The organism is Metapseudomonas resinovorans, from assembly GCF_002003485.1.
In the GTDB taxonomy this organism is placed as follows: Bacteria; Pseudomonadota; Gammaproteobacteria; order Pseudomonadales; family Pseudomonadaceae; genus Metapseudomonas; species Metapseudomonas resinovorans_D.
The window spans coordinates 112865-169360 of sequence record NZ_BDMA01000095.1; the positions used below are offsets into that span (position 1 = coordinate 112865).

Genomic DNA, 56496 nt, shown 5'->3' on the forward strand with positions numbered 1-56496 from the left:
TGCTGGGGACAAAAGCGCGACCGAGGGAGAGATTGTCGTTACCGCAGGTGAGATAGACCAGGTCTTCGTTGGCGCGGTTGAGGACTTCCATGCCCAGCACATCCACGTAGAAGCGCTCGCATTCCTCCAGGTTGGGCACGACGATGGCGATATGGCGCAGGCCATTGAGGCGGCTTGGACGGCTGGGCATTTCTTTGACTCCATTTTTGTATACAATTTTTTGGAAATATAAGACAAAACGGAGTTAAACGTGTACTGCCTTCTCCTCAAAACCCGTCTGCGTCCCGGTAGCCTGGACGCGTTCATGGATGCCATGCGTATCAATGCCGCCGCCTCGGTGCGCGATGAGCCCGGCTGCCTGGTGTTCGATGTGCTGCAGGATCGCAGCGATCCCAACCTGGTATGGCTCTATGAGGTCTATACCGACGAAGCCGCATTCGAGGCACATATGCTGACCCCGCACTTCCTCGCCAGCCGGCCGCTGGTGGAGCCGCTGATACTCGAACAGGACTGTATCGAGGCGGATTCGCTGGCGCTCAATCCCGCCCGTTGAGCAGCGGCTGTGGGGGCATGAGTCATCTTTTTTGTAGGAGCGAGCTTGCTCGCGAACAGCCCGGGCAGGATCTTTTCGCGAGCAAGCTCGCTCCTACACGTCCGGCCATGCGCCAGCTGCGACGGTTGGTGCTGCCCCGGAAAACTCAGCCCCGCGCAATCTCCAGCACGCGAATTCGCCCCGGTTCGGGGTAGTGCCAGCGCACATCCACATCCCACAACCGCGCCCCGTAGCGGCGCTCGGGCTCGGGCTTCTGATAGGCCGGGCGCGGGTCCTGCGCGAGGCACTGTTCTACCAGTTCGGCCAGGGGCTCACCCAGGCGCTGGCCATGCTCATGGGCCTGGAGCAGGGCACTTGGTTCCCAGTCCACGGGAATCAGGCCTGGCGCCGCGTCGGCAATGGCATTCAGTGCGCCATCCTGGCGATCGGCGTAGGGCACATAGGGTTTGATGTCGATTACCGGAGTGCCGTCCAGCAGGTCGATGCCGGATAGCCAGAGTCGCCCGGCCTCGACCTTTTCCAGCTTTACCACCGACTGACCGATGCCGTTGGGACGGTGAGTGGAGCGGCTGGCGAACACGCCGATGGACTGGTTCCCGCCCAGGCGCGGCGGACGCACCTTCAGGCGCGGCTTGTCTTCCAGCGCCTGGTGGAAGAGGAACAGCAGCCAGACATGGCTGACCTGCTCCAGGCCTGCCACGGCTTCGCCTGTGTCGAAGGGCGGCACCAGTTCCAGTACGCCGCGGGCGGCTGGCGCCAGATGCGGCTGGCGCGGGATGGCGAATTTTTCCTTGAAGCAGGAGCGGACGTAGCCGACCGGCGAGATGACGTGCTGCATATCAATAGGGAACGCGGCAGCCGGCGTCGCGGAATGCCCCACCCAGGCGCAGCCAACCTTCGCCCGGGCTGGTCTGGGCGCAAGTCAGCGCGCCGTCCAGCTTGCTTTGCCAGATGAAGAATGGGACCGGCGCGGCGAAGCTCGGGATGGCCAGGGTCAGCAGCAGGGTGAGGAGGGTGAGGCGCATGGGGGTAATTCCGGTGAAGTGCGCGGCTACCCTAGCGCCGCTCCGGGCGCCGCGCAATAGACCGGCTACAGGTGGAAACCACCGTCGATGGGAATGATCGCGCCGGTCATGTAGGCCCCGGCGGTGCTGGCCAGGCTGATGGCCAGCGCGGCCATCTCTTCACCCCGTCCCCAGCGCTTCATCGGGATCAGCGCGGTATCGCGTGCCATGGCTTCCGGGTCGTTGGCGATGAAGCGAGTCATCTTGCTGGGGAAGCGGCCGGGGGCGATCACGTTGACGTTGATGTGTTCGGCCACCAGTTCACGGGCCAGCATCCGCGACAGCTGATGCAGCGCGGCCTTGCTCGGGCCGTAGGCGTAGGCTTCCTCGCCGTGGGAGGTAATGCCCGCCACCGAGCCGATATTGATCACCCGTGCCGGGCTCGCTTCACTGCCGGCCTTGCGCAGCAGGGGCAGCAACTGCTGGATGCAGCTGAATACCGAGGTGACGTTGAGCTGCATGACCTTCTCCCAGCCTTTCGCCGGATAGTTTTCCAGGGGCGCGCCCCAGGTGGTACCGGCGTTGTTCACCAGGATGTCCAGCTGTTCCGTGCGTTGCGCCAGCGCTTCGGCCAGGTTCCTGGCGCCTTCTTCACTGGATAGGTCCGCAGCCAGGCCTTCGCATTGGCCGAAGACGGAGAGTTCGGCTGCAGTTTCACGACAGGCTTCGGCGTCACGGGCGCAGATGAATACGCGGGCCCCGGCTTCGAGAAAGCCCTGTGCGATCATTCGACCGATGCCACGGGTACCACCGGTGACCAGGGCTGTGCGGCCCTGAAGACTGAAATAAGGGTGCATTGCGAACCTCGCGATTGAGCCGGGAAAGGCCCATACCCTAGCCCCGGCATAGCCGGGGCGGGGGCATTATCGAGGCGCGGAATACAGCGGCATTGTCACGCCGGAGCCGCCTGGGAAGCCGCCAGCTCGGCATCCTTGGCCAGGGCGCGCTTGTAGGCCGGGCGTTCGATGAAACGCGCGATGTAGTCCTTGATCGCCGGGACCTCCGGAATCAGTCCGAATTGGGTCGTCCAGTTCAGCGCGCTGCCCCAGAGCACGTCGGCGGCAGTGAACCGTTCGCCAAGCAGCCAGGGACCTTCCTTGAACTGGCCGAGCAGGGTCTTCATGACGCTGTCGAAATCGCCGTAGGGCGAGCGCGATTCGGGGATTGGCTCGCGCTTCTGCACGCGATCCACCACGGCTGGTTCGAAACAGGAGCCGTAGAACACCATCCAGCGCAGGTACGGTCCGCGCAGGGGATCGCCCAGCGGCGGTGCCAGTTTGGCTTCGGGGTAGAGATCGGCGAGGTAGAGGTAGACCGAAACCTGCTCGGTGACCACGGCATCGCCGTGGGTGAGCGTAGGCACCTTGCCCATGGGGTTGATGGCGAGGAACTCGGGCTTGCGCTGCTCGCCGAGCTTCATGTTCATCACGTGGAGGTTGTACTCCACACCCAGTTCTTCCAGCAGGGTCAACGCCCCTGTGGATCGGGTATAGGGGCAGTGGTAGAGGGTTACCTGGCGGTTCTCGGTAGTCATTGTTCTAGGTCCGCGTGGTCCATGGATGAAGCGAGTCTAGACCTTGCCCCTAGAGCCTGCCGTCCCGGCGCAGGCGGCGCAGTACCCAGCGGCGATAGGCCAGTGACAGGAGCGGTTTGATGAGCGGCAGGTCGATCAGCCAGGCCAGCGGGGCCAGCCTCGGAACACGGGCGAGCAAGAGGATGTAGGCATCCAGCTCGCGGTGAATGCGGCCGGCTTCATCCTGGACATGGAGTTCGGTGAGGGCGAGGTACGGATCGATGCCAAGGGCACGCAGTTCTCCGTCGCGGCCGGTGATGTCGATCCATTCCACGCCTGCGGCGGCGCGGGGGAGGGATTCGTACCAGCGCCGGTCGGCAATACAGCGCGGGCAGGCGCCGTCGTAGAAGACCTTGAGCATGGTGGGGCTCTGTTGATGGGTATCGCTGCGCTCAACCACATCCTACGACTAAGAGGGCGCATGAGTGTGCCCAAAAGAAAAAGCCCCGCATCAGCGGGGCTCTTCCATTCAGCTATCGACTCAGACCAGCTCGGCCCACATGTCGTACTCGTCGGCGTCGACAATGCGCACGCGCACCTTGTCGCCCGGCTTCACGCTGGTGGACTCGATGAACACGCTGCCATCGATCTCCGGCGCGTCCGCCCAGGAGCGGGCCACGGCGCCTTCGTCGTCGACTTCATCGATCAGCACGTCCATTTCGCGGCCGATCTTCAGCTGCAGGCGAGCGGTGGAGATGGCCTGCTGGTGCGCCATGAAACGCTCCCAGCGGTCCTGTTTCACATCGTCCGGCACCGGTTCCAGGCCCAGGTCGTTGGCCGGTGCGCCTTCCACGGGGGAGTACTGGAAGCAGCCGACGCGGTCCAGCTGGGCTTCGGTCAGCCAGTCCAGCAGGTACTGGAAGTCTTCTTCGGTTTCGCCGGGGAAGCCGACGATGAAGGTGGAACGGATGGTCAGGTCCGGGCAGATCTCGCGCCACTTCTTGATGCGCGCCAGGGTCTTGTCCTCGAACGCCGGGCGCTTCATGGACTTGAGCACTTTCGGGCTGGCGTGCTGGAAGGGAATGTCCAGGTAAGGCAGCAGCTTGCCTTCGGCCATCAGCGGGATCACGTCATCCACATTGGGGTACGGATAGACGTAGTGCAGGCGGACCCACACGCCCATGGCGGACAGGGCTTCGCAGAGCTCCAGCATGCGGGTTTTCACCGGCTGGCCGTTCCAGAAGTCCAGTTTGTATTTGAGGTCGACGCCGTAGGCGCTGGTGTCCTGGGAGATCACCAGCAGCTCCTTCACGCCGGCCTTGACCAGGCGTTCGGCCTCGGACAGCACATCGCCTACCGGGCGACTGACCAGACGGCCTCGCATGGAGGGGATGATGCAGAAGCTGCAGCTGTGGTTGCAGCCTTCGGAAATCTTCAGGTAGGCGTAGTGACGCGGGGTCAGCTTGATGCCCTGCGGCGGCACGAGGTCGACGAAGGGGTCGTGGTCGACTTTCGGCGGGACCACTTCGTGCACGGCACTGACCACTTGCTCGTACTGCTGCGGACCGGTCACGGCCAGCACGCTGGGGTGCACGTCACGGATGGAGTCTTCGGACACGCCCATGCAACCGGTGACGATCACCTTGCCGTTCTCGGCGATGGCTTCGCCGATGGCATCCAGGGATTCTGCCTTGGCGCTGTCGATGAAACCGCAGGTGTTGACCACCACTACGTCGGCATCCTGGTAGGTCGGCACGATCTCGTAGCCTTCCATGCGCAGCTGGGTGAGGATGCGTTCGGAGTCGACAGTGGCCTTCGGGCAACCCAGGCTGACGAATCCGACTTTGGGAGTAGCGGTGGACATTGCGGCTAACCTCGATGGGCGCTCGGGAGGGCGCCTCTGATCAAAAAGTGCGCAATTCTAGCGGCAGGCGTCAGCCATTTCCACCCTCATCTGTTGTCATTTCGCGGCTAGCCTGTAGGAAGCTGGTGAGGAATGAGTGGGATGCTTCTCATTGCAGGGAAGGCTTCTCGATTTGATGCGCGGCAACAGTCATCAACAGGAAGGTTTAGATGAGCGAAAGCATCTCGCAACCTGCCGAGCAGCATGCCGGACACACGGCTTCCGGCCTCGGCATGCTGGTTGCCGCAGCCGGGGTGGTCTACGGCGATATCGGCACCAGCCCGCTGTACACCCTCAAGGAAGTGTTTTCCGAACAGTACGGCGTCCAGGTCAACCATGACGGGGTCCTGGGGGTTCTTTCGCTCATCTTCTGGTCGCTGATCTGGGTGGTCTCGATCAAGTACATGCTGTTCGTGCTACGCGCCGATAACGACGGGGAAGGCGGCGCCATGGCGTTGACCGCCCTGGCCCAGCGCGCTGCCAAGTCCTACCCCAGGCTGAAGGTAACGGTGGTGCTGCTCGGCCTGTTCGGCACGGCGCTGTTCTACGGCGACAGCATGATTACCCCCGCAATCTCGGTGCTTTCGGCTATCGAAGGTCTCGATCTGGCATTCGACGGCATCAGCCACTGGGTGGTGCCGCTATCGCTGATCGTGCTGGTGGGGCTGTTTCTCATCCAGAAGCACGGCACTGCGAGGATCGGGATTTTCTTCGGGCCGGTCATGGTGCTCTGGTTCAGCGTGCTTGGCGCATTGGGGATCTACGGCATCGTTCAGCAGCCGGAGGTATTGAAGGCGCTCAACCCGTACTGGTGCGTGCACTTCTTCATGACTCACCCGCACGTAGGCGTGGCCATCCTCGGGGCGGTGGTGCTGGCGCTGACTGGTGCCGAGGCCCTTTACGCCGACATGGGACATTTCGGCCGCAAGCCCATCGCCCGAGCCTGGTTCTTCCTGGTGCTGCCGGGGCTGGTGCTGAACTACTTCGGTCAGGGCGCGGCGATCCTGGGCGATGCGTCCGCTGCGCGTAACCCCTTCTATCTGCTGGCGCCGGGCTGGACGCTGCTGCCCATGGTCCTGCTGTCCACCCTGGCGACCGTGATCGCGTCCCAAGCGGTGATTTCCGGTGCTTTCTCTCTGACCCATCAGGCCATGCAACTCGGCTACATCCCGCGCATGTTCGTGCAGCACACGTCGCAGCGGGAGCAGGGGCAGATCTATATCGGCGCGGTGAATTGGTCGTTGATGGTGGGCGTGGTGTTGCTGGTGCTGGGCTTCGAATCGTCCGGGGCGCTGGCCTCGGCCTACGGCGTGGCGGTGACGGGCACCATGTTTATCACGACGTTGCTGGTGTCGGTCGTAATGCTGCTGCTGTGGAAAACGCCCTGGTGGCTGGCGGTTCCGGTGCTGCTGGGCTTCCTCTTCGTCGACAGCCTGTTCTTCGCCGCCAACGTGCCAAAGATCGTCCAGGGTGGCGCATTCCCGGTTATCGCCGGTACCGCGTTGTTCGTCCTGATGACGACCTGGAAGCGCGGCAAGCAGATCGTGGTCGACCGCCTGGACGAATCCGCGCTGCCATTGCCGCTGTTCATCGCCAGCATCCGTTCGCAGCCGCCGCATCGGGTGCAGGGCACTGCCGTGTTCCTCACCGCGCGGACGGACGCCGTGCCCCACGCGCTGTTGCACAACCTGTTGCACAACCAGGTACTGCATGAGCAGGTGGTGTTGCTAACGGTGATCAGCGAGGACACGCCACGGGTGGCACCGGATCGGCGCTTCGAAGTGGATGCCTACGGCGATGGTTTCTTCCGGGTGATCCTGCACTTCGGTTTCATCGAGGAGCCGGACGTACCGGCGGCGCTCAAGCTCTGCCACCTCAATGAACTGAATTTCAGCCCGATGAGCACCACCTACTTCCTCAGCCGCGAGACGGTGATCCCCACCAAACGCATCGGCATGGCGCGTTGGCGGGAGGCCTTGTTCGCCTTCCTGCTGAAGAACGCCAACAGCAACCTGAAGTACTTCAACCTGCCGCTGAATCGGGTGATCGAGTTGGGAACGCAGGTAGAGATTTGAGGGGGCGCTACAGGTCTGCAACGCCCCACGAGGCGGATTTCGGCACCCTACGTCCGATTTCACGAGGGGTCAGTTACGCCCCGGCAGCATCCGCACCAGGGTGTTGTCCCGGCTCACGTAGTGGTGGAACAGCGCGGCCACCGCATGCAGGCCAATGAGCCAGTAACCCGCGGTGCCAGCCAGCTCGTGGAGTTCCTTGATCTGGCCGGCCAATTCCTTGTTCGGGCCGATCAGCGCGGGCAGTTCAAGGCCGAAGAAGGGGATGGGCTTACCGGCAGCGCTGAGAATCAGCCAGCCGGCCAGGGGCGCGCCGATCATCAGCGCGTAGAGCGCCAGGTGCATGAACTTGGCGAGGGCGTTCTGCCAGCTTGCCGGCGCGGGCTGGATGGCCGGAGTTGGCGACATCATCCGCCCGATCAGGCGCAGCCCAACCAGGAAGAACACGGCCAGGCCGAGCATGAAATGCCAGTGCTTGAGCAGTTCGCGAGTTTCGCTGCCTTTGGGGAAGTTGCCCTTCAGCTCAATGCAGGCATAAACGGCTGCAATCAGGACAAGCATCAGCCAGTGCAGGGCGATGGACAGGCTCCCGTAGCGGGCAGGTGCGTTCTTGAGACTCATCAGGGTTCCTCTTTCTCGTTATCGAAACGGCCGGAGAGGATAGCCGCTTTGTCTTAAGCGAATCTGAACGCAGATCAATCCCTTGCCAGCGATACCTGCCGTTTCTCCACTGCTGCCAGCAGTTTCTCTGCCAATGCCGGATAGTTCTCGTCGTAATGGTGGCCTCCCGGCAGCTCCAGGTTTTCCCCGACGGCCCCCGGTTGGGTGCAGCCGCTTTCGTTGGCTTCTTCCTTGCCGAACACGCACAGCACCTTGGTGGACGGCAGTCTGGCCAGTTCGGGGCCGGTGGCGGCTTCCTGGCCGGCCTTGCCAAGCCAGCCCTGCACTTCGATTTCGAAGCTGCCGCTACGCGCGAGAGCCAGCAGCAGGATCGCGTCCACCTGGTCCTGGTCGGCCTTGGGCAGTCGGTTGTAGAAGGCGGGCAGCACGTCGGCGCCAAAGGAGTAGCCGGCCAGCACGAAGCGCTTGGCGCCCCACTTTTCACGGTACTGCTTCATCAGCCGACTGAGATCGGCGGCACCCTGTTCAGGACTCTTGTGCTGCCAGAAGTAGCGCAGCGCGTCGATGCCGACCACTGGATGCTCACGCTTGGCCATCTCGTCCGCCACGGCGCGGTCCAGATCACGCCAGCCGCCGTCACCGGAATAGAACAGGGTGACGGTTTCGACGGGTTTGGCCGCCGGCACTTCCACCACTGGCAGAGGCTCGCCCTGGCCCTGCAGCAGGTTGGCGAGGCGCTGCTGGAGCAGTTGCACGAGGCTGGTGTCGTAGTCGCTGATCAGGGTTTCGGCGTTGGCCTGGTTGCGCGCGAATGCGGCGCTGGGGTCGTCCGGGTTGTCGTTCCACGCCGCTATCCAGTGGCCGTGGGGAGCCCGTTGCGGCAGGGCGGCGGGGCAGTCCGGGGTGTCCAGGCTGAAGTCGATGGACACGGCCCGGGCGTTGTCGTCGCCCTGGCTGGCCAGCCAGCGCCACGCAAAGGACGCGCCCGGGCCGATGCCGGCCACCAGCCCAGGCTCGCCGCCGAGGGTGTCACGGGCCAGCTGCAGGCGTTGCTGCTGCGCCGTGCAATCCTTTTCAGGCAGGTCCAGTTGCAGCAGGCGGGCATTGCCGCTGCGGGCCAGCGCCAGCAGGTCAGCGTCGGCCAGGCGTTGGTCGCCGCGGGCAAGCAACAGCACGCGGTGCTGCACGGCGCCAGCCGGACTGGCCAGGGTCATGGCGCTGCCATCCGGCGATTTCGGGTGATCCAGCCGCGCCTGAGGCGCCGGGCGGCTCCAGACCAACAGGGCGGCGCCGACCAGGATGAGGATCAGGATGAGCAGCAGGCGCCGCCAGTTGCGTTTGAGCATGAGCACCTCAGCGTTTTACCAGGCCTGTGAAACCGCCGGCGATCAGGGCTGCGGTATCCGCCAGCGCCACCAGTGGGTCGAGGCCGGCGGGCACGGCCATGTAGCGCGGCTCCCAGTCGGGCTGGAACTTTTCCTTGAAGCGGCGCAGGCCCTGGAAGTTATAGAACTGCTCGCCACGGCGGAAAATGAGCGCGCCGAGGCGCTGGGTCAGGGGCGCGCCGCGACGCGGCTGCAGGCCGGCCAGCGGCACCATGCCCAGGCTGAAGCGGGCATGGCCGCGCTCCTTGTAGTGCAGTAGCAGGCTGAGCATGAGGAACTCCATGGTCAGCTTCGGCGCGTGGGGGTGGACGCGCATCAAGTCGATGCTGGAAAGGACGTTGCCTTCGGTTTCCAGGAGGTTCGCGAAGGCCACCGGCTTGCCCTCGAACTGGATGGTGGCGATGCGGAAATGGTTGAGGTAGTCCGGGTCGAAGCGGCCGAGGGAGAAACCTTTCTCCCGTGCCTGCTTGCCCTGCATCCAGGCTTCGGAAATGGCCTGCAGCTGGTCCAGCGGTGCGGTGCCGGCTTCATAGATCTGCAGGTTGAGGCCGTCGCGCTGGCCACGACTCAGGGTGTAGCGCAGGTCCTTCATGGCCTTGTTCTTGGCGTCCAGATCGAAGCGGGTCAGGTCGACGCGGGCTTCCTCGCCCAGCTTCAGGGCCGATAGGCCAATGTCCATGTAATAGGGCAGGTTTTCCGCACGCACCTGGTAGAACACCGGCCGCGCATGATGGTGGTCGCACAGATCGCGGAACTGCCAGATCAGTTCGGCGCGTCGATAGGCCGGGCCAATGGGGTCGAACAGGGCCACCAGGCTGCGGCCACGCCGGGCATACATGAGGAACGCGTCGCCCTGCGGATGGAACAGCAGCGCCTTGTCGCCGGTCAGCACCAGGCCGCCGTCGGGCTGATCGGAGGCACGGATTACCGCGGAGGCGCGCTGCAGCTCGTCGTCAGTCGGCTCGTGGATGGTCGGCGGCACCGGGCGTAGCAGCCAGGCCAACGCGATACCGGCGAGCAGGATGCCGCTGGCCAGGGAGGCGCGCAGTGCGCGGGGCGCATCGCCATCCACCTCGAACTGCCACCAGAGCTCATGGCTGTAGGGCACGTCCTGGAAGGCGAAGAACATCACCCAGATCGCCGCCAGCAGCACGCAGGCACTGGCCGCCAGGTTGAGCGGCGAGAAGGGCATCTCCAGCAGGCGGCTGGGGCGGTAGAAGGCAGCACGGAAGATGGCCAGCAGCACGGCCGTCATGGTCAGCAGGCTCGACTCTTCCCAGTCGAAGCCCTTGAGCAAGGACATCCCGGCACCCGCGAGCAGCAGCACCACGGTCAGCGCCCAGGCCGCCGACAGGCGATGACGCAGGCCGTGGGCCAGCAGCAGGCAGAGCACGCCGACAAGACTGGCGACCAGGTGCGAGGCATCGATCAGGCGGTGGGGAATGAGAAAGCTCAGGTGCTCAAGGCGGACATCGGCAGCCGGAGTGACGCCGGAGAACAGCAGTACGACGCCGCTGAGGAACACCAGCAGCGACAGCACCGGCGCGGCGAGGCCGGAGGCGGCGCGCAGGGCCTGGCGACCGGCGGGGAACAGGCGCTGGGCTTCGTTGGCGAGCAGCAACAGGCAGGCCAGCACCAGTGGCAGGCCGACGTAGACCAGGCGGTAGAGGAGCAGTGCGGCCGCCAGCGGCGCGGCCCCCAGCTGGCCGGCGAAGGCCGCCAGCAACACGGCCTCGAATACGCCAACGCCACCGGGTACATGGCTGAGCACGCCTGCGGCCAGGGCCAGCATGTAGACCAGCAGGAAGGCGCCGAGGGGCGGTGCTTCCGGCAGCAGGACATAGAGCACGCAGGCCGCGGCACAGACGTCCACCACGGTGATCAGCAGTTGCAGTGCCGACAGGCGCAGGCCCGGCAGTCGCACGCTGCGGTTGCCCAGGGGCAGGTCGATGCAGCCTGGCACTGGCGGCTCGGCTGCACGCTGGCGCGAAATCCAGAGAATGAGCCCGCCACCGGCCAGCAAGACGCCTACTGCAAGGATGATCACCAGGCTTTCCGGCAAGCCGAGGGCAATGGAGGCGGCAGCCGGGGCGCTCAATGCGGCAAGGGCGGCCAGCGGCGGCAGTGCCGAGCCCAGGGCCAGGCTGGCGAACAACGTGATGCGGGCGATGTCGCCGGCACCCAGGTTATTGCGTCCGTAGAGGCGAAAGCGCACCGACCCGCCGGTGAGCATGGACAGGCCGACGGCATTGCCGACCCCCGAAGCGCAGAAGCTGCCGAGGGCCATGCGCGGCAAGGGCAGGTGCACGCCGGCGAAGCGGCAGCCAGACCACTCGTAGCCGACGTAGGCGATGAAGCTGACCGCGGTGGCGCCCAAGGCCAGCAGCAGGCTGCTGCCGGGGACGTCATGGATGGCGGCGCGCAGTGCATCGGGATCGAGTTCCCGCAGCAGGTGCCAGCAGGCCAGCAGACCGAGGACGAAGACCAGCAGGGTGAAGGCGATGACGATCCACTGCCGGTAAGCCGTAAGGCTGTCCAGCCAGCGGAGCGGGGCGGATTCTTCATTGAGTTGGCCGTTGGCCGGGTTATCCGCTGGCGGAGTGTTGGCGCGCATCAAGCACCTCGAGGCAATGTGCGCCACTGTGTGTGGGCGCCGACGGCAAGTTCCAAGTGCCTGGCAGAACTTTTTTCTTCGCCGTCACGGCCATGCGGAAGCACGGGGAACGGCCGGATAAGCGCCAAGTCTAGGCGAGTGCGGGGAAGCGGCTGTAGCGGGGAGTCGAGGGAGGCAGGTGGCGAGCGGCAATTTGTCGCGGCCGGAGGCCCCGCCGGTCAATGCCAGACCGAGCGGGTCTCCCAATCGCGGAATTGATCGGCGGGGATCGGCTGGCTGATCTTGTAGCCCTGGGCGATATCGCAGCCGTATTGGCCGAGCTGGGTGAGGGTCAACTGGTCTTCGACCCCCTCGGCGACCACCGTCAGATCCAGGTTATGGGCCAGTTCGATGATGGAGCGAACGATCTTCGCCGAGCCATCGTTGCTGGTCATGGCGCTCACGAAGGACTGGTCGATTTTCAGCGAATCCACCGGCAACCTCTGTAGATACGCAAGGGAAGAGTAACCGGTGCCGAAATCATCGATGGTCAGGTGGGCGTCCAGTTCCTTGAGTGCGCTGAGGGTCTGCATCGAGGCAACCGGGTCTTCCATCAGTGCGCTTTCGGTCAGCTCGAACTCGATCCAGTGGGGTTTGGCTCCCCAGGTGGCGAAAGAGCCCTGAATACGCTCCAGCAGGCGCGGGTCGCGCAGGTCGTGGGCAGAGAGATTGACAGAGATGGGGCGTTCATCACCCTCTTCATGCCAGGCGTAACGCTGGCCAAGGGCGGTATCCAGCACCCAGAGGGTCAGCGGGGTGATCAGCCCGGTGTTCTCCGCCAGGCGGACGAACTCGTCCGGGGGCAGCATGCCGTGCTGCGGATGGCGCCAGCGCACCAGGGCCTCGGTGCCGCAAACGCGATTGCTGGCGATATCCACTTTGGGTTGGTAGTAGAGCAGCAATTCGTTGCGGTCGATGGCGCGGCGCAGGTCGCCCATCAACGTCAGGTGCTGGGCGCATTCCTGGTCGAGTCCACCCTGGAACACTGCAAAACCGGCATTGGACCGCTTGGCCTGCTCCATGGCGCTGCCGGAGCGGCGGATCAGCGCTTCCGGTGCCGTGCCGTGGCCGGGGTAGAGTGCAATGCCGATGCTGGCGCGGGCTTCCAGGTAGAGCCCGGAAAGCTCCACCGGATCGTACAGTGCGGTGAGAATCTGCTTGGCCAGTTGTGAGGCGTGCTCGGCGCCGCTGTTGGGCATGAGCACGGCGAATTCGCACTCGCCCATCCTGGCCACGGTACGTTCCGCCCCTACCACCTGCTTCAGGCGGGAGGCGATCTCGATCTGCAGGCGGTCGCCTTCGCGGTAGCCGAGGGTTTCGTTGATCTCCTGGTTGCGGGCGATTTCCAGGTGCAGCAGGCCGAGCGGGCGGCGTTCCTGGCGGGCGGTGGCGATGGCGCTATCCAGCAGCTCGTGCAGGCGAACCCGGTTGGGCAGGCCGGTCAGCGCATCTTCATAGGCCATCCTGCGAATGGTCGCTTCGGCTTCCAGGGCGCGAGACCGGGTGCGTAATGTAGCGATGCCGAAACCCAGGTCGTTGGCCATGGCCAGCAGCAATTCCACTTCCTTTTCATCGAACGCATCGGCGCTGGTGGCCATGATCACCAGCATGCCGATGAGGTTTCCTTCCACGTGCAGGGGGAGTGCCAGGGCACCGGAGAAGCCCAGTTCGACGGCTTCTTCGTGCAAGGGAGCTGCGGAGTCGCCGAGCAGGTCGCGCATCACCAGCGGATGACCGGCGAGCAGCGCCTGCTCCAGTTCGCCGTGGAAGTTCCGGTCATGACTGCCGGCGCCCCAGCCCTGGCAGATGCCATTGGCGGCGTGGCAGGCCATCACCTTGTAAGGATGCGCCGTATCGTCCTGGCGGTAATCGACCCAGGCCTGGCAGTAACCGCATTCATCCACCAGGACCCGGCATATATCTGCCAGTAGAGGGATTTCGCTGGTCGCGTGGATCACCGCATGGTTGACCGCCACGCGAGTGGCCAGGGCTCGATTCAGGGCTTCCACCTGGAGTTCGGCCTGGCGGCGGCGGGCCTTGCTGCGCAGGGCCTGAAGGCCGAAAGCCATGTCATCGGCTGCTTCGCTGAGCAGTTCCAGTTCGCGCTCGCCAAAGGCATCGGGCTCCTTGGCACAGATGGCCAGGGCGCCGAAGATCTGGCCGTCCACCCGCAGGGGCAGGGAGAGAATCGAGGCGATGCCGTGGGTGACGGCGCTTTCCCGCCAGGGGCTGAGCCTGGGGTCGGTGAGGATATCGCGCGTGATGTTCGGTCTGCCGGTGCGAATGGCGGTGCCGGTGGTGCCGTGTCCACGTTCGCTGTCGGACCAGGTGATGTTCAGCGAATCGATATAGGCGCGGTCGAGCCCGACGTGGGCCAGGGGGGTTACCGTTTGCGCTTCATCATGTTCGGCGCGGCCGACCCAGGCCATGCGGTAGCCACCTTCTTCCACCACCACGCGGCAGATTTCCTTGAACAGGAAGCACGGGTCCTCGGCACGCAACAGGGCGCGATTGCAGCCGCTCACCGTACGCAGGGCGCGGTTGAGGTATTCGACTTCCTCGCTGGAGGCGCAGTAGTCGGCCATGGCCAACCTCCATCTGGTGGATGGGTGCGCTTGAAGTATAGAGGCCGGGTCTTGTCCGGTCGGGCGGCTGACGAACAGCCTGGACGGACGGAGGGGGAGGCGGAAACGAAAAAGGCCACTCCGAAGAGTGGCCTTTTCCTTATGTTGGTTGCGGGAGCTGGATTTGAACCAACGACCTTCGGGTTATGAGCCCGACGAGCTACCAGACTGCTCCATCCCGCGCCGGCAATTCTACAGATTGGCGGGGGGCTGTCAAACGATTTCTGCTTTTTAAATCAAATACTTAATTCGAGCCCAAACGAAAAAGGCCACTCCGAAGAGTGGCCTTTTTCTAATGTTGGTTGCGGGAGCTGGATTTGAACCAACGACCTTCGGGTTATGAGCCCGACGAGCTACCAGACTGCTCCATCCCGCGGCAGCAATTCTACAGTTCTGCGAAGGGCTGTCAAACGATTTCTCAGAAAAATTCTTTTTCCCTCAAATATTTAGCAAATCGCGATGTTCGCGAAGGCTGGCTTACTACTGCGCTAGAGCGGCCGGAGGGAGTGCCGGCTGCTGTATCATCGCCGGTTACCTGAACCCTCTGCGCGTCACCAACCCGCCATGCCGCAACGAAAGATCATCCACATTGACTGCGCGCCGCGTCTGCAATGATTTTTTGCGTTCGTTAGGGTAGTGAGGCCTGTGGGCTGTGCGGAAAATGGATTCGCCGGGGTTCGCTGGCGAGCTGCCCCAGAGCAGAGGAACTGTTAGATGCCGTTGAGCACCTGGCTCCATCTTCTGTTCCGGGGGAACCGATTCTTGATCACCGCCCCACGCCGCGTCCGGGATTTCGCAGCGCCTTGCTACGCTGGCCCCCAGCCATGGCGGCAATGCTACCTGCACCGACTTTTCGTACAGGACCTAACTCCCATTCGGGCGGCTGTCGCTCCTATTTAAGGTTCAATCCATTTCCTTTGGCCCAGACACTGAAGTTTTTTCCAACCGCGTCGCTGGCATACTCTGTGAAATGGTAATACTCATCTCTAAACGCTGGCATGCCGTCAATTATCATAGAGCAGCCATTATTCGAGCAAAATGTATCGTTCTGGTCAAAGAATAATACGTTGTCGAATGATTCTCCAATTTCGCGCATTAAGGGGGTGAATTCATTAAATAGTTTTTTGCGCTCTACTGCGGTAATGATGCAGTCTTTTTCAGGTGATTTGAGCGGCCTGGAAAAACATCCCTTGATGTCGTAATTTGTTTTGATGTGTGGGGCGAATATTACAATTTTTATGCCTAGGTCTTGCATGTAGGAAATGCGTTGTTTTAGGTTTTCTGCATATTGCTGGTCTGTGTATTCTTTTGGTTTGAAGGAGATCAGGCCGTCGATAATTACTACTTTGACTGATCTTGAGTTTTTTATTATGGAGTCTATGAATTCCGCTTGATGCTTTGGCCAATCTAGCGCGCAGGGGTCGCCAGTGTTGGCAGGTCCGCCGACATATGCGGGGTCGCAAGCTCCTATTGATAGGACAGATTCGTTGGGATATGCGTGAACGATTCCTGGGTACAGATGATTTGCGTAAGAGTTTCCCAGTAAAACTACGGTAGGATTTTGGTCTTTGTTAGTAATGCAGAACCACCACGGATATTTCTTGGATTCTTCAAATTTATATCGAGTTAGGCAAAGCTCGTTTTTTGTGTACTTCCATCCGGTTGTTGAAACGAACTGTTCGGATATGAGTTGGCTTTCCTTAATGTTTTGTCGCCAAGCCAAGCCGTTTTCTTGGTAGGTCATGAAGCCTACGCAACCGAGAGTTGCCATGATTGCAGTGAGTGCGACTGGTTTAAAACTGGATTTAACTCTTCGCAAAGGAGTTTCAATCAGTCGATAGGTCGCCCAACCCAATGCTATAGCTAGCACGACAGCCGCGAGTCTTACCTCTGGCGCAGGTGTCCCGCTCTCGATGATTCGGGCGAAAGAAATTAAAGGCCAGTGCCATAGATAAAGTGGAAAACTGATCAGTCCAAAGAAGACAAACAATTTGCTCGACAGGACGTGCTTGTTGATCCATGCCTGGGGTCCTGCAAAAATTATGAGGATTGCGCCAGCACAAGGTATTAGTGCCCACCACCCTGGAAAAGCTTCTTTAGAGATCATAATGCCGCCGACGGCAAGCAGGGTAACTCCCAAGACTGACTGCGCGTTGCGCAGCACCGCCTCGCTATCGGTGAATCCTGCCCTTCTCGCAATTGATTTGATGAGCGTACCAAGTTTTTCACTTATGGCATTGTGCTTCTTACCACGGTGCATAGTCGTGTAGGCAAGTGCTGATCCTGCTAGCAATTCCCAAGCCCGTGCTTGCGGTAGATAAAACGTTGCTGTCGGGTCTATCTGCAATCCTTGTACATTCAAAAAAAACGACGTGCTGAGACCAAGCAGCGTAATGGTTAGCAAATTTAGTCTTAGCTTCCAAGTTACCCATAGAATAACTGGCCAGGTGATATAGAACTGCTCTTCTATGCCAAGCGACCAAAGGTGAAGTAAGGGCTTAATATCTGCCGTTGTGTCGAAATATCCGCTTTCGTTCCATAAAACGAAGTTTGATAGAAAGGATGCGCCGCCGGCTATGTGTTTTCCCAGTTCTTTGTATTCACTTGCAAAAAGAGAAAACCATCCGAACGCATAACAGGTTGCTAATATCAGTAGGAGTGCCGGGAATATTCGATTGATGCGGCGTGAGTAAAAAACTGAAAATCTGAATTTTTTCCCCTCTAGATCGCCATATATAATTGTTGAAATTAAGTACCCGGAGATTACAAAGAAAACATCAACACCGATAAATCCGCCAGGTAGGAGCGAAGGAAAAGCGTGGAATATAACGACCGACCACACTGCTATCGCGCGCAAGCCATCAATATCTGGTCTGTATTTTGGGTGGTCAAGGTGCTGTGGTTTTAGTGAAAAAGCCTTTTGGGCAAAGGACGACATTGTGTTTTATGCTCCGTGAGTCTTTAGGCCCTTCGGCAATCGGCGGCGCGTATTGTACTCGCTACTAGTTAGAGGCAGACGCTTGCGTGCGGCCTGCCTTGAGCGGTTTATCATTATCAAAGAAAACCTGCCCATCACAGTAGAAACTGCTCCAGATCTTACCGCACTCCGGCAAGAAATCCGGCGTTCTTGCAGCTGCCGAAGCTCCGCGCTACCGAGCTCGTGGGCTTTTTCGGTATCTGCTCTGTTCATCTCCCTCCATCATGGAAGTCAAGCCTTTGGCGCGCATGTAGACTCGGACGATGAGTTCTGAGATCTCTGGGAAAATTGAGCAAGGCAGGCGGGGGCAGAACCATAGATAAGGAAAGTGTTGGCTCCAACCGGACAAGTGCATATGTATGGATACTCGTCTAGGAGCTCTAAAAGGCCGCCCGCATACACCTTCCAGGCAGTCGAGATCTCCACCAGGATCAGCTGGCTCGTATTGAACAGAGTCTGTTGGTGCGTGCGGTCGGCTTCAGCTACGGCCGGTTTTCTGTGTCTGTCGACCGCTTTTGCATCCAGGTTGTGGGGGCCTGTAGGTTGCCCAAACGGCAAACCCGCCGTCTATTAGGGCGCCAAAGAAGGCGCTGACCCGCTCCGTGGATAGTATTTTATCGAGTGCGTGAAGCAGCCAGTTGATCAGGTGCATACGTCCATGTTTCATGGCACCACGTCTCCTCAGTCGTTTTCTACCAGCCTGGGCGGAGTGAGCGTGCTCGCCGTGGCGGACTGCCCTTGCGGATGATCGTCCGTCGGGGAGACTGGTAAGCGCCTATTCAGTCCGAGCAACTGCGCATACAGCGTTGGAAAAGCGGGTATCAAAGCGGGTAAAGATTCGATCTTTTTCCGCAATGCTTAGGAAAGACAGCTCTTTATGTCGCAAAGAAAAATCATCCACATTGACTGCGACTGCTTTTATGCCGCGATCGAAATGCGCGATGACCCTGCATTGGCGGGTAAACCCCTGGCCGTCGGCGGCTCCCCGGACAAACGCGGGGTCGTGGCCACCTGCAACTACGACGCCCGTGCCTATGGGATACGCTCGGCCATGCCGATGCGTACGGCGGTCAAGCTGTGCCCGGACCTGAACATCGTCCGGCCACGGATGGATGTCTATAAATCGGTGTCGCGACAGATCCATCAGATTTTTCGCGACTACACCGAGATCATTGAGCCGTTGTCCCTGGACGAAGCCTACCTGGATGTCTCCGACAGCCCGCATTTCAATGGCAGCGCCACGCGCATCGCCCAGGAAATTCGCCGGCGAGTGGCAGCGGAACTGCATATCACGGTGTCTGCTGGCGTTGCGCCCAACAAGTTCATCGCCAAGATCGCCAGTGACTGGCGCAAGCCGGATGGCCTCTTCGTGGTCACGCCGGACCAGGTTGACGAGTTCGTCGCTGCGCTGCCGGTCAACAAGTTGCATGGGGTCGGCAAGGTGACGGCAGAGAAGCTCGCGCGCCTGGGGGTACGCACCTGCGCGGACCTGCGTGACTGGAACAAGCTGGCGCTGGCGCGGGAGTTCGGCAGCTTCGGTGAGCGCCTCTACAACCTGGCCCGTGGCCAGGACGACCGCATCGTGCAGGTGGACAGCCGCCGACAGTCCATCAGTGTGGAAAACACCTACGACCAGGACTTGCCGAATCTGGACGCCTGCCTGGAACAGCTACCCGCCTTGCTGGACGAACTGCGGGGTCGCATGGCCCGGCTGGATGCCAGCTACAAGCCGGATAAGCCCTTCGTGAAACTGAAATTCCACGATTTCACCCAGACCACCCTCGAACAGTCCGGTGCCCGTCGAGATCTGGACAGCTATCGGCAACTGCTCAGCACGGCATTTGCCCGTGGTGACAAGCCGGTGCGCCTGATCGGGGTGGGAGTGAGGCTGCAGGATCTGCGTGGCGCGGTCGAGCAGTTGAATCTCTTTTAAGGCACGACCTGCTTTTACTGTAGGGGCGAATTCATTCGCCAAGGGCAGCAAAGCTGCCCCATATGGCTTGGAGGGGCAGACCTTCGGCCTGCTTGGCGAATGAATTCGCCCCTACATCGATAGGATCGAATAGGAGGCGATGATCAGCCTTCCACCGGCCAAAGCCGGATCGGCTTGCCTTCGGCGGGCCACAGGCGCAGCTGGTCGATGGGGGAGATGTCCCAGCGTTGCACCTTGCCGAGGGAGTCGAGGAAGCGCTGCTCCTGCTCCATCAGCGCCGGGGCGCACATCTTGCGGGTGCTGCCGGGGGTGCCGAAGGTGAGTTTGTCGCCTTCCAGGGTGTAGGACGCGAACCAGTGGTTGCAGCCAGCGTTGCCGTAGGCACGGTTGTCGTCACCCAGGGTGATGGTCAGGTGGCTGCGGTCGATCAGCGGGCGTTCTCCGATCCACTCCACCTGATAGGTCGTGCCGGTTTCCAGTTGCGGACGATCGGTGGCGCAGCCGGTGAGGGCAACGGCCACCGCGGTCAGCAGCAGGGCTTTTCGGGTCATTGAGTGTCCTCCTGACGGCAGTTCGGGCAGTAATGCTTGCCAGCCTGGCTGCGCCAGCCCAGCTCCGCGATACGCGCTTCGGCCGCAGGTGCCTGGGCCTGTTTGCCGAGGCCGCCGTCGACAGCGAATTCGAAGTCCAGGTGCGCGCCGCAGGCGTCGCAGTCCACTTGCCAGTTGTGAATCGAGAGTTCCTTGAAGACCGGGCCCTTGGCCACCGCCAGCCATTGGCCGGGCGGATTGATCAGGTGGCGGACCTTGTCCACGGTCAGGCGCATGCTGAGGTCGCGGCTGCCCTTGAGGGTCACCAGCAGGGTGTCGCCGGTCTTGATCGAGCCGCCGGTACCCGTGACCTGGTAGAGGCCCGGGGAGAGGGCGCGGCACTCGTTCAGGGTGTGGGCGGGGTTGAGCAGGTTGTATCGGAAATCGTGTTCGGCCATAGGTCCTCCGGAAGCGCCGCGCATGCTAACACGGCCTAGGCGTCCACCTGATTGCACGGCCGTCCGGCGGCCCAGGCGAGGATGTTGTCCAGGGTGGTGCGGGCGATGGCGGAGAGGGCTTCGCGGGTCAGGAAGGCCTGGTGGGCGGTGATGATCACGTTGGGGAAGGTGAGCAGCCGTGCCAGCACGTCGTCCTGCAGGGGCAGGTCGGAACGGTCCTCGAAGAACAGGTTGGCTTCTTCTTCATAGACATCCAGGCCCAGGTAGCCGAGCTGGCCGGATTTCAGCGCGTCGATCAGCGCGGGCGTATCCACCAGGGCTCCGCGTCCCGTATTGATCAGCATGGCGCCGCGTTTCATCTGCTCCAGGCTATGGGCGTTTACCAGATGCCGGGTGGCGTCGTTGAGCGGGCAATGCAGGCTGATGATGTCGCTGTCGGCCAGCAATTCTGGCAGTTCGACATAGACCGCGCCCATCGCTTCGACGCTGGGATTGCGCTGCGGATCGAAGGCCAGCAGGCCGCAGCCGAAGCCGGCCATGATGCGCGCGAAGGTGGCGCCGATCTGGCCGGTGCCGACCACGCCGACAGTCTTGCCGACCAGGTCGAAACCGGTCAGCCCGTGAAGGGTGAAGTCGCCTTCGCGGGTGCGGTTGTAGGCACGGTGCAGGCGCCGATTGAGCGCCAGGATCAGTGCCACTGCGTGCTCGGCTACCGCATGCGGCGAATAGGCCGGTACCCGCACCACGGTTAGGCCTAGGCGCTTGGCGGCGGCCAGGTCCACATGGTTGTAACCGGCCGAGCGCAGGGCGATCAGCCGCGTGCCGCCACTGGCCAGGCGCTCCAGCACGGGCGCGGACAAGTCGTCGTTGATGAAGGCGCAGACCACGTCGAAACCATTGGCCAGCGCAGTGGTGTCGAGGGTCAGCCGCGTCTGCTGGAAGTGCAGCTCGAAGTTGGGACTGGCGCCGAGGAAGCTCTCGCGGTCATAGGCCTGGCTGCTGAACAGAATGGTGCGCATGGGATCTCCTTGGTTGCCCAGCAGCATAGCTGGCGTCTGGCCACTGCACGTTGCTGTGGGTCAGGCCTCCATTCGCGCCACCTCGGCCAGGCGCGTGATGGCCGCGTCCAGTTCCTCCAGCGCTTGCGGGGCGCTGGGGTCGTTCTGTTTGAGCAGGGTTTCGCTGCGCTGGCAGGCGGCGCGCAGTTGCGGCACGCCACAGTAGCGGGTGGCGCCGTGCAGACGGTGGACGCGTTCCAGCAGGGTGGTGCGGTCGCCGCTGCGGGCGGCAAGCTGAATGGCTTCGCGGTCGGCGTCGAGTGAGGCCAGCAACATGGACAGCATGTCCGCGGCCAGGTCCGCCTTGCCGGCGGCCAGGCGCAGTCCTTCCTCCGGGTCCAGCACTTCCAGGCCATCATGGACCCGGTCTTCGCGGCCCTGGCGCTGCGCAGGCTGGCTACCGAGGCTGAGGCCGGTCCACTTGAGCACGACCTGGGCCAACTGGCGTTCGCCAATGGGCTTGGTCAGGTAGTCGTCCATGCCGCCCTGGAGCAGGGCACGCTTTTCGTTGGCCAGGGCGTGGGCGGTGAGGGCGACGATGGGCACCGGGTCGATGCGCTGGTCGCTTTCCCAGCGGCGGATCGCTTCGGTGGCCTGGGTGCCGTCCATGCCGGGCATTTGCACATCCATCAAGATCAGGTCGAAGCGCTCACGTTGCACGGCTTCGATGGCGTCGAAGCCGCTGTCGACCGCGCGCACCGCGGCGCCCATGTCCGTCAGCAGGGTCTGCACCAGCAGCAGGTTGGCGGGATTGTCGTCGACGCAGAGCAGGCGCGGCGCCCGGCTGTTGTTCGGTTGCGGTGGCTCGACGCGCGTTTGACGGGGGCTGACCAGGCCGCTCAGGGCCTGTTGCAGCTTGAGTGTGCAGGTAGGCTTGGCCTGCAACTGGCTATGGGCTTCGGGCAGGGCGCGGTGGTAGAGCGCCTGTTCGGTGGTGGGGCAGAGCACCAGGCTCTTGCAGCCAAGTTGTTCAAGGTCCCATACCCGCTGGCTGAGTTGCTCCGGCGAAAGCGCCTGGACATCGGCGCCGATCACGGCGAGGCCGATCGGACGTTTGCTCAGGCGGCGCGCGGCGACGTCATCCACCAGGGTGCCGATGCTCGGATAGTCCAGCACTTCCAGGCCGCAATCTTCCAACTGGTGATGCAGCGACTGGCGCGTCAGTTCCTGCGGTTCCAGGACGGCCACGCGACGGCCTTCCAGTTGGGCTTGTACGCCGCTATCCATCTCGTCCAGCGACTTGGGCAGGCTGAGGGTGATCCAGAATTCCGAGCCGACACCCGGCGTACTGCTGACGCCGATTTCGCCGCCCATCTGCTCGATCAGGCGCTTGGAGATCACCAGGCCGAGACCGGTGCCGCCGGCCTGTCGGGAGAGTGAGTTGTCCGCCTGGGTGAAGGCCTGGAACAGGGCGCGCAAGTCGGCGTCGGTGAGGCCGATGCCCGTGTCTTGCACGCTGATGCGCAATTGCGCCAGTTCGTCGTCGCTGTCGTCTTCGAGCATGGCGCGCACGGCAATGCTGCCTTCGCGGGTGAACTTGATGGCATTGCTCACCAGGTTGGTCAGCACCTGCTTGAGGCGCATCGGATCGCCCATCAGGTGCAGCGGGGTATCGCGGTAGACCAGGCTGACCAGTTCCAGGTGCTTCTCGTGGGCGGCCGGGGCGAGGATGGTGAGCGTGTCCTGGATCAGGTCGCGCAGGTTGAAGGGGATGTTTTCGAGGACCAGCTTGCCGGCCTCGATCTTCGAGAAGTCGAGTACCTCGTTGATGATGCCCAGCAGGCTGTCGGCGGATTTCTCGATGGTGGCCAGGTAATCCTGCTGGCGCGACGTGAGGTCGCTTTTTTTCAGCAGGTTGGTGAAGCCAAGGATGCCATTGAGCGGGGTGCGGATCTCGTGGCTCATGTTGGCGAGGAACTCGGACTTGATGCGGCTGGCCTCCAGGGCCTCCTTGCGCGCCAGGTCCAGCTCGATGTTCTGTATCTCGATGGTCTCGAGGTTCTGGCGCACGTCCTCGGTGGCCTGGTCGATGTTGTGCTGCAGCTCTTCCTGGGCGGTCTGCAGGGCTTCGGCCATGCGGTTGATGCCCGAGGCCAGTTCGTCCAGTTCATGGCTGCCCAGTGGGGGCAGGCGGGTTTCCAGGCGACCTTCCTTGAGCAGGGCTACCCCTTGCTTGATGCGCCTCAGGGGGTCGTTGATCGCGCGGCTCATGCGCAGGGCCAGCAGGGCGGTGACGCCGAGGCCCGTGGTGATCAGCAGCAGGCTGGCCAGCAGGCTGCGATAGCCGCGCAGCAAGGTGCCCTGGTGGGACATTTCCAGTTCGACCCAACCCAGCAGGTTGTCATTGGGCAGTGGCGTCTTGTCGCCGGAAAGCACCCGATGGCGTTCGAACACCGGCTGCAGGAAACGCGTGGCCTCGGTGTTGCTGGTCAGCGAAAGGTTGTTGCCTTCGCCGTCGGGGCTCTCGTTGAGCATGCGCGGTCCGGCATGGGCGAGGCGCTTGTGGTCGGCACCGATGAAGCTCACCGCGCGCACGTCGGCCTGGTCCAGCGCGTGGTCGGCGATGCGCTCCAGCAGCACGGCGTCTCCGCGAATCAGGGCGGGAGCGGCGAGGGGAGCCAGGTGTTCGGCGATCATCTGTCCGCGTTGCAGCAACTGGGCCTGCATGTCGGCCTGCTGTACCCAGGTGAAATAGCCGCCCAATACCAGTGCCAGCAGGCTGGTGGGCAGCAGCGTCAGCATGAGCACGCGGCCCTTGATACCCAGATCCTTGTACACGCCCATCCTCTCCCTCAGCGCTTTCCGCGCAGTGTAGCGACCAATTGCATGGGAATCTTGCGGCAGTTTTGTCAGAATTCGCATTAGGCAATAGTTAGCATTTGCAGGTAACTCTATGTTGACCACTCCCCGCACGCCCGCCCGCATTCTTGCCATCGAGGACGATCCGCTGCTGGCAGCCCATCTGCACGACCATCTGCAAGACCGTGGTTTCGAGGTCACCCTCCGCCAGGATGGCGAGGAAGGCCTGGGGCTGGCGCGCGATGAAGACTTCGACCTGATCCTCATGGACATCCTGCTGCCCGGCCGCAATGGTCTGGACGTGCTGGCCAACCTGCGTCGCGAATGCAAGGTGCCGGTGATCCTGATGTCCGCGCTGGGGGCGGAACAGGACCGCATCGCCGGATTCAGCCAGGGCGCGGACGACTACTTGCCCAAGCCGTTCAGCATGGGCGAGATGGAAGTGCGCATCGAGGCCGTGCTGCGGCGGGTGGCCTATGAGCGCGGTGAACCGGAGACCCCGGGCGAGGGCCTGGAGCTGAATTTCGACGAAGGCCGCGCGGATGTTTCCTACGCGGGCCAATGGGCCGAACTCACGCCGACCGAATACCGTCTGCTGGTGACTTTCTCGCGGCACATGGAGGAGGCACTGAGCAAGGCCTTCCTTTATCAGCACGTGCTGCACCGGGCCTACTCGCAGCATGACCGCAGTCTGGACATGCACGTCAGCCACATTCGCCGCAAGCTGCAGCGTCTGAGCTACACCGGTAGTCGCCTGGAAACCATCTGGGGCAAGGGCTACGTGATGACCAGCAGGGAAAAATGATGCCGGGGCGCAACTCGCTGTTCTGGAAGCTGGCGATCCTGCTGGCCGGCTTCTGCCTGGCGATGATCGCCCTGACCCTTTCCTGGGGGCAGCGCATCGGCGAGCAGACTTCCTATCTCTCGGATGAGGCGAAGACCGTCCTGAGCGGTTACGCGGAACGTGCCGAGACGGCTTGGCGCCAGGGCGGAGCGAGCGCGGTCGATGCCGTGCAGGCTGAACTGGAGGCTGCCGAGGGCAGCTGGGTGCTGGTGCTGGACCCGCACTTGTTTCCCCTGGGCACCCGTGTGATGACCGCCGACCAGCGCGAGCACCTGAGCTTCATGCGCCAGCTGCACTGGGGCATGGGCCGGCAAACGCCGCAGCCGCGCATCCTCAGCATTCCCTTCAAGAGCGGTGACGGCCAGCTGGTGATGCAGTTGCCGCAACGTTTCAGTCCCTGGGGACCGCGGCCGCTGCTGTATTTCCTCGCCTACCGGGTGGCGCCGGTCATTCTCGCGCTGGCGCTCTGCGTCCTTCTCTTCCGTCTGCTGATCGCACCGTTGGCGCGGTTGCGCGAGCAGGCCAACGCGCTCAGTGCCGATGACCTCAGCGCCCGCCTCGGGGCACCGCTGGCCAACCGTCGCGACGAATTGGGCGAGCTGGCGCGTGCGTTCGACCACATGGCCGGGCGCCTGCAAGTCACGGTGACGTATCAGCGGCGCCTGCTCAGCGACCTGTCCCACGAGCTGCGTACACCATTGAGCCGACTGCGAGCGGCCAGCGAGCGGGAGGAGAGCCTGGACAGCCTTCGGCAGCGGCTGGAGCGGGAAGTTTGCGTGATGCAGCAGCTGGTGGAGAACACACTGGAGCTGGCCTGGCTGGACTCGGAACGACCGCGATTCGCCCAGGAGGCGGTGCACCTGCGTCCGCTATGGGACGTACTGTCCGAAGATGCCAGCTTCGAGACGGGCTGGCCGAAGGAGCGCCTGCATTTCGAACTGGACGAGGATTGCACCGTCAGGGCCAACCTCAATGACCTGGCAAAGGCGCTGGAGAACATGCTGCGCAATGCCATCCGCCACTCGCCGGAAACGGGCCGGATCACCTTGTCCGGACAGCGCGAAGGCGATTTCTGGTGCCTGAACCTGCGCGACGAAGGCCCTGGCGTACCCGAAGAACAGCTGGAACTGATGTTCGAACCCTTCGCCCGGCTCAACCAGGCGCGTCCGGGAGATGGCGGTTTCGGCCTGGGCCTGAGCATCGCCCGCAGCGCGATCGTCCTGCAGGGTGGGGCGGTCTGGGCGCGCAACCTCGATCCCGGCCTGGGCATGTACCTTCGTCTGCCGGCCTGGCAGGGCAGCCCGGGCTGAGCTGCCCTGCCACAGGTCAGAACCTGAAGTTGGCGGTCAATTCGGCCGAACGGCCCGGTGCGACGTTGGCGAACACGCCGACGTGGGAGGCATCGTAGATGGTCTCGTCCGCCAGGTTGAGGATGTTCAACTGCAGGTCCAGGTTGCGGTTGACCTTGTAGCCGAGCATCGCGTCGTAGCGCCAGTAGGACTCCAGCTTGCGGGTGTTGGCATCGTCCAGGTAGCGCTCATCCATGTAGTTGGCACCGCCACCGATGGTCCACTTGTCATCCAGCGCATAGGTCGTCCACAGACTGAAGCTTTCCGGGGCGATGAACTTCATCTGGTTGCCGGAGTAGTCCACATCACCGCTGCGGTACTTGCGCGTGGTCGGGTCCAGATAGGTGTAGCCGGCCCAGACCTGCCAGGCATCGCTGATGCGACCGGTTGCGCCCAGCTCGAATCCGTCCACGCGGCTGTCGCCGGAGAGGGTGACATCGCCGGTGACCGGGTCCTGGGAGCGCCCATCGGTCTTCTCGATGCGGAACAGCGCCGCGGTCAGCGACAGTTGCTCGTTGAGCACGTCCCACTTGGTGCCCAGTTCCAGGCTGCGGTTCTTCTCCGGGTCGAGGTTGTTGACGGCAGCCCCGCCTGCGGCACCATCCGCGCCACCAGCCTGTCCGACCGTTTCTCCGGCCGGGTTGGAGCTGGTCGCGTAGGTCAGATAGATGCTGCCGTTGGGCAAGGGCTTGAACACCAGGCCAACCTGGTAATTCAACATTTCGCTGGAGTTGGAGGCGCTGCCGTTGGTGACGTAGTAGTCGTCATAGCGCAGGCCCAGGTTCAGGTCCCACTGCTCGTGCAGTTTCAGCGTGTCGAACACATAGGCCGCACGCACGTCCTGCTTGGTCTCGCTGACCGAACCCGTGCCGCGGGTCACCGGCGGGAATGGATCGTGGGGATTGGGGCTTTCCAGGTCGGCGTTGGAGCCGGCCCGGACGTTGTAGCGATCCTTCTGGTCGATGGTCTCGCGGCTGAATTCCAGGCCGGCGGAATAGTTGTGCTGCAGACCAGCGGTGAAGAACTCGCCGAAGATGTCGGTCTGGTTGACCAGGGTCTTGGTCACGCTGTTGCGCGCACGGCCATCACGGATCACCTCACCATCGAGCTCGCGGTTGATCGCGGCATTCAGTTGCGCGGGGGTATTGGTGCTGCCGAAGTTCGGCCGGGTCATCACGTAGTCGAGCAGGGTGCGACCGCCGCGAGTGGTGTTGCGCAGGGACAGGGCTTCGCTGAAATCGTGTTCCAGGACGATGCTGGCGATGTCCGCGCTGGTTTTGCTGAAGTCGCGGTCCACCAGCCCATAGAAGTTGTCGCGATCCACTTTCACCGGTTTGCCAGTGATGTTGGACACTGGGTGCCCCAGGTCCGACATGTCTTCGGTTTCCAGGTGGTAGTAGCTGAAGGTGGCGCGCGTCGGGGTGTGCAGGCCGAAGGTCATGGTCGGCGCAATGCCCCAGCGCTTCACGTCCACATCTTCGCGGCCGGGCGTGTCGGCTTCGTGCTTCATGGCATTGAGGCGGAAGGCCATGCCTTGCTCGGCGACGTATCGGTTGACGTCCAGGGTCGTGCGCCACAGCTGGTCAGAGCCCAAGGTCAGGCTGCCGGCGGTGAAGTCCTCGGTCTGGGCGACCTTGCTCACCAGGTTGATGCTGCCGCCAGTGGCGCCCCTGCCGGTGTAGGCGGAGCCCGGCCCCTTGATGATTTCCACGCGCTCCAGGTTGAAGGCTTCGTGGGCATTGCGGCCGACGTCGCGAACGCCGTCGATCATGATGTCGGTGGACGCTTCGTAGCCGCGGATGAAGGGGCGATCGCCCACCGGAGTACCGCCTTCGCCAGCACCGAGGGTGATGCCCGGTGTCGTGCGCAGTACGTCCTTGAGCGAGCTGGCGCCGCGTTCCTTGATCAGGTCTTCGGTAATCACCGTCACGGATTTGGGCGTGTCACGCAGTGGCGCGGTGAACTTGGGTGAGGAGCCCTGATCGACCTTGTAGCCTTCGACATGGGTCGAACGGACGTCCGTGCTGCCCAGTTCGATGGCGGAAGGTGCAGCCGGACGTTGCTCGTCCTGGCGGTTTTCCGCAGCGAGGCTGACGGTTGCGCAGGACGCAAGGGCGAGGCCGACCGCGGAACTGGAAAGGTTTGCCGAAGGCTGAGGCGTGCCCGTGGACGTGTAGGTGCTCATCTGAGTTCTCCCCATGTGAATGAATCGGGGGAAGCTAGATGAGAGTTGTTCTCAAAAGAAACTGTTTTACGTTTGGTTTACGGGTGCGCTGTTAACAGATATTTCTGCAGCGCTTCGCCGTCGCTGTCGTCGCCCAGTTCGGCAGCGCGCTGGTAATAGGACAGGGCCAGCGCCTGGATGCGGGGTTCTGGCGCTTCGGTCAGGCTGGCGCGACTGGCGCGCAGGAAGTTGAGATTGCCTTCTGCCAATGCGCGCTCCAGCCAGAGGAGGGCTTCATCCACCTCGCCCTGCGCAGCCAGCACCGCGGCGAGACTGAACTGGCCCCGGAAGTCGCCCGCCTCGGCGGAGCGGCGATACCAGGCAAAGGCGACCTCGGGGGCGGGCTCCACAGCGATGCCTTCCTCGTAATAGCGCCCCACGAGGTTCATCGACTTGGCGTGGCCCAGTTGCGCCGCGCGCAGGTAGAGCGCCAGTGCCTGGCGCTGGTCGCGCTGGACACCGCGTCCGGTGGCCAGCAGGCCCGCGTAGTTGTACATCCCCCAGTCGAGTCCTGCGGCGGCAGCCGTGCGGAATTGGGAGGCGGCGCCCGGCAGGTCGATCGAGCCACCCCAGCCCTGTTCCAGGCAGCGCCCGAGCATGTTCCGGGCCATGGCGTCTCCACGCTCGGCGGCGATCTGGAACCAGGTGCGCGCCAGCGCGGCGTCCTGCTCGATGCCCTGGCCGTCCAGGAGAATCTGGCCGAGCAGCGTTTGTGCTTCGGTCATCCCATCCCGCGCGGCGCCCAGGATGGTGCGGGCGGCCTGGCGCGGGTCGCTGGCCAGCCGTTCACGAAGCTCTTCACTGCTGAGGGTTTCGGTGCGGGTCAGGGTGAAGCTCATGCCTAGACCTCGACCCAGCGGCGCAGGAGGTTGTGGTAGTTGCCGGTGAGCTGGACCAGCGCGGGATGGTCCGGCACGTCGCGCGCAAGGCTCTGGATGGCCTGGTCCATCTCGAACAGCAGGGTCCGCTGGCTGTCCTCGCGGACCATGCTCTGAATCCAGAAGAACGAGGCGATGCGCTCCCCACGGGTGACCGGCTCCACTTGGTGCAGGCTGCTGGCGGGGTAGATCACCAGGTCGCCGGCGGCCAGTTTCACGCGGTGGGCGCCGTAGGTGTCCTGGATCACCAGGTCACCGCCGTCGTAGGCGTCCGGCTCGCTGAAGAACAGCGTGGCGGAGACATCGGTGCGGACTTGTTCGGGGCTGCCCTTGATCGGGCGCACGGCGTTGTCGATGTGGTAGCCGAAGGTGCCGCCGCCCCGGTAGCGATTGAACAGTGGCGGATAAACCTTGTTCGGCAGGACCGCCGATACGAACAAGGGGTGGTTCCACAGACGTTGCAGCATGGCGCTGCTGATTTCGCGAGCCAGCGGATCGCCTTCGGCCAGCTGCTCATTCTGTTTGGCCTTGGCGGACTGGTACCCCGCCGTGGCCTTGCCGTCCGCCCAGTCTGCCGGCTCCAGGGCCTCGCGGATGCGCGTTGCCTCTTCTGTCGTGAAGATGCCGGGAATGTGCAGGAGCATGGCGGTATACCGGGTGATCTGAGTTGGAGGCGAATAGTATTTATTTTCATTCAGCCTGTAAAACCGAGGCGCTGGCGAGCGATTTCGCGTTCGGCCGCGACTTTGTAAATGTTGTAAAAAAGACGCGAATGAGAATCTATGCCAATTGTTGCTGTTAATTATTTGAAATAGATTTCGCGGCCTCTGAAATCCCTGGGGAGGGAAAACGATGTCGCGTCATGCTGTGGAACCCACCATCTCGACTCAACGCCTGCTGGCGTCTGCCATTGGCGTGGCCATCGGCGCCATGTCCGCCGCGCCCGTACTGCAAGCGGCCGAGACGAAGAAGGAGAGCGACGGCGTCGTCTCCCTGGATGCCACGTCGGTGGTGGGTGAGAAGTCCGAGGACACCAGCTACCAGGTCGAACGGGCCTCTTCCCAGAAGTACACCGCGCCGCTGGTGAACACGCCGCGTTCGGTAACCGTGGTACCGCAGCAGGTACTCAAGGACACCGCCGCCGTTTCCCTGCAGGATGCCCTGCGCACCGTGCCGGGCATCACCATGGGTGCGGGCGAGGGTGGCAACCCCCAGGGCGACCGTCCGTTCATTCGTGGTTTCGACGCCCAGAGCGATACCTACCTCGACGGCGTGCGTGACACAGGCTCCCAGACTCGCGAGATCTTCGACATCGAGTCCATCGAAGTCAGCAAGGGCCCGAACTCCTCCTTCGGCGGCCGTGCTTCGGCCGGCGGCAGCATCAACCTGGTGACCAAGAAGGCGCGTCTCGGCGACTTCACCAACGGTGGCTTCACTTGGGGCTCCGACCAGACCCAGCGCTACACCGCCGACATCAACCGCCAGTTCCTCGACAACGCCGCATTCCGCCTCAACCTGATGAGCCACGAGAGCAATGTCGCTGGCCGTGACGAAGTGAACTACGACCGTTGGGGCGTGGCGCCGTCCCTGGCGTTCGGCCTGGGCACCGACACCCGCCTGAACCTCGACTTCTACCATATGGAAAGCAACGACCTGCCGGACTCGGGCATTCCCTATGGTTACTCGGTGGGCACCACTCACACCGCCGCCAATCCGGACAAGCCGGTCGACGGTGGCGACAGCAGCAACTTCTACGGCCTCACCAATCGCGACTTCCGCAAGACCCGCGCGGACATCGCCACCATCAGCTTCGAGCATGATTTCAACGACGCCCTGACCATCAAGAACACCCTGCGTCACGGCAGCAGCATGCAGGACTACATCCTGACCCAGCCGGACGACAGCCAGGGCAACGTGCGCAATGGCACCGTCTGGCGTCGCGTCAACACCCGTGTGAGCAACACCACCACCACCACCAACCAGACCGATCTATTCGGTGAGTTCCAGCTGGCCGGCCTCAAGCACAGCTTCTCCACCGGCATCGAACTCACCCGCGAGGAAGGCGATCGTTCTTCTTACACGGTGAACACCGACACCACGCCGGCAACCACAGCCGCCACCACCAATTGCTCCCCCGCAACCATTGGCGCGCCCAGCGGCTACAACTGCACCTCGCTGGCCAATCCGAATCCGCATGATCCCTGGTCCGGCAGCATCGCGCGCAACTACGCCAGCACCGAGTCCACCGGCGATACCCGCGCCATCTACGCCTTCGACACCATCGAGCTGGACCCGCAATGGCTGCTGAACCTGGGCCTGCGCTACGACAACTTCCAGACCGACTCCAAGACCAAGTCCGCTGCGGGCGCGACCACCTTCAAGACTTCGGATACCAGCGAGTTCGTCAACGGACAGATCGGCCTGGTCTGGAAGCCCACCGAGAACGGCAGCGTCTACGCGTCCTACGCCACCTCCGCGACGCCGCCCGGCACCATGCTCGGCGAGGGCCAGGAAGGTAACCCGCTGGACACTTCCGTCGGCACCCCGACCAGCATCGTCAGCGACCTGGAGCCGGAAGAGACCACCAACTACGAGTTGGGCACCAAGTGGGACCTGCTGGACCAGCGCCTGTCGCTGACTGCGGCGATCTTCCGCACCGAGAAGGACAACACCCGCGTCCTGGTCAGCAATTACACCTATGAGAACGCCGGCAAGACCCGCGTCGACGGTATCGAGCTGACCGCCAGCGGCAAGCTCACCGACAAGTGGCAGGTCTTCGCCGGTTACAGCTACCTCGACAGCGAAGTGGTCGATCCGGGCGCGGTGGGCAACCGCAGCGGCGTAGTGACCAGTAGCGTCAACCCGGCCAAGGGCAACGAACTGCCCAATACGCCGAAGAACAGCTTCAGCCTGTGGACCACCTATGAAGTGCTGCCGGACCTGACCATCGGGGGCGGTGCCTTCTATGTGGATGACGTCTTCGGCGATACCAACAACACGCTGTACGTGCCGTCCTACTGGCGCTACGACGCCATGGCCAGCTACAAGCTGACGAAGAACGTCGACCTGCAGCTGAACGTGCAGAACCTCACCGACGAGGTCTACTACGACAAGGCCTATTCGGCCCACTTCGCCAACCAGGCGGCGGGCCGTACCGCGCTGCTCACCACCAGCGTGCACTTCTAAGAGAAGCAAGCAGAAGCCCCGGCCGGGAAACCCGCCGGGGCTTTCGCTTTTCGGGGAATGGGAAATGCCTTTCCGCTACATATATATAGCTGCACGCCATAAGCCGAAACGCACGCGCGATATGGCGTTGCGCGGTTTGCCGCTATCATATGCACCCCCTGCGTCTGGATTGCGAAACCCGCCATGACCCTGCAGTACCCCACAATCGCCGATTGCATCGGCCACACCCCGCTGGTGCGTTTGCAGCGCCTGGCTGGCGAAACCAGCAATACCCTCCTGGTCAAGCTCGAAGGCAACAACCCCGCCGGTTCCGTCAAGGACCGTCCGGCCCTGTCGATGATCACGCGCGCGGAACTGCGCGGTGACATCCAGCCCGGCGATACCCTGATCGAGGCCACCTCCGGCAACACCGGTATCGCCCTCGCCATGGCTGCGGCCATCAAGGGCTACAAGATGATGCTGATCATGCCGGACAACATGAGCGCCGAACGCAAGGCCGCCATGACCGCCTACGGCGCCGAGCTGATCCTGGTAAGCCGGGAAGAGGGCATGGAAGGTGCTCGCGACCTCGCCGAAAGCCTGCAGCGCGGTGGCCGAGGCAAGGTGCTGGACCAGTTCGCCAACGGCGACAACCCGGAAGCCCACTATGTCGGCACCGGTCCGGAAATCTGGCAGCAGACCCAGGGCACCATCACCCATTTCGTCAGTTCCATGGGCACCACCGGCACCATCATGGGCGTGTCGCGTTACCTCAAGGAGCAGAACCCGAATATCCAGATCGTCGGCCTGCAGCCGCAGGAAGGTTCGGCTATCCCCGGCATCCGCCGCTGGCCGCAGGAATACCTGCCGAAGATCTACCAGGCCGACCGTGTCGATCGCGTGGTCGACATGGCCCAGATCGAAGCCGAAGAAACCATGCGCCGCCTGGCTCGTGAGGAAGGCATCTTCTGCGGCGTTTCTTCCGGCGGTGCGGTGGCCGCGATGCTGCGCCTGTCCCGCGAAGTCGAGAACGCCGTGATGGTGGCGATCATCTGCGACCGTGGCGATCGTTATCTTTCCACCGGCATATACGAAGACCCGAATGTCCCGGCGTAATAGCGGCCTGCGCTTCCAGCCGAGCGGCGGAGCGCGGAGCCAGCAAGTCCCGGTGGGCAAGAAGCAGCGCCTGGTCATCGAGCGCCTTTCCAACGACGGACGTGGCATAGCCTTCGTCGACGGGCGTACCTGGTTCGTATCTGGCGCGTTGCCGGGTGAAGATGTGGAAGCCCGCGTCCTCGCGGCCCGCAGCCAGGTCGTGGATGCCCGTGCAGAGCGTGTGCTGAGCGCCAGTCCGATGCGCCTGGTGCCGCCCTGTGCCCATGCCGGCCAGTGCGGCGGCTGCACGCTGCAGCACCTGCCCCATACCGAACAGCTCGCCCTGAAACAGCGCACGCTGGCTGAACAGCTGGCGCGTTTCGCTGACGTCGAGCCGCAGGAATGGGTGGCCCCACTTGTGGGGACCGATTTTGGTTATCGGCGTCGCGCGCGCATCGCTGTGCGCTGGGACGTCAAGGCCCGTCATCTGGATGTCGGATTCCGCGCGGCTTCCAGCCAGGCGATAGTCGGAATCAAGGATTGCCTAGTGCTGGTACAGCCCTTGCAGTCGTTGATGCGGGCATTGCCCGACCTGCTCCGGCGCGTGGAGAAACCCCAGGCGATCGGGCATGTGGAGCTTTTCCATGGCACCGCATCGGCATTGCTGCTGCGTCACACGCAACCGCTGGGCGAGGTCGACTTGCAGCGACTGCGCGAGTTCTGCGCGGTGCATCAGGCCCAGCTCTGGCTGCACGGTGACGGTGAACCCCAGCCGGATCAGCCCGGTGCGCATCTGGGCTATCGCCTGGCGCGCTGGAACCTGGAGCTTGAATATCGCCCCGGCGATTTCGTTCAGGTGAATGCAGCGGTCAACGAGGCAATGGTGGAGCAGGCGCTAGACTGGATGAACCCGCAGCCGGGCGACCGGGTGCTGGACCTGTTCTGCGGCCTCGGCAACTTTGCCCTGCCACTGGCGCGCCAGGTGCGCGAGGTGGTGGCGGTGGAAGGCGTCGACGCCATGGTGCAACGGGCACGCGGCAATGCCGCGGCCAACGGGCTGGAGAATGTGCACTTCTTCCAGGCCGACCTGTCGAACCCGCTGGCCGATGCGTCTTGGGCAGGGCAGGGTTTTGATGCCGTGCTGCTCGATCCGCCACGGGACGGCGCTTTCGAAGCCGTTCGGCAGATTGCTGCAACCGGTGCGAAACGAGTGGTCTATGTATCCTGCAACCCAGCGACCCTGGCGCGTGACAGCGCCGAACTGGTCAAGCAGGGATACCAGCTGAAGAAGGCCGGGATTCTCGACATGTTTCCTCAAACGGCGCATGTCGAGGCCATGGCGTTATTCGAGGTGGGCTAGGAAGCCCGCGTAATCCGACCGGCACGACAGAGGCTGGCGACAGTTCGACGTGAGGGGTTCACGTCGTAGGGAAGGTAGGCAAGATGGTACAGGTGAGAGCGCAACAGCCGGTCAACACGGACGGCAGCATCAACCTCGAGGCGTGGCTGGACCATGTCATCAGCCTCGATCCGGTGCTCGACCGCGCGGTACTCAAGGAGGCGTGCGAGTTCGCCCGCGACGCCGAACAACAGGCCAAGGCTGCGCAGAACAGCTGGGCAGAAGGCAGCTCGAGCTTCCAGACCGGTCTGGAGATCGCCGAGATCCTCGCTGACCTGAAGCTGGACCAGGAGTCCCTGGTGGCTGCGGTGATCTACCGTGGCGTGCGTGAAGGCAAGATCCAGCTGCAGGCCGTGCAGCAACGCTTCGGTCCGGTCGTCGCCAAACTGATCGAAGGCGTGCTGCGCATGGCCGCCATCAGCGCCAGCCTCAACCCCCGGCAATCCATGGTCCTCGGCACCCAGGCGCAGGTGGAGAACCTGCGCAAGATGCTGGTGGCCATGGTCGACGACGTACGCGTCGCGCTGATCAAGCTGGCCGAACGTACCTGCGCCATCCGTGAAGTGAAGAATACCGACGAGGAGAAGCGGCACAGCGTCGCCCGCGAGGTGTTCGACATCTACGCGCCACTCGCCCACCGACTTGGCATCGGCCATATCAAGTGGGAGCTGGAGGACCTGTCCTTCCGCTACCTGGAGCCGGAGCAGTACAAGCAGATCGCCAAGCTGCTTCATGAGCGCCGCCTCGATCGCGAGCAGTACATCGCCGATGTGATGAAGCAGCTTCGCGAAGAGCTGGCCGCCACCGGCATCAAGGCCGACATCAGCGGCCGCGCCAAGCACATCTATTCCATCTGGCGGAAGATGCAGCGCAAGGGTCTGCAGTTCAGCCAGATCTACGACGTGCGCGCCGTACGCGTGCTGGTGCCCGAGGTACGCGACTGCTACACCGCGCTCGGCATTGTGCACACCCTCTGGCGGCACATTCCCAAGGAATTCGACGACTACATCGCCAACCCCAAGGAGAACGGCTACCGCTCCCTGCACACCGCAGTGATCGGCCCGGACGGCAAGGTGCTGGAAGTGCAGATCCGCACCCACGCCATGCACGAGGAAGCCGAGCTCGGGGTTTGCGCCCACTGGCGCTACAAGGGCACGGACGTCAAATCGAGTTCGGACCACTACGAAGAAAAGATCGCCTGGCTGCGCCAGGTGCTCGAGTGGCACGAGGAACTGGGCGATATCGGCGGCCTGGCCGAGCAGTTGCGGGTGGATATCGAGCCCGACCGGGTCTACGTCTTCACTCCGGATGGCCACGCCATCGACCTGCCCAAGGGCGCCACGCCGCTGGATTTCGCCTATCGCGTCCACACCGAAATCGGCCACAACTGCCGCGGGGCCAAGGTCAACGGTCGTATCGTGCCGCTGAACTACGGGCTGCAGACCGGCGAGCAGGTGGAGATCATCACCGGCAAGCACGGTGCGCCCAGCCGCGACTGGCTGAACCCGAACCTCGGTTACATCACCACCTCCCGCGCCCGGGCGAAGATTGTTCATTGGTTCAAGCTGCAGGCCCGCGACCAGAACGTCGCAGCGGGCAAGGCGATGCTCGAGCGCGAACTGTCGCGCCTGGCATTGCCGCCGGTGGACTTCGAGAAGCTCGCCGAGAAGTGCAACCTGCGCACCGCCGAAGACATGCACGCGGCGCTGGGCGCGGGCGACCTGCGCCTGGCCCATGTGGTCAACTGCGCCCAGGCGCTGGTGGAGCCGGAGCGTGGACACAGCGAGCAGCTGGAGCTGATCCCGCGCAGGCCTTCCCAGTACAAGCCGGGCAAGCGCGGCGACGTGCAGATCCAGGGTGTGGGCAACCTGCTCACGCAGATGGCCGGCTGCTGCCAGCCGCTGCCGGGCGATCCCATCGTGGGCTACATCACCCTCGGCCGTGGTGTCAGCATTCACCGTCAGGACTGCCCGTCGGCTCTGCAACTGGCCGGCCGCGAGCCCGAGCGGATGATCCAGGTGAGCTGGGGTCCGGTTCCGGTACAGACCTACCCGGTGGACATCATCATCCGCGCCTACGACCGTTCCGGCCTGCTGCGTGACGTCTCCCAGGTGCTGCTCAACGAGCGCATCAACGTGCTGGCGGTGAATACCCGCTCCAACAAGGAAGACAACACCGCCGCCATGATGCTGACCATCGAGATTCCTGGTCTGGATGCACTGGGTCGGTTGCTGGCGCGTATCTCGCAGCTGCCGAACATTATCGAAGCGCGCCGTAACCGGGCCGCCTGACGTAGGTTGGTCCGAGCTAGCGAGGCCCAACATCTTTGTTGGGCTTCGCTCCGCTCTGCACCAACCTACGGAAGATCCCAACAGGATTCCTTCATGTACCAACTCAACGACCTGCTGCACCTCATGGCCCGGCTGCGCGACCCGCAGTACGGCTGTCCCTGGGACCTCAAGCAGGACTACGCCAGCATCGTCCCGCATACCATCGAGGAAGCCTACGAGGTGGCCGACGCCATCGAGCGCGGCGACTTCGATCATCTGCCGGGTGAGCTCGGTGACCTGCTGTTCCAGGTGGTCTATTACAGCCAGTTGGCGAAGGAGGAGGGACGCTTCGAATTCGCCGGTGTGGTGGATGCCATTACCCGCAAACTGGTCCGTCGCCATCCCCACGTCTTCCCCGACGGCGACCTTTACGGCGCGCCGGACATGGCCCGGCCGGAAGAGGCTGCGATCAAGCAGCGCTGGGAAGAGATCAAGGCCGAGGAACGCGCAGAGAAGGCTGCTGAGCCCGAACAGCTTTCACTGCTGGACGACGTACCGACGGCATTGCCGGCCCTGAGCCGCGCCGCCAAGCTGCAGAAACGCGCGGCCCAGGTGGGCTTCGACTGGCCCGAGGCGCTGCCGGTAGTCGACAAGCTCCGCGAAGAGCTGGACGAAGTGCTGGAGGCCATGAGCGAAAACGACCCGCAGGCCATCGCCGATGAGGTGGGTGACCTGTTGTTCGTGGTGGTCAATCTGGCCCGTCACCTGAAGGTCGATCCTGAGACCGCCCTGCGTGGTGCCAATGCAAAATTCGACCGTCGCTTCCGTTTTATCGAACAGGCATTGCGCGAGGCGGGTCGTCCCATCGAAGATTGCACCCTGGAAGAACTGGATGCCCTCTGGGGCGAAGCCAAGAAGCAGGAAAAACTCAGCCTTGGCTGCTAGCTGATAACTCGAGAGACCGAATTCCTTTATGAGCCTTTCCCTCCGCGACCAGCTGCTGAAAGCCGGGCTGGTGAACGAAAAGCAGGTCAAACAGGCCGGCAAGCAGCAACAGAAACAACAGCGCCTGGAGAAGAAGAACCAGGTCGAGAAGGATGACAGCCTGCGCCAGGCCGCCTTGCAGGCCCAGGCCGAGAAGGCCGTCCGCGACCAGGAACTGAATCGCCAGCAGCAGGAAAAGGCCGACCAGAAGGCCAAGGCAGCACAGATCAAGCAACTGATCGAAAGCTCCCGCCTGCCGAAGCTGACCACAGACGATTACTACAACTTCGTCGACGAGAAGAAGGTCAAGCGCATCGCGGTCAACGCCATGCTGCGTGACAAACTGAGCCGCGGCTCGCTTGCAGTCGTCCGTCATGGCGGTGGCTACGAAATCATTCCCCGCGATGCCGCCCTGCGCATCCAGGAGCGTGACCCGCGTCGGGTGGTGCTGCTCAACACCCAGACCGAAGAGCCGGATGCCGATGATCCGTACGCGGCCTACAAGGTGCCGGACGACCTGATGTGGTGATGTGAAAAACCGGGCCTTGGCCCGGTTTTCTTTTGGACGTTCGTCTGGCCCTGGGTGCCGTAGGTTGTGGCGGGCGGCGTTCCGCTAGAGCGAAGCGAAACCCAACGGTCGGGAGTGCCAATCTGGAACTGGGTCCACGACCCTGGGGTTGTACCCTGCCGCAGCAGGACCGCGTCCTGCATGGCGAATGAATTCGCCCCTACAGTTTCAGCGTGTAGCCGAGTGCAATGACGGCATTCAGCAAATCTGGTTCCCCAACAACACGCGCCCGAAACTCGCCCCCTCCGTCAGCGGCGTGATCGCCGTGATCTGGTCCAGCCGCAGGCGCTCCTGACCCCCTTCGTTCTGCACGATGAGGAACTCCTCCTTGTCCGGGGTCGTCAGGGTGGTCATGGCGCGGGCGTCCAGGCGCGCGCCGCCGGCCAGCTCGATGTGCAACTGGTAGCGATGCAGGCAGGCGATCTCGATGTAGTCGTAGAGGTCGCAGGAAAGCGGCAGGTATTCCTCGGTCATGGCAGTTTTCCTCTGCGGCATGTCGGATGAACAGCATAGGCGCTGCGCGCGCCCCATGGCTTTCCTTGCAGTATCGGCCTGTTTCGCCCATCGAGGGCTTGACCAAGGTTCGGCGGGTTTGCTGCGGGCACAAAAAACCGGGCGCTGGGCCCGGTTCTTCGTGAGGGAGGGTGTTACTCCTGTAGGCCTTTTACCGCCTTGCCGTTCACCGTGCCCTCCTTGAGCATGATCTGGTATTCCTTGCCGTCCTTCTCCACCTGGTGCAGGCGGACAAGCAGGTAATCCCAGTCCTTGGCGAACCAGAGCACGGTCTTGCGGCTGCTCTGGGTGGGGTCACGCACACGCTCGACCTTGATCGCCTCCACGATGCCGGCCTTGGTGGGTACACGCTCTTCGCCCAATACGCGGAAGTCGTAGGTTTCGATCTCGTCACCGTCGATCACCTGGTAGCTCATGCTCTTCTTGCCGTCGGCGACGTCATGCTGGAGCACCAGTTGGTAGGTGGATTTGTCCTGCAAGCCACGGTTCAGGGGCAGGCGCACCTGATTGCCGCGGTCGTTGCCGATGATCTGCTTCTGGGCCCAGTCGAAATCGAACTCCACCTGCTTGCTCTTGCCCAGACCGCTGCGGCTGAAGCGGTAGGTCAGGGGCAGGAAGGCATTGTTTTCGAGGCGGAAGGTGCTCACTTCGCTGAGACTGGCGACCAGCATGGAAGCTTCGAAGTCCAGCTCCCAGCGGCCGTTGTCGAGTTGCTTCAGGCTACGGCCAGCAGTGCCGCTGACGGGTAGCTGTTTCCAGTCGGCGGTGTAGCTGGCCTCGAAGGGTTTCAGCTCGACCGCCATGCTGGGCAGGGTCACGAGGGCGAGGAGCAACAGCAAGGCACGACGCATTGGCGAATCTCCTAGTTACGCAATTGCTGCCCCGAGGGGGGCAGCGCTTGTCCATCCATTTCGGCGCCGTTCGGGCCCAGGCGCAGTCTGCCTTCGGCAAACCAACGCATGGCCAGCGGATAAATGCGGTGTTCCTGTACATGAACCCGCTGGGCCAGGCTATCCGGCGTGTCGTCCGACTCTACCGGGATCAGGGCCTGCACTACCAGAGGGCCACCATCAAGTTCTTCGGTGACGAAGTGCACGCTGCAGCCATGCTCGGAATCGCCGGCTTCCAGCGCGCGCTGGTGGGTGTGCAATCCCTTGTACTTGGGCAACAGCGAGGGATGAATGTTCAGCAGGCGCCCGTGGTAGTGACGCACGAAGCCGGGTGTGAGAATCCGCATGAAACCCGCCAGCACCACCAGTTGCGGAGAGTACGCGTCGATGGTTTCGATCAGGGCGGCATCGAAGGCTTCGCGGTCGGCGTAGGCCTTGTGGTCAAGTACCCCGGTATCGATGCCTGCCTTCTTCGCCCGCTCCAGGCCGAAGGCATCGGCGCGGTTGGAAATCACCGCGCGGACGCGGGCCGGATGGTCGTCGCCGGTGATGCTGTCGATCAGCGCCTGCAGGTTACTGCCGGAGCCGGAGATCAGCACCACCACATCACAGCGTGCAACCATCAGTGGCTCTTCAGGTTGTTCAGTACGACGCGTTGGGCGCCTTCGTCGGCCGCGGCGATTTCACCGATGACCCAAGGCTGTTCGCCAGCGGCACGCAGGACCTTGAGCGCGGCGTCGGCCTGCTCCGGCGCAACGCAGATGACCATGCCTACGCCGCAGTTCAGCACGCGGTGCATTTCGGTCTCGTCGACGTTGCCTTGTTCCTGCAGCCAGTCGAATACCACCGGACGCTGCCAGCTGGCCACGTCGATCACGGCTTGGGCGTTGTCTGGCAGGACGCGCGGAATGTTGTCCAGCAGGCCGCCACCAGTGATGTGGGCCATGGCTTTCACCGCGCCGGTTTCCTTGATCAGCTGCAGCAGCGGCTTGACGTAGATGCGGGTCGGGGCCATCAGCAGGTCGGCCAGGGGCTTGCCATCGAGCTGGACCTGCTCGATATCGACGCCGCTGACTTCGATGATCTTGCGGATCAGCGAGTAGCCGTTGGAGTGCGGGCCGGAGGAGGGCAGGGCGATCAGGGTGTCACCGGTGCGGACCTTGGAGCCATCGATGATCTCGGCTTTTTCCACCACGCCGACACAGAAACCGGCCAGGTCGTAGTCTTCGCCTTCGTACATACCGGGCATTTCGGCGGTCTCGCCGCCCACCAGGGAGCAGCCGGCCAGTTCGCAACCGGCGCCAATGCCGGTGACCACGGTAGCGGCCACGTCAACGTTGAGCTTGCCGGTGGCGTAGTAGTCGAGGAAGAACAGCGGCTCGGCGCCGCAGACCACGAGGTCGTTCACGCACATGGCCACCAGGTCCTGGCCGATGCTGTCGTGCTTGTTCAGGTTCAGTGCCAGGCGCAGCTTGGTGCCGACGCCGTCGGTTCCGGACACCAGGACCGGCTGCTTGTAGCCTGCCGGGATTTCGCAGAGGGCGCCGAAGCCACCCAGGCCGCCCATCACTTCCGGGCGCGCGGTGCGCTTGGCCACGCCTTTGATGCGTTCGACCAGGGCTTCACCAGCGTCGATGTCTACACCGGCGTCCTTGTAGCTCAGGGAGGGTTGCTTGCTCATAAATCCAGGCCTATAGGGGGAAATTCGAGGATCGACCGGCAAGTCTGGCTGCCGGTTTGCGAAGGCGCGCGATTTTATCAGGCTTGCCCGGTAGCGGCCATCGGCAGCGGTCGGCCCCAGGGATAAAACAGTGTGAAAACGCCTGCGTTGCCGTGGAGGAAGTGGCTGATTAAGGTATAGCCCTTCGATTGCGGCCTATGCTGCATCTGTTCGCCTACAGAGAATTTCCCATGCGCCTGATCGCTTCCGCTGTCCTGCTCTGCCTCACGCTGCTGGGCTTGCCCGCCCACGCCGAAACGGCCGAAAACCTTTACCAGGTTCGCGAGCCCGTCGCATCACAGCAGCCGGAGGAGCGTACCCAGGCCCTCGTTCGCGCCCTGGAAACCCTGGTAGTGCGCTTGTCGGGCGATCCCAAGGCCGCGCAGAGCCCCGCGCTGGAGGCCTTGCGCAAGGACCCGCAGCAGCTCATCAGCCAATACGGCTATGAAGGCCAGACCCTGGTGGTCGACTTCGATCCGGTCACGACCGAACGGACCCTGCGCCAGGCCGGTATCCCCCTGTGGAGTGCCAATCGTCCGGCCATCCTGGCCTGGTGGTTGAATCGTTCCGGTGAAGGCAGCAATAACCTGGTGGGCGACGGCCAGGACGCCGCGACCCCGCTGCGTCAGGCCGCTCAGAACCGCGGTTTACCGCTGCGCCTGCCGATTGCCGATCTCGACGAGCAGCTGCTGGCGACCCCCGAACAACTGACTTCCGCCAAGCCGGGTGCACTGACCCAGGCGTCCGAGCGCTATGGCGCGGATGCCCTGCTGGCGGTGGATGCCAGCGAGGCCGATGGCAAATGGCAGGCCCAGTGGCGCCTGTGGCTGGGTGACAGCCGCGAACAGGGCACCGCCGAAGCTGCCGACAGTGCCGCGCTGGCCGATGCCGTGATGTCGGCGGTGAGCCAGCGTCTGGCGCCGCGCTTCGTGGTGGCTCCCGGCGCCGGGCAGAACCTGGAACTGGAAGTGCAGGGCGCCAATCTGGCCCGTTATGCCGAGCTGTCTCGTTTGCTGGAACCCTTTGGCGCGCGCCTGCTGAAGGTGGATGGCGACCGCCTGGAGTACCGAGTCAACGCCAGTCCTGAACAACTCCGCGCCCAGCTGTCCCTGGCCGGACTGCAGGAGTCGGCGGCCGAAGCACCGGTCGCACCGGCCCCTTCCGCTGATCCGCAGGCCGCGCCGGCGCCCCAGGTGATACCGCGCAACAACCTGCTGCGCTTCCACTGGTAGCGGGCGTAAACTTCTGGCCTACCCGTGACGGGGATGCCATGCACCAGTTGCCCAATCTGTTGACTCTGCTGCGCCTGGCACTGGTTCTTCCCATTGCCGGGCTTCTGCTGTCCGATCGGCATGTGCAGGCGCTGGTGTTGTTCGCCGTGGCGGGTTGTTCCGACGGCCTCGATGGTTTCCTGGCCCGACGCTATGGGTGGACCAGTCGCTTCGGCTCGCTGTTCGACCCGGTGGCCGACAAGCTGCTGCTGGTGACCAGCTTTATCTGCCTGACCATGACCCAGGTACTGCCGTTCTGGCTGACGCTGGTGGTGTTCCTGCGAGACCTGGTGATCCTGCTCGGTGCCGGACTGTTCCGGGTGCTGGCGGGGCCTGCCGAATTCTCGCCAAGCCGGCTGGGCAAGTTGAGCACATTGCTGCAGATGCTGCTGGTGCTGTGCCTGTTGCTGGAGCTCAGCCTGGTTCCGGCGTTGGCCCCACTGCGCTGGCCCTTGAGCTGGCTGGTCATGGTGGTGACGCTATGCAGCGGGGCCCAGTACATCTGGGATTGGGGACGGAAATATCGCTACGCAAGGACGAGGGCCTGACATGACCGATTCGCGCCGCTGGCTATGGCTGGGTGGCTTTCTGCTTCTGGGGTGGCTGCTGTATCAGCTGCACCCTGTTCTCTCGCCGTTCCTGATCGGCATGCTCCTGGCTTACCTGGGGGACCCACTGGTGGACCGCCTGGAGCGTCTGGGCCTTTCGCGTACCTGGGGTGTCGTGCTGGTGTTCGGCCTGTTTGGGTTGGTCCTGCTGGCATCGCTACTGGTCATATTGCCGATGCTCGGCCGCCAGCTTTTCCGCCTCTACGAGGTGGCGCCACAGATGATCGACTGGTTGCAGGAGACGGCGCTGCCCTGGGTTCAGGTCAAGTTCGGCCTGCCCGGGGAGTTCTGGCGTTTCGACAGGTTCAAGACGGTGATCAGCGGCCATCTTGGCCAGACCACGGATTTCGCCGGGACCCTGCTGGCCAGCGTCACCGCCTCGGGGCTGGCCCTGCTCGCGTGGTTCGGCAACCTGCTGCTGATCCCCGTGGTGGGCTTCTATCTACTGCGCGACTGGGACCTCATGGTGGCAAAGCTGCGTGTCTTGCTGCCGCGCAACCGTGAGACTTTCGTTGTCGGACTCGTGGGTGAATGCCACGAAGTACTCGGGGCCTTCCTGCGCGGCCAATTGCTGGTGATGCTCGCGCTGGGCATCATCTATGCGGCCGGTCTGATGCTGGTAGGGCTGGATCTGGGATTGCTGATCGGTTTACTGGCGGGCCTGGCCAGCATCGTGCCCTACATGGGATTTGTGGTCGGCTTCGGCGCTGCGTTAATCGCTGCGCTCTTCCAGTTCGGCGGTTTCGAACTCTATCCGCTGATCGGCGTCATAGCAGTCTTCACCGTGGGGCAATTGCTCGAAGGAATGCTGCTGACGCCGCTGCTGGTGGGCGATCGCATCGGCCTTCACCCGGTGGCGGTGATCTTTGCGATACTTGCCGGGGGCCAGCTGTTTGGCTTCACAGGCGTGCTCCTGGCCCTGCCGGTTGCGGCGATTATCATGGTTTTGCTGCGCCATGCGCATGATTTCTATAAACTTTCCGACCTTTACGGACAGTCGAGTAGCGGTCCAGACGACCCTTCCAGTACGGCATGACACCGATCCAACTTCCCCTGAGTGTGCGTCTGCGTGACGACGCCACCTTCGCCAACTTCTATCCCGGCGCCAATGCTGCGGCACTCGGCTATGTCGAGCGCCTGTGCGAGCCCGACGCCGGCTGGACCGAAAGCCTGATCTATCTATGGGGGGGCGAAGGTGCCGGGCGCAGCCACCTGCTGCAGGCCGCCTGCCTGCGCTTCGAGCAGCACGACGAACAGGCGATCTACCTGCCCATGGACGAACTGGTGCATTACGGACCGGAAGTCTTCGACAACCTGGAGCAGTGTGAGCTGGTCTGCCTGGACGACCTGCATGCCCTGGCCGGACGGCCGGAGTGGGAAGAGGGTCTGTTCCACCTGTTCAACCGCCTGCGCGATGCCGGTCGCAAGCTGCTGCTATCGGCCAGCAAGTCTCCTCGCGAACTGGGGATCAAGCTGCCTGACCTGAAGTCGCGACTGACCCTTGCGCTGGTGTTCCAACTGCACGCGCTGTCCGACGAGGACAAGCTGCGCGCGCTGCAGTTGCGGGCTTCGCGCCGTGGCCTGCACCTGACCGACGAAGTTGGGCGGTTCATCCTGACCCGCGGCCCGCGCAGCATGAACCTGCTGTTCGACCTGCTGGATATCCTCGATCAGGCTTCGCTCCAGGCCCAGCGCAAACTGACCATTCCCTTCCTCAAGGAAATCTTCGGCTGGTAGCCAGCGCTTCCAGATACTCCCCAAAAAAGCCCGGATCTGAGTCCGGGCTTTTTCATTTTCGTGCGGGAATCACTCCCCGGCCAGCTTGCGGTTGTACTGGAAGCGCCAGCGGGTATAAAGCAGGGCGGCGCAGAACAGGAGCAGGCTGAGACCGGCTTCCAGCCAGCCAAACAGGCTGCGCGCCGGGTCGATGGCGGCGAGTACGCCCTGGATGAAATAGAGGTTCACCACGAAACACGCCCAGGCATGGGCGCGAGCGTTGCCGAGGATCATGCCGGGGGTGAGCAACACCAGCGGAACCAGCAGGATGGCCAGGACCACCCAGGTTCTGGCGCCGTGCAGGTCCGCGAAGAACAGGGTATTGACCGTCAGCAGCACGGCCAGGGCAATGAAGCTCACCAGGCTGACGACGCGGCTGGCGTTCATGCGCGGGGTCAGCCACGCCAGTTCCGGCAGTGTCTTGGGTTTCTTAGCCACGCGGGGTCTCCAGGCGTTGGGCAGTCTGCGCCAGGCGTTGGCCCAGGGCGCGGCAGAGGGCGATTTCGTGCTCGTCCAGCGGGCGCTTGCCATCGGCGCCGGCATGGTGACTGGCGCCGTAGGGGGTGCCACCGCCACGGGTTTCCAGCAGCGCCGGTTCGCTGTAGGGCAGGCCCGTGACCAGCATGCCGTGGTGCATCAGCGGCAGCAGCATGGACAGCAGCGTGGTTTCCTGGCCGCCGTGCAGGCTGGCGGTCGAGGTGAACACCGCCGCCGGCTTGCCAACCAGTTCGCCGGTGAGCCACAGGCTGCTGGTGCCATCGAGGAAGTATTTGAGCGGGGCCGCCATGTTGCCGAAGCGGGTGGGGCTGCCCAGGACCAGGCCGGCGCAATGGCGCAAGTCGTCCAAGGTAGCGTAGAGGGCGCCGTCGGCGGGAATGTCCGGGGCCACCGCTTCGCACTCGGTGGACACCGCCGGCACGGTGCGAATTCGCGCCTCCAGGCCGGTCAGTTCGACGCCTCGTGCGATCTGCCTGGCCATTTCGGCGGTGGCACCGTGGCGGCTGTAGTACAGGACCAGGATGTAGGGCGTGCTCAAGGAAGGATCTCCAGGACCTTCTCCGGCGGACGGCCGACCACGGCCTTGTCGCCAGCGATCAGGATGGGGCGCTCGATCAGCTTGGGATGAGTGGTCATGGCGGCGATCAGTTGCTCTTCGGAGAGGCTGGCATCGTCCAGGCCGAGGGTCTTGTACTCGTCCTCGCCGGTGCGCAGCAGCTGGCGGGCAGAGAGCCCCAGCTTGGCCAGCAGGGCGCGCAGTTCGGCGGCGCTGGGCGGGGTTTCCAGATAGCGCACGATGGTGGGCGCGAGGCCACGGGCTTCCAGGAGCTCCAGGGCACCGCGGGATTTGGAGCAGCGCGGGTTGTGGTAGAGGGTCAAATCGGTCATGTCGGGGGTCGCATGGGCTTGGTCGAGGCGGCTATTCTAACCGCGTCGTGGTGCCGGTCTGAACCGTGCGCTGCGCTTGCGGTCTGCTGAGCCTGGCCGAATCGATCTGAATCAAGGAGATGGAATGCGCCAACGCCTTACCGACGTCGTCGAATTCTGGCGCTTCCTGCTGCAGAGGTTCATTGCTGATCATGGCACGAACAGCGCTGCGGCCCTTACCTACACCAGCCTGTTCGCTGTAGTGCCGATGATGACGGTGACCTTCACCATGCTCTCGGCCATCCCGGCCTTCGAGGGGACGGGCGAGCAGATCCAGAGCTTCATCTTCCGCAATTTCGTTCCGTCCACCGGCGAAACCCTGCAGGAATACCTGCGTGGCTTCACGGTGCAGGCCCGACACCTGACATGGGTCGGGGTAGGCCTGCTGGTGGTTACGGCGTTCATGATGCTGGTAACCATCGAGAAAGCCTTCAACACCATCTGGCGGGTGCGTCAGCCTCGGCGCGGCGTGTCCAGCTTCCTGCTCTATTGGGCGATTCTCAGCCTCGGCCCATTGCTGCTGGGAGCGGGCTTCGCCGTCAGCACCTACATCACATCGCTGTCGCTGATCTCCGGTCCGGATGCACTGATCGGCGCCAAGACGCTGCTGGGCTTCATGCCGCTGCTCTCCAGCATCGCCGCTTTCACGCTGATCTACGCTGCGGTGCCCAACGCCCGCGTGCCCGTGCGCCATGCGCTGGCGGGCGGTGTCTTCACTGCCTTGCTGTTCGAGGCCGCCAAGGCGCTGTTCGGCCTCTATGTCAGCTTCTTCCCCGGATACCAGTTGATTTATGGCGCCTTCGCCACGGTGCCGTTGTTCCTGTTGTGGATCTATCTGTCCTGGGTGATCGTGCTGTTTGGCGCCGAGCTGGTGTGCAACCTTTCGACGCCCTGGCACTGGCGACGCCGCGCATTGCCGCGTCTGCTGGTGCTGCTGGGCATCCTGCGGGTGTTCCATGACCGACAGATGCGTGGCATGCCGGTTCGGCATCTCGACGTGCAGCGGGCCGGTTGGCATCTGCCGGAAGACGAATGGCTGGAGATGCTGGAACTGCTGGAAAGCCAGCACCTTGTCTGTCGCGCCAGCGGAGGAACCTGGGTGCTTTGCCGTGATCTGGGCGGCTACAGTTTCTATCAGTTGCTCGTTCATATGCCCTGGCCGCTTCCACGGCTGGCCCAGTTGCCCGCGCACCTGGACGAGGAATGGTATCCGCCATTGCGCAAGGCCCTTGAGCTGCTTCAGGAAGAGCAGCAGGCCTTGTTTGGCGGCAGCCTGGCGCAGTGGCTCAAGCGGGGGAACGACTGACGAAATTTGTCAGTCACATGCAAGGGAACGCCTGCTGGACGCAACAGCGGCCCGTGCGAATGCGGGCCCGTGCGATTGGCATGCTTATGGCACTGACAGGGAAGAGGCCATCAGCCGATGGCCAGGGGATGAGAGCGATGGGTAGCAAGAACGACAAACTGGTCCGCCTGCACGAGCGCGCACCGCAACGGGCGCTGGAAGGACTCAATCGGGTGACCGGCTTGAAATTCCGTCACTGGCCGGAATCGCTGGCACCCGTAGTCGTGCAGGAGGATTGGGAAAGTGCGGAGCAGCCGCTCCAGGAGAATAACCGGGCGTTACCCGGCTGAGTTGCGGGTCAGGCGCGAACCTGGCTCTTGGCTGGTTCGGCCAATTCCACGGCCTGAACGAAGAGCTCTTCCACCAGCAATCCCTTGATCGGCACCGCGGAGCGCAGGCGAACCTGCATCTGCTCGATTCTCTGTTTGAAAGGCATCCGGGCGATGCCGGCCAGCAGGATCTTGCCCTTGGCATTCAGCCTGCCGTGATCCACGGCGACCTCGCGGCGTTGTTCGCCATCCATGTAGTTCACCAGCAGCGAGACGGGCAGATCGGTCATTCCGGGCAGGTGCAGCCAGGCCGCCACGTTGAATTCCGCCACCTTGCCTTCGAACGGTGTGACGGTGGAGCGGGCGACTTCGATGACGCGGGCAGGGACAGGGCCGATCAGGCTGTCTTGCTGTGGCATGGGGCATCCAGGCTGGAAAGGTACGTTCGTACCGATAGGGCAGGATTATAAGCAGCCATTCCCTTGCGAACTGTGCGCCCTGGCCCCCGCTGGGCGTGACCCGTCTCGCAGTTTGATCACTCAGGCAAGTTGCAGGGGATAGCGCGCCACCATCGACGAGACGAGGTTGGGCTCCGGCAGCGGGACGATGGCCTGGTTGTTCACGCTGGCCAGTTGCAGCCAGAGATTTTCCCCTTCGACGAATTGCTTGCTGGGCAGCCACAGGCCGTGGTGCCAGCCATTGCCGGGCTCAGGCGTGCTCTGCAGGACGCCGGGATGGGTCTGGGCGCTGGGTGCGCGGCGAAGCCAGACCGGGCGTGGCAAGCCCTTGAGGTAACGCAGTCCGAGGTGCAGGCCTTCGCCGTTCTGATAGCGCCAGCGCACCAATCCGAGAACCGTAGTGCTCTGGTTTTGCACCAGGACCAGTTGCCCCACCGGCAATTGGCCACCCAGGTCGCCATGACAGAGCAGGCGGGCACCGCCAGGACTGGCGTCCAGCAGCTGTGCATCGCAGCGGCCGGGATGCTGTGCCAGCAGATCGGCATGGATAGCGGCCAGGCCCACGATCAATTGGCAGCTTCCCGATTGCTCGGTGCGGGGATGCCGGCGCTGCTGGCGTCCCAGCCAGTGCTGGCGAACCCGTTCCAGAAGCTGGCGTTCGGTTTCGCTGCGCAGGGGCGCGGGTTCATGCACGGCGATCAGCAGGGCGCCCAGCTCGAAGCGGCGCAGATAGCTGTTGGCGCCATCCGGGCGCTGGTCCAACGGCAGGCAGGGTTGGGACTCGGTCAGGTCCACGGTCGGGCTGCCGTTGTCGTCCTCTTCATCCCAGGGCAGCAGCCGCCCCAGGCTGGCGAGGGGCGCCAGGGCGCCGAAGAGCAGGGGGCATTCGCCTTCGCTCAGATGGAAGGGGTTGCTCAGCGCCAGCAGCAGCATCTGCTGGTAGAGCCCGCGCAAGGTGTTGGCAGGCGTGGGGCGGAATGCGGCTGCGACCGGTTCGTCCAGGCAGCCCTGGTGCTCTCCTATCCAGTAGAGCAGGTGGCTGTCGCGCCACAGTCGCGGGCTGGGCTCCTGGTAGAGCTGGTAGTGACGCAGTTGGGTCTGGGCGAGGAAATGCTGGGCCATGTACAGGCACCAGGCCAGGTGTGGGCGCGATGGCTGGTGACCCTGGAGGATCTGCAGCAGCAGGCGTTTGAAACCGCAGGCCAGTTCGTCGCATAGCTTAACGAATAGCGTGGGGGGCACAATCCGGTCGTGGTAGGCCTGGGCGTAGTGGCGAAACTCCTCGCTGAAGCTTTGCAGCACGCGTTGCCTTTCGAGTAAGGTCAGTGCGCTGCGGTTGAGCCTGAACAAATGCCCCAGGACCTGCTGCAGGGCACTATCCTGAGGGAGTTGGCGCGCTTCTGCGAGAAGTGTTGGGACACTTGCCAGTGGAGTGCTGTTTTCCTCCAGGATGTCCGGCACTTCCAAGCGCAGGGCATCCAGCGTCATATCAACCCCGCGTAAACGAGGACCGAATGCATGGGATCGCGACTCCAGGCTGTCATAGGGGTATTCGCAATGATGGGCGCCGGCCTGTTCCTGGCCGGCTGCTCGGACGACGTCGGTGTCGATCAGCATGGACAGAAGGTAGCGGTTGAGCGCCTCGAAGGCCAGTGGCTGGTTATTAATTACTGGGCGGAATGGTGTGCGCCGTGCCGCACGGAAATTCCCGAGCTTAACGCCTTCGCTGAACAGCAGCGGGACAAGGGCGTGAAAGTGCTGGGAGTCAACTTCGACGGGCTTCAGGGCGACGAACTCGGCGATGCCGCGCAGAAGATGGGCATCCAGTTCACCGTGCTGGCGGAAGACCCTTCGAAGCGCTACGACTTGCCGCGCAGTGAAGCATTGCCCGTCACGTACATCATCGATGCTCAGGGCAAGATGCGGGAGCGGTTGCTGGGTGAGCAGAGCGCGGCAGGCCTGACCGAGCGTCTGGACGAACTGCGCAAGGGGGGCTAGGGCAATGGCGCGAATCTGTTTGCACGGCTACGTAAGCGGCAAGGTGCAGGGTGTCTATTACCGCCAGTCGACCCAGGAACAGGCTGACCAGTTGGAGCTGGACGGCTGGGTGCGCAACGTGGCGGATGGCCGGGTCGAAGTGCTGCTTGAGGGTGAGGAGGATGCCGTTCGCTCGATGGCTGCCTGGCTGGAACAGGGGCCTGCCGATGCAAAGGTGACCGGCGTCGAGCTTCAGGAGCAGCCAGTGCAGGGCATCACCGGCTTCATTGTGCGGCGCTGACGCCGCGATGCGGGAGCGAGCCAGGCTCGCTCCCCGGGGTAATCAGTCCGAATCGCCGGGATCGGCAGCCAGTCGACCGGCATCTTTCATCAGCGAGTGGAGAAATTCCTGCTGCAGCTCCGGATCGTTGCGGGTCAGCTCGATCAGGCTCTGCTCCAGTTCGCTGGCTTCTTCTTCCATACCCAGTTCCGACAGCCGCTTGACTCGGTGGACCCACTGCGGGACTTCGTCGTCCTCGAGGTCTTCGAAGATCAGCGCATGGGCTTCTACCAGCTTGCCGCGCAGGGTATGGCTGATACCCAGGGTGGCATCGGCGCGCGCGTTGTCCATGGGGTCTTCGACGCTCAACTGGAGTTTGCCGATGCGGCTTACGTCCTGGTCGGCGAAAGGCCCATCCAGCAGGTTCAGGCGCAGGATTCCGTTGCGGTCGGTCGCCAGCTCATGGGTGTGGTTGCCCAGCTTGACCAGCACCGGGCGCTCGGCCCAGGGCAGGCTCGAATACTCCATGCGCTTGTCCAGCTGCTTCTCGTCGATGCTGGCCAGATTCTGCTCGGAGCGACCATTGGATTCGACGTTCATCGCCGGGTTGAGACCGGCGAAGCCGTAGCTGATCCAGTCCTTGGTGGCGGTGTCCGGCAGGCTGCCGAGTAGCACCACGTTCACTACGTTCGCGCCGACGCCTGCGACCACCGCCACCGCACCCAGCGGGACTTCGTAGAGCTCCCGCCAGGGTTGATAGGGTGTGTAGCGGTCGTAGTGACGGCTGACCTCGAACTCGGTGACTTCGAAGGTCTTCTGCTCGTTGATGCGAATGCGTCGCTGCGGTAGTTCCAGTACCTGTGGATCACCGACATCGATCTGCAGGCTGTGATTGAGCAATTTGCGCTCGACGCGCTCCTCGTGCTCGCTGCGCTGTGGCAAGTGATTGGCACAGCCGCTGACGAAGAGGGCGCCGCACAGGGCGGCGCCGACGAGGTAATGGGAACTACGCTTGGACATATCTTGGATCAGCGATTCACGCGGGCGGTAATGAAGGACAGAACTTCGGAGACCGGCACGTTCTGGTTGTCGGTCTCGCGGCGGTTCTTGTATTCCAGGCTGCCTTCGGCCAGGCCGCGTTCGCTCACAACGATGCGGTGCGGAATGCCGATGAGCTCCATGTCGGCGAATTTGACGCCGGGGCTGGTCTTCTTGTCACGGTCATCCAGCAGTACATCGACGCCCGCTGCGCGCAGTTCGGCGTAGAGCTTGTCAGTGGCTTCCTTGACAGCCGGGGTTTCGTATTTGAGCGGAACCAGGGCGACCTGGAACGGTGCCAGGGCTTCGGGCCAGAGGATGCCGCGCTCGTCGTAATTCTGCTCGATGGCGGCAGCCACCACGCGGGATACGCCAATGCCGTAGCAGCCCATGATCAGGGTCACCGGTTTACCTTGTTCGCTCAGCACGTTCAGCTTCATGGCTTCGCTGTATTTGGTACCCAGCTGGAAGATGTGGCCGACTTCGATGCCGCGCTTGATCACCAGCGTGCCCTTGCCGTCCGGGCTGGGATCGCCGACAAGTACGTTGCGCAGGTCAGCGACTTCCGGCAGCGGCAGGTCGCGCTCCCAGTTCACGCCGAAGTAGTGCTTGTCGTCGATGTTGGCGCCGATGGCGAAGTCGCTCATCAGGGCAACGGAACGGTCGATCACGCAGGGCAGGGGCAGGTTCAGCGGGCCAAGCGAGCCTGCGCCGGCACCGATGGCCTGGCGCAGTTCGGCTTCGCTGGCGAACACCAGCGGGCTGGCGACTTGTGCCAGGTTGGCCGCCTTGATTTCGTTCAGCTCGTGGTCGCCGCGGACGATCAGGGCGACCAGTTTGCCTTCTTCGGCACCGTGGACGACCAGGGTCTTGATGGTCTTCTCGATCGGCAGATCGAAGTTTTCCACCAGGTCGGCAATGGTTTTGGTGTTCGGGGTGTCGACCAGCTTCATTTCCTGGCTCGGGGCGTGACGTTCGGTCTCGCGCGGCAGGGCCTCGGCCTTCTCGACGTTGGCTGCGTAGTCGGAGCTGTCGCTGAAGGCGATGTCGTCTTCACCGGATTCGGCCAGCACGTGGAATTCGTGGGAACCGGTGCCGCCAATGGAGCCGGTGTCGGCCAGTACGGGGCGGAAGTCCAGGCCCAGGCGGCTGAACACGTTGCAGTACGCCTGGTGCATGCGATCGTAGGTTTCCTGCAGCGACTCCTGGTTCATGTGGAAGGAGTAGGCGTCCTTCATGATGAACTCGCGGCCGCGCATCAGGCCGAAGCGCGGACGGATCTCGTCACGGAACTTGGTCTGGATCTGATAGAAGTTGAGCGGCAGCTGCTTGTAGCTGTTCAGCTCGTTGCGCGCCATGTCGGTGATGACCTCTTCGTGGGTCGGGCCGACGCAGAAGTCGCGCTCATGGCGGTCCTTCAGGCGCAGCAGTTCCGGGCCGTACTGCTGCCAGCGACCGGATTCCTGCCACAGCTCTGCGGGCTGGACAGCGGGCATCAATACTTCCAGCGCACCGGCAGCGTTCATCTCTTCGCGGACCACCGTCTCGACCTTGCGCAGTACTCGCAGGCCCATTGGCAGCCAGGTATAGAGGCCGGAGGCAAGCTTGCGGATCATGCCGGCGCGCAGCAGCAGCTGATGGCTGATCACCACGGCATCGGCGGGGGTTTCCTTGAGGGTAGACAGCAGGTACTGACTGGTACGCATGTTTGGCCGTTTTGTCGGTTGCGATGGATTTGAATGGCTCGGCATTGTACGGGGCTGATCAAGTGGCGTACAGGATTGTGGTCCGGCAGCGGGAGGAGGGCGACGTAGTGAGTCTGACAGCGGAGCAAGTTGAGGCGCTCATTCGCAATGGTGTGCCGATGGCGGAAGACATCGACCTTCGGATCGAGCGAATGGACGAACAGGGAGCCCTGGCGCGCGTGCCCTTTCAGCCCAGGTTGGTGCGTCCGGGTGGAACCTTATCCGGCCCGACCATCATGGCTCTGGCCGATGCCGCCATGTATGCGGTTGTGTTGGGGCGCCTGGGTAGGGTCGAAATGGCGGTGACGTCCAACTTGAACATCAACTTCCTTAGCCGGCCCAGGCCCGTTGATCTGTTGGCCGATGCACGCATCCTCCGGCTGAGTCGCCGCCAAGCCGTGTGCGAGGTGTCGCTGTACTCGGTGGGCGAAGAGGGCGAGTTGGTGGCCCATGTGACCGGCACCTATTCGCTCCCCTAAAGCGGGACACCCATCCGGACTCGATAGGTGGCCTATACGAAAGGATGTCTGAAATATTTATCTGAAAACTCCTTGAATCCTGTGGGTTGTATTGCCGGGGTGAGGCCCCGTATCATCCTGACCCTATGCTGCGCCTAGTGCTCATCCTCCTTGTTGTTCTCAACCCTTTGCAGTGGTTTTCTGCGGAGGTCGTTGAGTCTTGGGAGCATGAGGGAGGCCTTCATGCTTTCAATCTCGACGTGCAGCAGCTTGGTACTGACCAGGAAGATGGTGCGCGCGATGGCATCGTTAAAAAGGCGGTCCAGGCACATAGTGTGGACTGCCCCTGCTTTTACTCTCACATCTCGTCTGGGGTAGTTTCTGCCTCGTCGGTCCTCGTCCCGATTCCTCGTTTTTATCCACCCTTCCCCTTTTCCATTCAAAAGCCTTCTTCAAGGCTCGAATTGCCGTTTCGTCCCCCCTTGTCTCGCCTAGCCTGACTGTCGGCGAGGGTCTTTTTCGGTTCAGGTTCTTCCTTAGCCTTCTCGCCGTTTATTCCCAATTTTTCAGGAGAATTCGATGCGAAGGTATTTCCTGCCGTTCGGGCTGGCTTTCTTTTCGATCCATTCCACATCAATACACGCGGACTCAACTGCTTTGCCTACCTTGAATGGGGAGGTGAAGGAGAGTCTCTTCTTAACCAATGAGGCCGTTCTAGAATCGGCAGCTCCGCTAAATCTGGAAGATGCATTGGCGCTGGCGTTCAAGGGGAACTCCATGCTCTCGGCTGCGGAGAACGAAGTACAGGCGGTGGACGGCGCCGTACTGCAAGCCGGCGTCCTACCTAACCCCGAACTGGAGGCATTAGTCGAGGATAGCCGCCATGCCACGCAAACCAAGACAGTGCAGCTCAATCAGCCAATTGAGTTGGGTGGCAAGCGGTCCGCACGGGTAGATGCTGCGCAGCGATCGCGAGACAGTGCGGCAATCGACTTGACTGCGAAGCGGGCAGAAGTCCGTGCTGATTTGATTACAGCGTTCTATGACGTACTGGTGGCCCAAGAACGCATGCGTTTGGCCGAACAGTCTTCTCAACTCGGCCGGCGTGCCACTGAGGCGGTCAGCAAGCGAGTTACAGCCGGGCAGATTTCTCCGGTTGAAGAGACGAAGGCTCGCGTGGCTGAGGCGCGCATAAGAGTTGAGGCAACACAAGCGGCCAGTCAACTGCGGACCGCTCGTCATGCACTGAGCAGTCTTTGGGGGAATTCCTCCCCGCGTTTTGAGCGAGCGCTGGGGCAGGTGGAAATCTTGCCGCCAGCTCCCAATCTATCGGAGTTGGAGTCGCTCCTCCAAGACGCTCCTGCCATGCGGAAGTCCAATGTGGAGTTGCAGATTCGTGAGGCCTTGACTCGTCTGGAACGTGCTCGACGTGTTCCCGATGTAACACTGAGTTTAGGGGTCAAGCACGATGAGGAAGTGGGGCGCAATCAGGCCGTCATGGGGGTCTCGGTCCCTTTGCCCTTGTTTGATCGCAATCAGGGCAACCTGCTTGAAGCGCAGAGACGTCAAGACAAAGCGTTGGATGAGTTGTTGGTAGCTCGTGTACAGGCTAAGACTGAGTTGCTTCAAGCTTGTGAGCGCCTGCAATCGGCGCGCACTCAGGCCTTGAGCATTGTCGAGGACGTACTCCCCGGCGCCGAGCAGGCTTTGGAGGCAGCGTCCAGAGGTTTTGAGGTCGGCAAATTCGGATTCATCGAAGTGCTAGATGCCCAGCGCACCTTGTTTCAGGCCAAGTCGCAATACC

The 56496-nt window shown here is 62.9% G+C and carries 51 protein-coding genes and 2 tRNA genes (2 of these 53 only partly in view); 21 read left to right on the forward strand and 32 right to left on the reverse strand.

The window, feature by feature from the left end:
• Positions 1-190, reverse strand: the beginning of a protein-coding gene (locus MnOB_RS27505) for a VOC family protein (protein ID WP_077527714.1). It extends 224 nt beyond the left edge of the window; the window shows 190 of its 414 coding nt (coding positions 1-190); its start codon is at positions 188-190; its stop codon lies beyond the left edge, outside the window.
• Between the two features lie 60 nt (positions 191-250).
• Here MnOB_RS27505 and MnOB_RS27510 point away from each other — a divergent pair, with 60 nt between their 5' ends.
• Positions 251-553 (forward strand): putative quinol monooxygenase, encoded by a 303-nt coding sequence (locus MnOB_RS27510; RefSeq protein WP_077527715.1) that lies wholly within the window; start codon positions 251-253, stop codon positions 551-553.
• 145 nt (positions 554-698) lie between these two features.
• Here MnOB_RS27510 and tsaA read toward each other — a convergent pair whose 3' ends face one another.
• The 6 genes from tsaA to rimO form a co-directional block, all read right to left on the reverse strand.
• Positions 699-1391 (reverse strand): tRNA (N6-threonylcarbamoyladenosine(37)-N6)-methyltransferase TrmO, encoded by a 693-nt coding sequence (gene tsaA, locus MnOB_RS27515; RefSeq protein WP_077527716.1) that lies wholly within the window; start codon positions 1389-1391, stop codon positions 699-701.
• 1 nt (position 1392) lies between these two features.
• Entirely contained in the window at positions 1393-1578 is a 186-nt protein-coding gene (locus tag MnOB_RS27520) for a hypothetical protein (protein WP_077527717.1), read from the reverse strand.
• Between the two features lie 65 nt (positions 1579-1643).
• Positions 1644-2414: an SDR family oxidoreductase gene (locus MnOB_RS27525; RefSeq protein ID WP_077527718.1), complete on the reverse strand. Its 771-nt coding sequence runs from the start codon at positions 2412-2414 to the stop codon at positions 1644-1646.
• Between the two features lie 95 nt (positions 2415-2509).
• Positions 2510-3151, reverse strand: a complete 642-nt coding sequence (locus MnOB_RS27530) for a glutathione S-transferase family protein (RefSeq protein WP_077527719.1) — start codon at positions 3149-3151, stop codon at positions 2510-2512.
• 49 nt (positions 3152-3200) lie between these two features.
• The gene (locus MnOB_RS27535) at positions 3201-3551 is read right to left on the reverse strand and encodes a thiol-disulfide oxidoreductase DCC family protein (protein ID WP_077527720.1); all 351 of its coding nucleotides are present in this window, start codon (positions 3549-3551) and stop codon (positions 3201-3203) included.
• 120 nt (positions 3552-3671) lie between these two features.
• Positions 3672-4994 (reverse strand): 30S ribosomal protein S12 methylthiotransferase RimO, encoded by a 1323-nt coding sequence (gene rimO, locus MnOB_RS27540; RefSeq protein WP_077527721.1) that lies wholly within the window; start codon positions 4992-4994, stop codon positions 3672-3674.
• 209 nt (positions 4995-5203) lie between these two features.
• On the opposite strand from rimO, the gene MnOB_RS27545 reads away from it, so the two are divergent.
• On the forward strand, positions 5204-7108 hold the full coding sequence (locus MnOB_RS27545; RefSeq protein ID WP_077527722.1) for a potassium transporter Kup: 1905 nt from the start codon (positions 5204-5206) through the stop codon (positions 7106-7108).
• A gap of 69 nt (positions 7109-7177) precedes the next feature.
• Here the strand turns inward: MnOB_RS27545 and MnOB_RS27550 are convergent, their stop codons facing one another.
• The 7 genes from MnOB_RS27550 to MnOB_RS27580 form a co-directional block, all read right to left on the reverse strand.
• Entirely contained in the window at positions 7178-7726 is a 549-nt protein-coding gene (locus MnOB_RS27550) for a cytochrome b (RefSeq protein WP_077527723.1), read from the reverse strand.
• Between the two features lie 74 nt (positions 7727-7800).
• Positions 7801-9072: a virulence factor family protein gene (locus tag MnOB_RS27555; protein ID WP_077527724.1), complete on the reverse strand. Its 1272-nt coding sequence runs from the start codon at positions 9070-9072 to the stop codon at positions 7801-7803.
• A gap of 7 nt (positions 9073-9079) precedes the next feature.
• A complete protein-coding gene (gene mprF / locus MnOB_RS27560) occupies positions 9080-11725 on the reverse strand; it encodes a bifunctional lysylphosphatidylglycerol flippase/synthetase MprF (protein ID WP_077527725.1) in 2646 nt (881 codons plus the stop codon).
• Positions 11726-11943: 218 nt separating this feature from the next.
• Positions 11944-14349, reverse strand: coding sequence for a bifunctional diguanylate cyclase/phosphodiesterase (locus MnOB_RS27565; RefSeq protein ID WP_077527726.1), 2406 nt, complete (start codon positions 14347-14349; stop codon positions 11944-11946).
• A 145-nt stretch (positions 14350-14494) separates the two neighbouring features.
• Positions 14495-14571, reverse strand: a tRNA-Met gene (locus MnOB_RS27570).
• Between the two features lie 116 nt (positions 14572-14687).
• Positions 14688-14764 (reverse strand) — tRNA-Met (locus MnOB_RS27575).
• Positions 14765-15280: 516 nt separating this feature from the next.
• Entirely contained in the window at positions 15281-17326 is a 2046-nt protein-coding gene (locus MnOB_RS27580; RefSeq protein ID WP_077527727.1) for an acyltransferase family protein, read from the reverse strand.
• A 916-nt stretch (positions 17327-18242) separates the two neighbouring features.
• On the opposite strand from MnOB_RS27580, the gene dinB reads away from it, so the two are divergent.
• Positions 18243-19298, forward strand: coding sequence for a DNA polymerase IV (gene dinB / locus MnOB_RS27585; RefSeq protein WP_077527728.1), 1056 nt, complete (start codon positions 18243-18245; stop codon positions 19296-19298).
• Between the two features lie 143 nt (positions 19299-19441).
• Here the strand turns inward: dinB and MnOB_RS27590 are convergent, their stop codons facing one another.
• From MnOB_RS27590 to MnOB_RS27605, 4 genes are read right to left on the reverse strand one after another with little or no spacing between them, the layout of a single operon-like run.
• Entirely contained in the window at positions 19442-19849 is a 408-nt protein-coding gene (locus MnOB_RS27590; protein WP_077527729.1) for an META domain-containing protein, read from the reverse strand.
• On the reverse strand, positions 19846-20286 hold the full coding sequence (locus tag MnOB_RS27595; protein WP_077527730.1) for a hypothetical protein: 441 nt from the start codon (positions 20284-20286) through the stop codon (positions 19846-19848). Before MnOB_RS27595 ends, MnOB_RS27590 begins: the two co-directional genes overlap by 4 nt.
• Before the next feature lie 35 nt (positions 20287-20321).
• Positions 20322-21305: a 2-hydroxyacid dehydrogenase gene (locus MnOB_RS27600; protein ID WP_077527731.1), complete on the reverse strand. Its 984-nt coding sequence runs from the start codon at positions 21303-21305 to the stop codon at positions 20322-20324.
• A gap of 60 nt (positions 21306-21365) precedes the next feature.
• Complete coding sequence (locus MnOB_RS27605) at positions 21366-24122, reverse strand: ATP-binding protein (protein ID WP_077527765.1); 2757 nt, start codon at positions 24120-24122, stop codon at positions 21366-21368.
• A 115-nt stretch (positions 24123-24237) separates the two neighbouring features.
• On the opposite strand from MnOB_RS27605, the gene MnOB_RS27610 reads away from it, so the two are divergent.
• Both MnOB_RS27610 and MnOB_RS27615 read left to right on the forward strand, forming a co-directional pair.
• Positions 24238-24948 (forward strand): response regulator transcription factor, encoded by a 711-nt coding sequence (locus MnOB_RS27610; protein ID WP_077527732.1) that lies wholly within the window; start codon positions 24238-24240, stop codon positions 24946-24948.
• The gene (locus tag MnOB_RS27615) at positions 24948-26297 is read left to right on the forward strand and encodes a sensor histidine kinase (RefSeq protein WP_077527733.1); all 1350 of its coding nucleotides are present in this window, start codon (positions 24948-24950) and stop codon (positions 26295-26297) included. Before MnOB_RS27610 ends, MnOB_RS27615 begins: the two co-directional genes overlap by 1 nt.
• Before the next feature lie 16 nt (positions 26298-26313).
• Here the strand turns inward: MnOB_RS27615 and MnOB_RS27620 are convergent, their stop codons facing one another.
• From MnOB_RS27620 to MnOB_RS27630, 3 genes are all read right to left on the reverse strand, one after another.
• Entirely contained in the window at positions 26314-28521 is a 2208-nt protein-coding gene (locus tag MnOB_RS27620) for a TonB-dependent receptor (RefSeq protein ID WP_107504142.1), read from the reverse strand.
• A 77-nt stretch (positions 28522-28598) separates the two neighbouring features.
• Positions 28599-29399: a tetratricopeptide repeat protein gene (locus tag MnOB_RS27625; protein ID WP_077527735.1), complete on the reverse strand. Its 801-nt coding sequence runs from the start codon at positions 29397-29399 to the stop codon at positions 28599-28601.
• A 2-nt stretch (positions 29400-29401) separates the two neighbouring features.
• Complete coding sequence (locus MnOB_RS27630; RefSeq protein WP_077527736.1) at positions 29402-30082, reverse strand: Fe2+-dependent dioxygenase; 681 nt, start codon at positions 30080-30082, stop codon at positions 29402-29404.
• A 208-nt stretch (positions 30083-30290) separates the two neighbouring features.
• Between MnOB_RS27630 and MnOB_RS27635 the strand changes: the two genes are divergently transcribed.
• From MnOB_RS27635 to MnOB_RS27660, 6 genes are all read left to right on the forward strand, one after another.
• The gene (locus tag MnOB_RS27635; RefSeq protein ID WP_077527737.1) at positions 30291-32624 is read left to right on the forward strand and encodes a TonB-dependent receptor; all 2334 of its coding nucleotides are present in this window, start codon (positions 30291-30293) and stop codon (positions 32622-32624) included.
• 183 nt (positions 32625-32807) lie between these two features.
• Positions 32808-33719, forward strand: coding sequence for a cysteine synthase CysM (cysM, locus tag MnOB_RS27640; protein WP_077527738.1), 912 nt, complete (start codon positions 32808-32810; stop codon positions 33717-33719).
• On the forward strand, positions 33706-35058 hold the full coding sequence (gene rlmD, locus MnOB_RS27645) for a 23S rRNA (uracil(1939)-C(5))-methyltransferase RlmD (RefSeq protein ID WP_077527739.1): 1353 nt from the start codon (positions 33706-33708) through the stop codon (positions 35056-35058). The genes cysM and rlmD overlap by 14 nt, the downstream gene beginning before the upstream one ends.
• Positions 35059-35141: 83 nt before the next feature.
• A complete protein-coding gene (gene relA, locus MnOB_RS27650) occupies positions 35142-37388 on the forward strand; it encodes a GTP diphosphokinase (protein ID WP_077527740.1) in 2247 nt (748 codons plus the stop codon).
• Positions 37389-37481: 93 nt separating this feature from the next.
• Complete coding sequence (mazG, locus tag MnOB_RS27655; RefSeq protein ID WP_077527741.1) at positions 37482-38312, forward strand: nucleoside triphosphate pyrophosphohydrolase; 831 nt, start codon at positions 37482-37484, stop codon at positions 38310-38312.
• A 28-nt stretch (positions 38313-38340) separates the two neighbouring features.
• The gene (locus MnOB_RS27660) at positions 38341-38880 is read left to right on the forward strand and encodes a DUF2058 domain-containing protein (RefSeq protein ID WP_077527742.1); all 540 of its coding nucleotides are present in this window, start codon (positions 38341-38343) and stop codon (positions 38878-38880) included.
• Between the two features lie 237 nt (positions 38881-39117).
• On the opposite strand, the gene MnOB_RS27665 is transcribed toward MnOB_RS27660, so the two are convergent.
• The 4 genes from MnOB_RS27665 to purM all read right to left on the reverse strand — a co-directional run bounded on the left by MnOB_RS27665 (position 39118) and on the right by purM (position 42003).
• Positions 39118-39393 (reverse strand): Rho-binding antiterminator, encoded by a 276-nt coding sequence (locus MnOB_RS27665; protein WP_069086607.1) that lies wholly within the window; start codon positions 39391-39393, stop codon positions 39118-39120.
• A gap of 173 nt (positions 39394-39566) precedes the next feature.
• Positions 39567-40283, reverse strand: a complete 717-nt coding sequence (locus MnOB_RS27670; protein ID WP_077527743.1) for a DUF3108 domain-containing protein — start codon at positions 40281-40283, stop codon at positions 39567-39569.
• Positions 40284-40294: 11 nt separating this feature from the next.
• Entirely contained in the window at positions 40295-40945 is a 651-nt protein-coding gene (purN, locus tag MnOB_RS27675; protein ID WP_077527744.1) for a phosphoribosylglycinamide formyltransferase, read from the reverse strand.
• Positions 40945-42003, reverse strand: coding sequence for a phosphoribosylformylglycinamidine cyclo-ligase (gene purM / locus MnOB_RS27680; RefSeq protein ID WP_077527745.1), 1059 nt, complete (start codon positions 42001-42003; stop codon positions 40945-40947). The genes purN and purM overlap by 1 nt, the downstream gene beginning before the upstream one ends.
• A 230-nt stretch (positions 42004-42233) precedes the next feature.
• On the opposite strand from purM, the gene MnOB_RS27685 reads away from it, so the two are divergent.
• From MnOB_RS27685 to hda, 4 genes are read left to right on the forward strand one after another with little or no spacing between them, the layout of a single operon-like run.
• Positions 42234-43274 (forward strand): DUF2066 domain-containing protein, encoded by a 1041-nt coding sequence (locus MnOB_RS27685; RefSeq protein WP_077527766.1) that lies wholly within the window; start codon positions 42234-42236, stop codon positions 43272-43274.
• A 38-nt stretch (positions 43275-43312) separates the two neighbouring features.
• Positions 43313-43861, forward strand: coding sequence for a CDP-alcohol phosphatidyltransferase family protein (locus tag MnOB_RS27690; protein ID WP_077527746.1), 549 nt, complete (start codon positions 43313-43315; stop codon positions 43859-43861).
• A 1-nt stretch (position 43862) separates the two neighbouring features.
• A complete protein-coding gene (locus MnOB_RS27695) occupies positions 43863-44957 on the forward strand; it encodes an AI-2E family transporter (RefSeq protein ID WP_077527747.1) in 1095 nt (364 codons plus the stop codon).
• Positions 44954-45658 (forward strand): DnaA regulatory inactivator Hda, encoded by a 705-nt coding sequence (gene hda / locus MnOB_RS27700; RefSeq protein WP_077527748.1) that lies wholly within the window; start codon positions 44954-44956, stop codon positions 45656-45658. The genes MnOB_RS27695 and hda overlap by 4 nt, the downstream gene beginning before the upstream one ends.
• Positions 45659-45727: 69 nt before the next feature.
• Here hda and MnOB_RS27705 read toward each other — a convergent pair whose 3' ends face one another.
• From MnOB_RS27705 to arsC, 3 genes are read right to left on the reverse strand one after another with little or no spacing between them, the layout of a single operon-like run.
• Positions 45728-46135 carry a DUF2069 domain-containing protein gene (locus MnOB_RS27705; RefSeq protein ID WP_077527749.1) on the reverse strand — a complete coding sequence of 136 codons (408 nt, stop codon included), beginning with the start codon at positions 46133-46135 and terminating at the stop codon, positions 45728-45730.
• Complete coding sequence (gene wrbA, locus MnOB_RS27710) at positions 46128-46733, reverse strand: NAD(P)H:quinone oxidoreductase (protein ID WP_077527750.1); 606 nt, start codon at positions 46731-46733, stop codon at positions 46128-46130. The genes MnOB_RS27705 and wrbA overlap by 8 nt, the downstream gene beginning before the upstream one ends.
• Complete coding sequence (gene arsC / locus MnOB_RS27715) at positions 46730-47083, reverse strand: arsenate reductase (glutaredoxin) (protein ID WP_077527751.1); 354 nt, start codon at positions 47081-47083, stop codon at positions 46730-46732. Before arsC ends, wrbA begins: the two co-directional genes overlap by 4 nt.
• Positions 47084-47207: 124 nt before the next feature.
• Between arsC and MnOB_RS27720 the strand changes: the two genes are divergently transcribed.
• Positions 47208-48428 (forward strand): YihY family inner membrane protein, encoded by a 1221-nt coding sequence (locus tag MnOB_RS27720; RefSeq protein WP_077527752.1) that lies wholly within the window; start codon positions 47208-47210, stop codon positions 48426-48428.
• 137 nt (positions 48429-48565) lie between these two features.
• Entirely contained in the window at positions 48566-48757 is a 192-nt protein-coding gene (locus MnOB_RS27725) for a hypothetical protein (protein WP_077527767.1), read from the forward strand.
• An 8-nt stretch (positions 48758-48765) separates the two neighbouring features.
• Here the strand turns inward: MnOB_RS27725 and MnOB_RS27730 are convergent, their stop codons facing one another.
• Together MnOB_RS27730 and MnOB_RS27735 are read right to left on the reverse strand one after the other, a co-directional pair.
• Positions 48766-49155 (reverse strand): hypothetical protein, encoded by a 390-nt coding sequence (locus MnOB_RS27730; RefSeq protein ID WP_077527753.1) that lies wholly within the window; start codon positions 49153-49155, stop codon positions 48766-48768.
• Positions 49156-49275: 120 nt separating this feature from the next.
• Positions 49276-50682, reverse strand: a complete 1407-nt coding sequence (locus MnOB_RS27735) for a PilZ domain-containing protein (RefSeq protein WP_077527754.1) — start codon at positions 50680-50682, stop codon at positions 49276-49278.
• A gap of 30 nt (positions 50683-50712) precedes the next feature.
• On the opposite strand from MnOB_RS27735, the gene MnOB_RS27740 reads away from it, so the two are divergent.
• Together MnOB_RS27740 and MnOB_RS27745 are read left to right on the forward strand one after the other, a co-directional pair.
• On the forward strand, positions 50713-51192 hold the full coding sequence (locus MnOB_RS27740) for a TlpA disulfide reductase family protein (RefSeq protein ID WP_077527755.1): 480 nt from the start codon (positions 50713-50715) through the stop codon (positions 51190-51192).
• Between the two features lie 4 nt (positions 51193-51196).
• Positions 51197-51472: an acylphosphatase gene (locus MnOB_RS27745; RefSeq protein WP_077527756.1), complete on the forward strand. Its 276-nt coding sequence runs from the start codon at positions 51197-51199 to the stop codon at positions 51470-51472.
• A 42-nt stretch (positions 51473-51514) separates the two neighbouring features.
• Here MnOB_RS27745 and MnOB_RS27750 read toward each other — a convergent pair whose 3' ends face one another.
• Both MnOB_RS27750 and MnOB_RS27755 read right to left on the reverse strand, forming a co-directional pair.
• On the reverse strand, positions 51515-52471 hold the full coding sequence (locus tag MnOB_RS27750; protein WP_077527757.1) for a hypothetical protein: 957 nt from the start codon (positions 52469-52471) through the stop codon (positions 51515-51517).
• Positions 52472-52479: 8 nt separating this feature from the next.
• On the reverse strand, positions 52480-54195 hold the full coding sequence (locus MnOB_RS27755) for a proline--tRNA ligase (RefSeq protein WP_077527758.1): 1716 nt from the start codon (positions 54193-54195) through the stop codon (positions 52480-52482).
• A 113-nt stretch (positions 54196-54308) separates the two neighbouring features.
• Here MnOB_RS27755 and MnOB_RS27760 point away from each other — a divergent pair, with 113 nt between their 5' ends.
• Positions 54309-54713: a PaaI family thioesterase gene (locus tag MnOB_RS27760; protein WP_107504143.1), complete on the forward strand. Its 405-nt coding sequence runs from the start codon at positions 54309-54311 to the stop codon at positions 54711-54713.
• 558 nt (positions 54714-55271) lie between these two features.
• On the forward strand, positions 55272-56496 hold the 5' portion of the coding sequence (locus MnOB_RS27765; protein WP_077527759.1) for a TolC family protein. 95 nt of this gene lie beyond the right edge of the window; 1225 of the gene's 1320 nt are visible here — the first part of the coding sequence; it begins with the start codon at positions 55272-55274; its stop codon lies off the right edge, out of view.

Excerpts from the sequence above, each read along its gene's own strand:
- MnOB_RS27615 (WP_077527733.1), top strand. The coding sequence starts at position 24,948 with ATGCCGGGGCGCAACTCGCTGTTCTGGAAGCTGGCGATCCTGCTGGCC.
- hda (WP_077527748.1), top strand. The coding sequence starts at position 44,954 with ATGACACCGATCCAACTTCCCCTGAGTGTGCGTCTGCGTGACGACGCC.
- MnOB_RS27610 (WP_077527732.1), top strand. The coding sequence starts at position 24,238 with ATGTTGACCACTCCCCGCACGCCCGCCCGCATTCTTGCCATCGAGGAC.
- MnOB_RS27580 (WP_077527727.1), bottom strand. The coding sequence starts at position 17,326 with ATGTCGTCCTTTGCCCAAAAGGCTTTTTCACTAAAACCACAGCACCTT.
- rlmD (WP_077527739.1), top strand. The coding sequence starts at position 33,706 with ATGTCCCGGCGTAATAGCGGCCTGCGCTTCCAGCCGAGCGGCGGAGCG.
- arsC (WP_077527751.1), bottom strand. The coding sequence starts at position 47,083 with ATGACCGATTTGACCCTCTACCACAACCCGCGCTGCTCCAAATCCCGC.
- MnOB_RS27600 (WP_077527731.1), bottom strand. The coding sequence starts at position 21,305 with ATGCGCACCATTCTGTTCAGCAGCCAGGCCTATGACCGCGAGAGCTTC.
- MnOB_RS27720 (WP_077527752.1), top strand. The coding sequence starts at position 47,208 with ATGCGCCAACGCCTTACCGACGTCGTCGAATTCTGGCGCTTCCTGCTG.
- rimO (WP_077527721.1), bottom strand. The coding sequence starts at position 4,994 with ATGTCCACCGCTACTCCCAAAGTCGGATTCGTCAGCCTGGGTTGCCCG.
- MnOB_RS27520 (WP_077527717.1), bottom strand. The coding sequence starts at position 1,578 with ATGCGCCTCACCCTCCTCACCCTGCTGCTGACCCTGGCCATCCCGAGC.
- MnOB_RS27690 (WP_077527746.1), top strand. The coding sequence starts at position 43,313 with ATGCACCAGTTGCCCAATCTGTTGACTCTGCTGCGCCTGGCACTGGTT.
- MnOB_RS27555 (WP_077527724.1), bottom strand. The coding sequence starts at position 9,072 with ATGCTCAAACGCAACTGGCGGCGCCTGCTGCTCATCCTGATCCTCATC.
- tsaA (WP_077527716.1), bottom strand. The coding sequence starts at position 1,391 with ATGCAGCACGTCATCTCGCCGGTCGGCTACGTCCGCTCCTGCTTCAAG.
- dinB (WP_077527728.1), top strand. The coding sequence starts at position 18,243 with ATGTCGCAAAGAAAAATCATCCACATTGACTGCGACTGCTTTTATGCC.
- MnOB_RS27695 (WP_077527747.1), top strand. The coding sequence starts at position 43,863 with ATGACCGATTCGCGCCGCTGGCTATGGCTGGGTGGCTTTCTGCTTCTG.
- mazG (WP_077527741.1), top strand. The coding sequence starts at position 37,482 with ATGTACCAACTCAACGACCTGCTGCACCTCATGGCCCGGCTGCGCGAC.
- MnOB_RS27660 (WP_077527742.1), top strand. The coding sequence starts at position 38,341 with ATGAGCCTTTCCCTCCGCGACCAGCTGCTGAAAGCCGGGCTGGTGAAC.
- MnOB_RS27635 (WP_077527737.1), top strand. The coding sequence starts at position 30,291 with ATGTCGCGTCATGCTGTGGAACCCACCATCTCGACTCAACGCCTGCTG.
- MnOB_RS27730 (WP_077527753.1), bottom strand. The coding sequence starts at position 49,155 with ATGCCACAGCAAGACAGCCTGATCGGCCCTGTCCCTGCCCGCGTCATC.
- MnOB_RS27665 (WP_069086607.1), bottom strand. The coding sequence starts at position 39,393 with ATGACCGAGGAATACCTGCCGCTTTCCTGCGACCTCTACGACTACATC.
- MnOB_RS27745 (WP_077527756.1), top strand. The coding sequence starts at position 51,197 with ATGGCGCGAATCTGTTTGCACGGCTACGTAAGCGGCAAGGTGCAGGGT.
- mprF (WP_077527725.1), bottom strand. The coding sequence starts at position 11,725 with ATGCGCGCCAACACTCCGCCAGCGGATAACCCGGCCAACGGCCAACTC.
- MnOB_RS27685 (WP_077527766.1), top strand. The coding sequence starts at position 42,234 with ATGCGCCTGATCGCTTCCGCTGTCCTGCTCTGCCTCACGCTGCTGGGC.
- purM (WP_077527745.1), bottom strand. The coding sequence starts at position 42,003 with ATGAGCAAGCAACCCTCCCTGAGCTACAAGGACGCCGGTGTAGACATC.
- MnOB_RS27740 (WP_077527755.1), top strand. The coding sequence starts at position 50,713 with ATGGGATCGCGACTCCAGGCTGTCATAGGGGTATTCGCAATGATGGGC.
- MnOB_RS27535 (WP_077527720.1), bottom strand. The coding sequence starts at position 3,551 with ATGCTCAAGGTCTTCTACGACGGCGCCTGCCCGCGCTGTATTGCCGAC.
- MnOB_RS27750 (WP_077527757.1), bottom strand. The coding sequence starts at position 52,471 with ATGTCCAAGCGTAGTTCCCATTACCTCGTCGGCGCCGCCCTGTGCGGC.
- MnOB_RS27670 (WP_077527743.1), bottom strand. The coding sequence starts at position 40,283 with ATGCGTCGTGCCTTGCTGTTGCTCCTCGCCCTCGTGACCCTGCCCAGC.
- relA (WP_077527740.1), top strand. The coding sequence starts at position 35,142 with ATGGTACAGGTGAGAGCGCAACAGCCGGTCAACACGGACGGCAGCATC.
- MnOB_RS27630 (WP_077527736.1), bottom strand. The coding sequence starts at position 30,082 with ATGCTCCTGCACATTCCCGGCATCTTCACGACAGAAGAGGCAACGCGC.
- MnOB_RS27620 (WP_107504142.1), bottom strand. The coding sequence starts at position 28,521 with ATGAGCACCTACACGTCCACGGGCACGCCTCAGCCTTCGGCAAACCTT.
- MnOB_RS27595 (WP_077527730.1), bottom strand. The coding sequence starts at position 20,286 with ATGGCCGAACACGATTTCCGATACAACCTGCTCAACCCCGCCCACACC.
- MnOB_RS27545 (WP_077527722.1), top strand. The coding sequence starts at position 5,204 with ATGAGCGAAAGCATCTCGCAACCTGCCGAGCAGCATGCCGGACACACG.
- MnOB_RS27565 (WP_077527726.1), bottom strand. The coding sequence starts at position 14,349 with ATGGCCGACTACTGCGCCTCCAGCGAGGAAGTCGAATACCTCAACCGC.
- MnOB_RS27525 (WP_077527718.1), bottom strand. The coding sequence starts at position 2,414 with ATGCACCCTTATTTCAGTCTTCAGGGCCGCACAGCCCTGGTCACCGGT.
- MnOB_RS27625 (WP_077527735.1), bottom strand. The coding sequence starts at position 29,399 with ATGAGCTTCACCCTGACCCGCACCGAAACCCTCAGCAGTGAAGAGCTT.
- purN (WP_077527744.1), bottom strand. The coding sequence starts at position 40,945 with ATGGTTGCACGCTGTGATGTGGTGGTGCTGATCTCCGGCTCCGGCAGT.
- MnOB_RS27735 (WP_077527754.1), bottom strand. The coding sequence starts at position 50,682 with ATGACGCTGGATGCCCTGCGCTTGGAAGTGCCGGACATCCTGGAGGAA.
- cysM (WP_077527738.1), top strand. The coding sequence starts at position 32,808 with ATGACCCTGCAGTACCCCACAATCGCCGATTGCATCGGCCACACCCCG.
- MnOB_RS27530 (WP_077527719.1), bottom strand. The coding sequence starts at position 3,151 with ATGACTACCGAGAACCGCCAGGTAACCCTCTACCACTGCCCCTATACC.
- MnOB_RS27590 (WP_077527729.1), bottom strand. The coding sequence starts at position 19,849 with ATGACCCGAAAAGCCCTGCTGCTGACCGCGGTGGCCGTTGCCCTCACC.
- MnOB_RS27550 (WP_077527723.1), bottom strand. The coding sequence starts at position 7,726 with ATGAGTCTCAAGAACGCACCTGCCCGCTACGGGAGCCTGTCCATCGCC.
- MnOB_RS27755 (WP_077527758.1), bottom strand. The coding sequence starts at position 54,195 with ATGCGTACCAGTCAGTACCTGCTGTCTACCCTCAAGGAAACCCCCGCC.
- MnOB_RS27725 (WP_077527767.1), top strand. The coding sequence starts at position 48,566 with ATGGGTAGCAAGAACGACAAACTGGTCCGCCTGCACGAGCGCGCACCG.